This is a genomic window from Burkholderia sp. Bp8992 (genome assembly GCF_003853705.1).
Classification (GTDB): Bacteria; Pseudomonadota; Gammaproteobacteria; order Burkholderiales; family Burkholderiaceae; genus Burkholderia.
Map to the genome: position 1 here is coordinate 170,173 of NZ_QTQI01000001.1, position 56,569 is coordinate 226,741.

General features: G+C 66.8%; 52 protein-coding genes (1 of these 52 cut by a window edge). 40 read left to right on the forward strand and 12 right to left on the reverse strand.

All coding sequences use genetic code 11. From position 1 onward, the window contains the following. Positions 1-838: 838 nt before the first annotated feature. The 4 genes from DIE03_RS00785 (at position 839) to DIE03_RS00800 (ending at position 4,428) form a co-directional block, all read left to right on the forward strand. A complete protein-coding gene (locus DIE03_RS00785) occupies positions 839-1,735 on the forward strand; it encodes an NAD-dependent protein deacetylase (protein WP_124446549.1) in 897 nt (298 codons plus the stop codon). Then, positions 1,732-2,373 (forward strand): DUF938 domain-containing protein, encoded by a 642-nt coding sequence (locus DIE03_RS00790; RefSeq protein WP_124446551.1) that lies wholly within the window; start codon positions 1,732-1,734, stop codon positions 2,371-2,373. The genes DIE03_RS00785 and DIE03_RS00790 overlap by 4 nt, the downstream gene beginning before the upstream one ends. A gap of 97 nt (positions 2,374-2,470) precedes the next feature. Further along, positions 2,471-3,883 (forward strand): NADP-dependent phosphogluconate dehydrogenase, encoded by a 1,413-nt coding sequence (gndA, locus tag DIE03_RS00795; protein ID WP_027791098.1) that lies wholly within the window; start codon positions 2,471-2,473, stop codon positions 3,881-3,883. A gap of 200 nt (positions 3,884-4,083) precedes the next feature. Beyond that, complete coding sequence (locus DIE03_RS00800) at positions 4,084-4,428, forward strand: DUF4148 domain-containing protein (RefSeq protein WP_124446553.1); 345 nt, start codon at positions 4,084-4,086, stop codon at positions 4,426-4,428. A 112-nt stretch (positions 4,429-4,540) separates the two neighbouring features. Here DIE03_RS00800 and DIE03_RS00805 read toward each other — a convergent pair whose 3' ends face one another. Continuing rightward, a complete protein-coding gene (locus tag DIE03_RS00805; protein WP_124446555.1) occupies positions 4,541-4,861 on the reverse strand; it encodes a hypothetical protein in 321 nt (106 codons plus the stop codon). Positions 4,862-5,275: 414 nt separating this feature from the next. Here DIE03_RS00805 and DIE03_RS00810 point away from each other — a divergent pair, with 414 nt between their 5' ends. Continuing rightward, the gene (locus DIE03_RS00810) at positions 5,276-6,001 is read left to right on the forward strand and encodes a peptidoglycan DD-metalloendopeptidase family protein (RefSeq protein ID WP_124446557.1); all 726 of its coding nucleotides are present in this window, start codon (positions 5,276-5,278) and stop codon (positions 5,999-6,001) included. A gap of 48 nt (positions 6,002-6,049) precedes the next feature. Here DIE03_RS00810 and DIE03_RS00815 read toward each other — a convergent pair whose 3' ends face one another. Beyond that, the gene (locus tag DIE03_RS00815; protein ID WP_124446559.1) at positions 6,050-6,688 is read right to left on the reverse strand and encodes a Pr6Pr family membrane protein; all 639 of its coding nucleotides are present in this window, start codon (positions 6,686-6,688) and stop codon (positions 6,050-6,052) included. 229 nt (positions 6,689-6,917) lie between these two features. Here DIE03_RS00815 and DIE03_RS00820 point away from each other — a divergent pair, with 229 nt between their 5' ends. The 5 genes from DIE03_RS00820 to DIE03_RS00845 all read left to right on the forward strand — a co-directional run bounded on the left by DIE03_RS00820 (position 6,918) and on the right by DIE03_RS00845 (position 12,546). Beyond that, positions 6,918-7,454, forward strand: coding sequence for a cytochrome b (locus DIE03_RS00820; RefSeq protein ID WP_124446561.1), 537 nt, complete (start codon positions 6,918-6,920; stop codon positions 7,452-7,454). A gap of 155 nt (positions 7,455-7,609) precedes the next feature. Then, positions 7,610-7,978: a DUF2946 domain-containing protein gene (locus tag DIE03_RS00825; protein WP_124446563.1), complete on the forward strand. Its 369-nt coding sequence runs from the start codon at positions 7,610-7,612 to the stop codon at positions 7,976-7,978. An 83-nt stretch (positions 7,979-8,061) separates the two neighbouring features. Then, positions 8,062-10,194 carry a TonB-dependent copper receptor gene (locus tag DIE03_RS00835; protein WP_124446565.1) on the forward strand — a complete coding sequence of 711 codons (2,133 nt, stop codon included), beginning with the start codon at positions 8,062-8,064 and terminating at the stop codon, positions 10,192-10,194. A gap of 219 nt (positions 10,195-10,413) precedes the next feature. Continuing rightward, positions 10,414-11,508, forward strand: coding sequence for a triacylglycerol lipase (locus DIE03_RS00840; protein ID WP_124446567.1), 1,095 nt, complete (start codon positions 10,414-10,416; stop codon positions 11,506-11,508). Positions 11,509-11,511: 3 nt separating this feature from the next. After that, positions 11,512-12,546 (forward strand): lipase secretion chaperone, encoded by a 1,035-nt coding sequence (locus DIE03_RS00845; RefSeq protein WP_124446569.1) that lies wholly within the window; start codon positions 11,512-11,514, stop codon positions 12,544-12,546. A 37-nt stretch (positions 12,547-12,583) separates the two neighbouring features. On the opposite strand, the gene DIE03_RS00850 is transcribed toward DIE03_RS00845, so the two are convergent. Further along, on the reverse strand, positions 12,584-14,107 hold the full coding sequence (locus DIE03_RS00850) for a PLP-dependent aminotransferase family protein (protein ID WP_124446570.1): 1,524 nt from the start codon (positions 14,105-14,107) through the stop codon (positions 12,584-12,586). 108 nt (positions 14,108-14,215) lie between these two features. Here DIE03_RS00850 and DIE03_RS00855 point away from each other — a divergent pair, with 108 nt between their 5' ends. The 5 genes from DIE03_RS00855 (at position 14,216) to DIE03_RS00875 (ending at position 20,304) form a co-directional block, all read left to right on the forward strand. Continuing rightward, positions 14,216-15,319, forward strand: a complete 1,104-nt coding sequence (locus DIE03_RS00855) for an ABC transporter ATP-binding protein (protein WP_124446572.1) — start codon at positions 14,216-14,218, stop codon at positions 15,317-15,319. Between the two features lie 76 nt (positions 15,320-15,395). Further along, a complete protein-coding gene (locus DIE03_RS00860; protein WP_124446574.1) occupies positions 15,396-16,442 on the forward strand; it encodes an ABC transporter substrate-binding protein in 1,047 nt (348 codons plus the stop codon). Between the two features lie 102 nt (positions 16,443-16,544). Next, entirely contained in the window at positions 16,545-17,801 is a 1,257-nt protein-coding gene (locus tag DIE03_RS00865) for an ABC transporter permease (protein ID WP_185658083.1), read from the forward strand. 38 nt (positions 17,802-17,839) lie between these two features. Continuing rightward, positions 17,840-18,676 carry an ABC transporter permease gene (locus tag DIE03_RS00870; RefSeq protein WP_059237266.1) on the forward strand — a complete coding sequence of 279 codons (837 nt, stop codon included), beginning with the start codon at positions 17,840-17,842 and terminating at the stop codon, positions 18,674-18,676. 209 nt (positions 18,677-18,885) lie between these two features. Further along, positions 18,886-20,304, forward strand: a complete 1,419-nt coding sequence (locus tag DIE03_RS00875; protein ID WP_124446577.1) for an MFS transporter — start codon at positions 18,886-18,888, stop codon at positions 20,302-20,304. Between the two features lie 57 nt (positions 20,305-20,361). Here the strand turns inward: DIE03_RS00875 and DIE03_RS00880 are convergent, their stop codons facing one another. Continuing rightward, positions 20,362-22,095, reverse strand: coding sequence for a protease pro-enzyme activation domain-containing protein (locus DIE03_RS00880; protein ID WP_124446579.1), 1,734 nt, complete (start codon positions 22,093-22,095; stop codon positions 20,362-20,364). A gap of 648 nt (positions 22,096-22,743) precedes the next feature. Between DIE03_RS00880 and DIE03_RS00890 the strand changes: the two genes are divergently transcribed. From DIE03_RS00890 to DIE03_RS00900, 3 genes are read left to right on the forward strand one after another with little or no spacing between them, the layout of a single operon-like run. After that, positions 22,744-23,067 carry a helix-turn-helix transcriptional regulator gene (locus DIE03_RS00890; RefSeq protein WP_124446581.1) on the forward strand — a complete coding sequence of 108 codons (324 nt, stop codon included), beginning with the start codon at positions 22,744-22,746 and terminating at the stop codon, positions 23,065-23,067. Continuing rightward, complete coding sequence (locus DIE03_RS00895) at positions 23,067-23,498, forward strand: SRPBCC domain-containing protein (protein WP_124446583.1); 432 nt, start codon at positions 23,067-23,069, stop codon at positions 23,496-23,498. Before DIE03_RS00890 ends, DIE03_RS00895 begins: the two co-directional genes overlap by 1 nt. Beyond that, positions 23,495-23,935 (forward strand): DUF1801 domain-containing protein, encoded by a 441-nt coding sequence (locus DIE03_RS00900; RefSeq protein WP_124446585.1) that lies wholly within the window; start codon positions 23,495-23,497, stop codon positions 23,933-23,935. The genes DIE03_RS00895 and DIE03_RS00900 overlap by 4 nt, the downstream gene beginning before the upstream one ends. Before the next feature lie 171 nt (positions 23,936-24,106). On the opposite strand, the gene acnA is transcribed toward DIE03_RS00900, so the two are convergent. From acnA to DIE03_RS00925, 5 genes are all read right to left on the reverse strand, one after another. Beyond that, complete coding sequence (acnA, locus tag DIE03_RS00905) at positions 24,107-26,824, reverse strand: aconitate hydratase AcnA (protein ID WP_124446587.1); 2,718 nt, start codon at positions 26,822-26,824, stop codon at positions 24,107-24,109. Between the two features lie 52 nt (positions 26,825-26,876). Further along, on the reverse strand, positions 26,877-28,328 hold the full coding sequence (locus tag DIE03_RS00910) for a bifunctional 2-methylcitrate dehydratase/aconitate hydratase (RefSeq protein WP_124446589.1): 1,452 nt from the start codon (positions 28,326-28,328) through the stop codon (positions 26,877-26,879). A 22-nt stretch (positions 28,329-28,350) separates the two neighbouring features. Further along, entirely contained in the window at positions 28,351-28,866 is a 516-nt protein-coding gene (locus tag DIE03_RS00915) for a hypothetical protein (protein WP_124446591.1), read from the reverse strand. A gap of 239 nt (positions 28,867-29,105) precedes the next feature. Continuing rightward, positions 29,106-30,113: a CoA ester lyase gene (locus tag DIE03_RS00920; protein ID WP_124446593.1), complete on the reverse strand. Its 1,008-nt coding sequence runs from the start codon at positions 30,111-30,113 to the stop codon at positions 29,106-29,108. Positions 30,114-30,296: 183 nt separating this feature from the next. Further along, positions 30,297-31,283, reverse strand: coding sequence for a malate dehydrogenase (locus DIE03_RS00925; RefSeq protein WP_006479357.1), 987 nt, complete (start codon positions 31,281-31,283; stop codon positions 30,297-30,299). A 288-nt stretch (positions 31,284-31,571) separates the two neighbouring features. Here DIE03_RS00925 and DIE03_RS00930 point away from each other — a divergent pair, with 288 nt between their 5' ends. The 7 genes from DIE03_RS00930 (at position 31,572) to gltA (ending at position 37,504) form a co-directional block, all read left to right on the forward strand. After that, the gene (locus DIE03_RS00930; protein WP_081051930.1) at positions 31,572-32,396 is read left to right on the forward strand and encodes a GntR family transcriptional regulator; all 825 of its coding nucleotides are present in this window, start codon (positions 31,572-31,574) and stop codon (positions 32,394-32,396) included. A 169-nt stretch (positions 32,397-32,565) separates the two neighbouring features. Beyond that, complete coding sequence (gene sdhC, locus DIE03_RS00935; RefSeq protein ID WP_124446595.1) at positions 32,566-32,982, forward strand: succinate dehydrogenase, cytochrome b556 subunit; 417 nt, start codon at positions 32,566-32,568, stop codon at positions 32,980-32,982. 4 nt (positions 32,983-32,986) lie between these two features. Beyond that, positions 32,987-33,355 carry a succinate dehydrogenase, hydrophobic membrane anchor protein gene (gene sdhD / locus DIE03_RS00940; RefSeq protein WP_011355745.1) on the forward strand — a complete coding sequence of 123 codons (369 nt, stop codon included), beginning with the start codon at positions 32,987-32,989 and terminating at the stop codon, positions 33,353-33,355. Between the two features lie 3 nt (positions 33,356-33,358). Then, positions 33,359-35,134, forward strand: a complete 1,776-nt coding sequence (gene sdhA / locus DIE03_RS00945; RefSeq protein ID WP_124446597.1) for a succinate dehydrogenase flavoprotein subunit — start codon at positions 33,359-33,361, stop codon at positions 35,132-35,134. 21 nt (positions 35,135-35,155) lie between these two features. Further along, entirely contained in the window at positions 35,156-35,857 is a 702-nt protein-coding gene (locus DIE03_RS00950; RefSeq protein ID WP_124446599.1) for a succinate dehydrogenase iron-sulfur subunit, read from the forward strand. Positions 35,858-35,863: 6 nt separating this feature from the next. Next, complete coding sequence (locus DIE03_RS00955) at positions 35,864-36,136, forward strand: succinate dehydrogenase assembly factor 2 (protein ID WP_011355742.1); 273 nt, start codon at positions 35,864-35,866, stop codon at positions 36,134-36,136. Positions 36,137-36,202: 66 nt separating this feature from the next. Then, positions 36,203-37,504, forward strand: a complete 1,302-nt coding sequence (gene gltA / locus DIE03_RS00960; RefSeq protein ID WP_011355741.1) for a citrate synthase — start codon at positions 36,203-36,205, stop codon at positions 37,502-37,504. Positions 37,505-37,595: 91 nt separating this feature from the next. Here gltA and DIE03_RS00965 read toward each other — a convergent pair whose 3' ends face one another. Beyond that, the gene (locus tag DIE03_RS00965) at positions 37,596-38,573 is read right to left on the reverse strand and encodes an AraC family transcriptional regulator (RefSeq protein WP_124446601.1); all 978 of its coding nucleotides are present in this window, start codon (positions 38,571-38,573) and stop codon (positions 37,596-37,598) included. A 72-nt stretch (positions 38,574-38,645) separates the two neighbouring features. Here DIE03_RS00965 and DIE03_RS00970 point away from each other — a divergent pair, with 72 nt between their 5' ends. The 5 genes from DIE03_RS00970 to DIE03_RS00990 all read left to right on the forward strand — a co-directional run bounded on the left by DIE03_RS00970 (position 38,646) and on the right by DIE03_RS00990 (position 43,519). After that, positions 38,646-39,035 (forward strand): VOC family protein, encoded by a 390-nt coding sequence (locus DIE03_RS00970; RefSeq protein WP_124446603.1) that lies wholly within the window; start codon positions 38,646-38,648, stop codon positions 39,033-39,035. A gap of 109 nt (positions 39,036-39,144) precedes the next feature. Next, positions 39,145-40,395: a DUF1479 domain-containing protein gene (locus DIE03_RS00975; protein ID WP_124446606.1), complete on the forward strand. Its 1,251-nt coding sequence runs from the start codon at positions 39,145-39,147 to the stop codon at positions 40,393-40,395. A gap of 166 nt (positions 40,396-40,561) precedes the next feature. Further along, complete coding sequence (locus tag DIE03_RS00980; protein WP_124446607.1) at positions 40,562-41,320, forward strand: dimethylarginine dimethylaminohydrolase family protein; 759 nt, start codon at positions 40,562-40,564, stop codon at positions 41,318-41,320. Positions 41,321-41,418: 98 nt separating this feature from the next. Next, positions 41,419-41,883: an Lrp/AsnC family transcriptional regulator gene (locus DIE03_RS00985; RefSeq protein WP_044843805.1), complete on the forward strand. Its 465-nt coding sequence runs from the start codon at positions 41,419-41,421 to the stop codon at positions 41,881-41,883. Between the two features lie 103 nt (positions 41,884-41,986). Further along, positions 41,987-43,519 (forward strand): amino acid permease, encoded by a 1,533-nt coding sequence (locus DIE03_RS00990; RefSeq protein ID WP_124446609.1) that lies wholly within the window; start codon positions 41,987-41,989, stop codon positions 43,517-43,519. 168 nt (positions 43,520-43,687) lie between these two features. Here DIE03_RS00990 and DIE03_RS00995 read toward each other — a convergent pair whose 3' ends face one another. Then, on the reverse strand, positions 43,688-44,413 hold the full coding sequence (locus DIE03_RS00995; RefSeq protein WP_124446611.1) for a glutathione S-transferase: 726 nt from the start codon (positions 44,411-44,413) through the stop codon (positions 43,688-43,690). Positions 44,414-44,828: 415 nt separating this feature from the next. On the opposite strand from DIE03_RS00995, the gene DIE03_RS01000 reads away from it, so the two are divergent. The 8 genes from DIE03_RS01000 (at position 44,829) to asd (ending at position 51,538) form a co-directional block, all read left to right on the forward strand. Beyond that, positions 44,829-45,650 (forward strand): hypothetical protein, encoded by an 822-nt coding sequence (locus tag DIE03_RS01000; RefSeq protein WP_124446613.1) that lies wholly within the window; start codon positions 44,829-44,831, stop codon positions 45,648-45,650. 32 nt (positions 45,651-45,682) lie between these two features. Beyond that, on the forward strand, positions 45,683-46,441 hold the full coding sequence (locus tag DIE03_RS01005; RefSeq protein ID WP_124447261.1) for a Tat pathway signal protein: 759 nt from the start codon (positions 45,683-45,685) through the stop codon (positions 46,439-46,441). Positions 46,442-46,678: 237 nt separating this feature from the next. Continuing rightward, positions 46,679-48,088 carry a 3-isopropylmalate dehydratase large subunit gene (gene leuC, locus DIE03_RS01010; protein ID WP_124446615.1) on the forward strand — a complete coding sequence of 470 codons (1,410 nt, stop codon included), beginning with the start codon at positions 46,679-46,681 and terminating at the stop codon, positions 48,086-48,088. A gap of 3 nt (positions 48,089-48,091) precedes the next feature. After that, positions 48,092-48,238: an entericidin A/B family lipoprotein gene (locus DIE03_RS01015; protein WP_124446617.1), complete on the forward strand. Its 147-nt coding sequence runs from the start codon at positions 48,092-48,094 to the stop codon at positions 48,236-48,238. Positions 48,239-48,305: 67 nt separating this feature from the next. Then, positions 48,306-48,956, forward strand: coding sequence for a 3-isopropylmalate dehydratase small subunit (gene leuD / locus DIE03_RS01020; RefSeq protein ID WP_011548097.1), 651 nt, complete (start codon positions 48,306-48,308; stop codon positions 48,954-48,956). A 77-nt stretch (positions 48,957-49,033) separates the two neighbouring features. Further along, positions 49,034-50,101, forward strand: a complete 1,068-nt coding sequence (leuB, locus tag DIE03_RS01025; RefSeq protein ID WP_124446619.1) for a 3-isopropylmalate dehydrogenase — start codon at positions 49,034-49,036, stop codon at positions 50,099-50,101. Between the two features lie 110 nt (positions 50,102-50,211). Next, a complete protein-coding gene (locus DIE03_RS01030) occupies positions 50,212-50,331 on the forward strand; it encodes a hypothetical protein (RefSeq protein WP_006487736.1) in 120 nt (39 codons plus the stop codon). An 85-nt stretch (positions 50,332-50,416) separates the two neighbouring features. After that, entirely contained in the window at positions 50,417-51,538 is a 1,122-nt protein-coding gene (asd, locus tag DIE03_RS01035) for an aspartate-semialdehyde dehydrogenase (protein ID WP_069618461.1), read from the forward strand. A gap of 99 nt (positions 51,539-51,637) precedes the next feature. Here asd and flgE read toward each other — a convergent pair whose 3' ends face one another. Then, positions 51,638-52,882 carry a flagellar hook protein FlgE gene (flgE, locus tag DIE03_RS01040; protein ID WP_124446621.1) on the reverse strand — a complete coding sequence of 415 codons (1,245 nt, stop codon included), beginning with the start codon at positions 52,880-52,882 and terminating at the stop codon, positions 51,638-51,640. A gap of 836 nt (positions 52,883-53,718) precedes the next feature. Between flgE and DIE03_RS01045 the strand changes: the two genes are divergently transcribed. Both DIE03_RS01045 and truA read left to right on the forward strand, forming a co-directional pair. After that, positions 53,719-55,791 (forward strand): FimV/HubP family polar landmark protein, encoded by a 2,073-nt coding sequence (locus DIE03_RS01045; protein ID WP_124446623.1) that lies wholly within the window; start codon positions 53,719-53,721, stop codon positions 55,789-55,791. Next, positions 55,791-56,569, forward strand: the 5' portion of a protein-coding gene (truA, locus tag DIE03_RS01050) for a tRNA pseudouridine(38-40) synthase TruA (protein WP_124446625.1). It continues 34 nt past the right edge of the window; the window shows 779 of its 813 coding nt (coding positions 1-779); the start codon lies at positions 55,791-55,793; its stop codon lies off the right edge, out of view. The genes DIE03_RS01045 and truA overlap by 1 nt, the downstream gene beginning before the upstream one ends.

The window sequence follows — 56,569 nt, forward strand, 5'->3', positions numbered from 1 at the left end:
CGGGTGTTTCAGTTTCGAAACGTTCACGCTTCCTGACGGTGCGCGATCCCTTCCCGCGGTCTTGCAGATGCCCGCGGGGCCTTGCGGCGCGACGCATGGTGCACTCCTTGCATATCTGTATGGGCCGTGAGCGCGATCGCGGGGCGCAGTCGGCCTGACGATCGCTTCAGTGGGTCGGACATATCGAAAACGGGGACAAGAGAATGAAAAGAGACCGAATCGCAACGTGGCATGTTGCAAACATGAATCGCCGACCTGCCCGAATATTCGCTTCGCCGTTGATTGCGGCGACGTGAGCGCGCGGCTTTCCGTTCCATCCGAGCAATCGGGTTCGTTCTGAGCGACACGTGCATGTTTGACGCACGAGGCCGACCGGCGACGGTCGGCCGTCGGGGATGAGCCTCCGAATGCATGCGGGTGGCTCCGGCCTGGATCCCGGATCGTCATGCCGTAGCGCAACGCGAGTCGTCGCGCGGCGGATGCGATTGCGCGCCGCGCGTCGCGGCGTGGCGGACATGACCGGGATCGCACGGAAGCGCCGGCGGCGCAACGCAGCGCAGCGCGCAGCATTGCGGAACACGCGCAGTTCAGGGGAAGCGTTCACCGGTGGCCGCATGGCGGCCGTCGCAACTTTGTGCTGTCAGTTGATCCACTACCCCGATGGATCAATTGTTTAAGCGCCCATCGCCGCGTGGCGAATGGGCGTCTTTTTTTGTGCGCCGGTTTTTGCACAGGGGCCGCCGGCCGGATCGTGCAGCGTTCTGTATCATGTGCTGGCGCGCGGGCCGCTCGTGCGGTCGCACGAGCCTGCCGGCGCGCCCGATCACGCGTTGCCAACATGAACGACAAAGCCTTGCAGGACCCTTCAACCGCCGGCGTCGACCCGGCCGCGCTCGATGCGCTGCATGCGTTCGTCGAGCGCCATCCGCGCCTGCTCGTGCTGACCGGGGCGGGCATCAGTACCGATTCCGGCATTCCGGGCTATCGCGACCGCAACGGCCAGTGGATGCGCTCGCCACCGATCCAGCTCCACGAATTCCTCGGCTCCGATGCCGCGCGGCGACGCTACTGGGCGCGCAGCATGATCGGCTGGCCCGTCGTCGGCCGCGCGCAGCCGAACGGGTCGCACGTCGCACTGGCACGGCTCGGCGGCGCGGGCCGGATCGAGCGTCTCGTCACGCAGAACGTCGACGGCTTGCACCAGCGCGCGGGCAGCGACGACGTGATCGAGCTGCATGGCGGGATCAACGGCGTGACCTGCCTCGAATGCGGCGCGCACCATGCGCGCGCGACGATCCAGACGATGCTCGAAGCCGACAATCCCGAACTGCTCGGTGCGCAGGCCGAGCCTGCCGCGGACGGCGACGCGCACCTCGAATGGGCCGCGCTCGACACGTTTCGCATTCCGGCGTGCCCTGCGTGCGGCGGCCTGCTGAAGCCGGCGGTCGTGTTCTTTGGCGAGAACGTGCCGCGCGAACGCGTGGCGCTGGCGTCGCAGGCGCTCGACGCGGCCGATGCGCTGCTCGTCGTCGGGTCGTCGCTGATGGTGTATTCCGGCTACCGCTTCTGCGTGTGGGCGCAGGCGCAGCAGAAGCCGGTCGCCGCGCTCAATCTCGGCCATACGCGCGCCGATCCGATGCTGACGCTGAAGGTCGAGGCGCACTGCGCACCGGCGCTCGACGCACTGACGGCCCGTCTGGGTCTCGGCGATCACACCCTGGAGCATGCATCGTGACCGGCGCTACCGCTTCGCCCGATCCCTCCGCGCGGTTGCTGGCGCCCGCGGCCGAACGCAACCGCGGGCCGATCCTCGACGTATTGCGTCGCGTCCTGCCGGCGAGCGGCAGCGTGCTCGAGATCGCGAGCGGCACCGGCCAGCATGTCGTCCATTTCGCGCAGGCCCTGCCGGGCCTGCACTGGCAGCCGAGCGACCCCGACGAACAGGCGCGGCACTCGATCGCCGCGTGGGTCGCGCATGCGGGCCTCGCGAACGTCGCCGGGCCGCTGGCGTTCGACGTGCGCGAGGCAGCGTGGCCGGTCGCGGCGCTCGACGCGATCGTCTGCATCAACATGATTCACATCTCGCCGTGGGCCTGCACGGAAGCGCTGTTCGCGGGCGCGGCGCGGCTGCTGCGACCGGGCGGCGTGCTGTTCCTGTACGGCCCGTACCGTCGCGAAGGGCGGCACACGGCGCCGTCGAACGAGGCCTTCGACCTGCAGTTGCGCAGCCGCGACCCGTCGTGGGGCGTGCGCGATCTCGAGACCGTCGTCGCGCTCGGCCTCGATCGCGGGCTTGACTGCAGCGAGGTCGTCGAGATGCCGGCGAACAACCTGAGCGTCGTGTTCCGGCGGCTGCCGCACGCGGAGCAATGACACGCAGGCGCGCATCGACGCCGGGTTTCCACTATCCTTTCGCCTGTGCGCGCGGCCCGGTTCGGGTCGCGCCCCGTTTTTTCCGGAGAATTGACTAATGGGCAAGCAAGCAATCGGTGTGATCGGGCTCGCGGTGATGGGCCGCAATCTCGCACTCAATATCGAGAGCCGCGGTTACGCGGTGTCGGTGTACAACCGCAGCCGCGAGAAAACCGACGAACTGATCGCAGAATTCCCCGGCCGCAACCTGGTGCCGACCTATACGCTCGAGGAATTCGTCGCGTCGCTCGAGACGCCGCGCCGGATCCTGATGATGGTGAAGGCCGGTGAAGCGACCGATGCGACGATCGCGTCGCTCAAGCCGCTGCTCGAGAAGGGCGACGTGCTGATCGACGGCGGCAATACGCACTTCACCGACACGATCCGCCGCAACCAGGAACTCGCGCAATCGGGCCTGCACTTCATCGGCACCGGCGTGTCGGGCGGCGAAGAGGGCGCATTGCGCGGCCCGTCGATCATGCCGGGCGGCCAGCGCGACGCGTACGACCTCGTCGAGCCGATCCTCAAGCAGATCGCCGCGAAGGCGCCGTCGGACGGCGAGCCGTGCGTCGCCTACATGGGCCCGGACGGTGCGGGCCACTATGTGAAGATGGTCCACAACGGCATCGAATACGGCGACATGCAGCTGATCGCCGAAAGCTACTCGGTGCTGAAGGACGTCGCGGGCCTGACCAACGACGAGCTCGGCGCGGTGTACACCGAATGGAACCAGGGCGAACTCGACAGCTACCTGATCGAGATCACGTCGAAGATCTTCGGCAAGAAGGACGAAGAGACCGGCAAGCACCTCGTCGACGTGATCCTCGATCGCGCCGCGCAGAAGGGCACCGGCAAGTGGACGAGCCAGAACGCGCTGGATCTCGGCGTGCCGCTGCCGCTCATCACCGAGTCGGTGTTCGCGCGCGTGCTGTCGTCGCTGAAGACCGAGCGCGTCGCGGCCAGCAAGATCCTGTCGGGCCCGGCCGCCGCACCGTTCGACGGTGACCGTGCCGCGTTCGTCGAGGCGGTGCGCCGCGCGCTGTACCTGAGCAAGGTCATCTCGTACGCGCAGGGCTTCGCGCAACTGCGCACGGCATCGGAAGAGTACGGCTGGAACCTCGATCTCGGGACGATCGCAAAGATCTTCCGCGCGGGCTGCATCATCCGCGCGCGCTTCCTGCAGAAGATCACGGACGCCTATGCGAAGGATCCCGCGCTCGCGAACCTGCTGCTCGATCCGTACTTCAAGGACATCGCCGCGAACTACCAGACGGCGCTGCGCGACGTCGTGGTCGCCGCGGTGAAGGCCGGCGTGCCGGTGCCGGCGTTCGCGTCGGCGGTCGCGTACTTCGACAGCTACCGTTCCGAGCGGCTGCCGGCGAACCTCGTGCAGGCGCAGCGCGACTTCTTCGGCGCGCACACTTTCGAGCGTACCGACAAGCCGGGCAGCTTCCACGCGAACTGGTCGTAACCGGCCCGCGGGGGCAGCATTGTTGCGAAAATCTATTCTTTGAATAGGGTTTTTCTATCCCGGATGCCGACATTGTTGGCTCCGGGGAAACAGTGTTTTCGTTCTTTCATGGTTTTCCCTAGGTGCTGCCGGGACTAAACTCTGTTCCATCGCTGCAGACATGGTGTGTGCGGCGGAGCAAAAAAATCCCGGAGGTAATCATGAAATCGCTGATCGCAACGTTCGCTGCAGCTGCTGTCCTCGCCGTTCCCGCCGTCTCGTTCGCCCAACAGAACGCGCCCGTCACCCGTGCACAGGTGAAGGCCGATCTCGTCGCCGTCCAGCAGGCCGGCTACAAGCTGGGCAGCGACCGCACGAACTACCCGGAAGGCATCCAGGCAGCCGAAGCACGTTTGAACCCGCAACAAAACGTTGCCGCTGCCGACACGACCGGCTACGGCGCGCAACCGGCCGCCGCGCAAGAATCGGGCGCACCGGCTGTTGCAAAGACCGGCTGGCAAGTCAAGCGTATCGCTGACGGCGCACCGGTCTACAAGGGTCGTTAATGGTGCGGCCGCTCCGACGGCCGGATCCGACCCCCTGTAGTACAAACAGCCCGTCGTTCCGTTATGCGGAACGACGGGCTGTTTTCATTGGCGGCGCGTGACGCGCCGGCGCTCAATGCAGCGGGCGGCGGCCGCGCCCGATATCGCGGAACAGCGCTTCGGCCGGTTCCAGTACCTGCAGCCACGTTTCGTCGTAGCCGCTCAGCGTGTCGAGTGCGTCGCGCAGCCGTTCGATCGCGAGGACCGGCAGCTCGACGCTGTGGCGCGTGGCGCCCGTCATGTGCGCGACGCTCGCCAGCTGGACGAGCGCATCGGCCGCCTCGGCGACATCGGTCGCGAACAGCAGGTGCCGGTTGAGCAATTCGACCAGGCCGCTGGAGCCGGCGAAATCGTCGGCGTCGAGCTGCACGGAAAGAAACGTCGCGTTGTTCATTGTCATGCTCCTCGTTGTCGTTGGATCGCGCGCTGCGTCATCGAGTATAGGCGGCGATCGAAGCGGGGAATGTGACGGGGACGAGACGGCCGGCGCACGCGCGGCGGCGCGGGCCGAAAACCCGCGCGGCGCGGCTCGCAGGCCGTCGCCACACTCATGCGGCACTGCAAGATTGTTGCCGCAACAGGCAGCCGATGCAGTCCTGACCGCGACAAATGGTATCTTTGCCGGTCGGAGCGACACTGAAAAGTGCGGAAAAGGGGCCGGTGAGCCCATTCGCACCGACGTTCCGCTGTGGAAACTGACGGCCGCGAGAGCGGTCGGATACTGGTTGGTCCGGCCGTCCGGCCGGACATCGTGCGGCGCACACCGGGGGGCGGTGGGCGGCGCCACGACGCAAATCCGGGAGGACCCTTGAGAGAAACTATTCCCATCCACGATGCGCTGACGCGCTGGTTGCCGCAGGCGGCGCTCGTCGCTGCAGCCGTCGCGCTGTCGGGCTGTACGCTGACGCCGTGGACCGACAGCTGGCAACCGGCGCGCCAGTCGACCCCGATGTCGGCTGCGACGCCGGGCGTGATCGCCGGCTATTACCGCGTGAACCCGGGCGATACGCTCGCGGGCGTCGCGAGCGCCTACGGGCAACGCGTGCAGGACGTGGCCAGCTGGAACCACATGGCGCCGACCGACGCCCTGTCGCCCGGCCAGGTGCTGCGCGTGGCGCCGCCGTCTGCTTCACCGTCGCCCGGGCAGCCGCCTGCCGCGCCGGGCTCGCTCGCGTGGCCGGCAACGGGCGTCGTCGCGACGCCGTTCGCGGCAGGCAAGGCGCGCGGCATCGTGATCGCCGCATCCGGGCCCGACCACTCGGTGCGGGCCGCGGCGAACGGGCGCGTGGTCTACGCCGGGTCCGGCGTCAAGGCGTACGGCCCGCTCGTGATCCTGAAGCACGACAACGGCCTCATCACGGCCTACGGGCACAACGGCAAGCTGCTCGTCAACGAAGGCGACGCGGTGCGCCAGGGCCAGCCGGTCGCCGAAATGGGCACCGACGCGAGCGGCCGTTCGACGTTCGAGTTCGAAGTCCGCCAGAACGGCAAGGTCGTCGATCCGATGAACTTCCTGCCGCGCAACGGCGGCTGACGACCCGCAGTACCGCGTGTGCGCCGGGCGGCGCACACGCTCCCGCCTTCATCCCTCCTTGAGTGTCGCGGTACCGGACTGTCTTGCGTGATTGCCGAGCCAGCGGATGCCCAATGCGAGCGCCGCCGCGCCCAGCGCGATCAGCGAACACTGGATCGCGACCGGCAGGTAGCCGTGCGGCCGCGGATCGACGAACGGGTAGGGGTACCAGTTCTCCACTGCGCCGCGCACGAGCGTATAGCCGAGATAGACGAGCGGAAAACCGAGCCAGGCGAACGCGCTGCTGCGTGCGATCGGCCGGCGCGGCTCCACGTACAGCCAGTCGCACAGCATCACGAGCGGCACGATCCGGTGCAGCACCCAGTTGTTGAATGCCGGCGTGACGTGGCGCAGCGCATCGGGCCGCGCCAGCAGGAGTTCGTAGACGATCGCGGTGATCAGCACGTACAGCACGGCCGCGCCGCGCATCGATTCGTAGCGGGCCGAGCCGGGGCGCGCGATGCGCCACAGCCCCGCGGCCAGCATCGCGGCCGCGTAGAGGCTGCTCAGTTGCGTGAAGTAGCTGAGGTAGTTGCCGAGATGGAAGTTCGGCAGGTGCCAGTAGTCGGCGATGCTGTGCACGGTCGTGGACACCGCGAGCAACGCGGCGGTCAGCCGATAGGCCGCAACGAAGAACGCTTTGCTCATGATGCCCGTGCGCCGTCGCACCAAAGCTTCATCGTGCCACAGCCGCTTGCGCGCGCGATGCGGATTTTCCATATGAGGGACGCGCGCGGGGCGCGCCGCCGATTCGTCGGATATTTGACCGCGCCGCGTAAAACCGGACGCCCGTGCGGCTACAATCGCGAAAGCCTGGCCGGGCGCAGGGCCGGTTGCCGCCCGCGCTCCTTCCCGCATACGACACACGAGACGAAGCATGAGAAACATCCTCGCGAAACAGACGCGCTACAGCTCGCCCGCGATCTTCTTCCACTGGGCCATCTTCGTGCTGGTGGCGCTGGCCTACCTGGCCATCGAGGTCCGCGGCCCGAAAGGCAGTGACAGCCGCGTGTTCTGGATGAACGTGCACCTCACTGCGGGCACGTTCGTGCTCGTGCTGTCGGTGTTGCGCGTGCTGTGGCGCGCCGTCAGCCGCGTGCCGGAAGCCATTCCGCAGGCGGCGCTGCTGCGCTGGCTGTCGAGGCTCGCGCATCTCGCGCTCTACGTGTTCATCATCGCGCAACCGCTGCTCGGCATCATGATGATCAACCTGGGCGGCAAGCCGGTGTCGCTCGACTGGCTCGGCGTGTCGTTTACGCTGTTCGGCCCCGACAAGGCGCTGCGGCCGACGATCAAGGAGGCGCACGAACTGATCGGCAACGCGTTCTACTTCGTGATCGGCCTGCATGCGCTGGCCGCGCTGTATCACCATTTCATCCGGCGCGACGACGTGCTGCGGCGCATGGCACCCTGATCGCCGCGTTCCGGGCGCATTTCGCAGGCGGGGCGCATGGTTGTGCTGACAACCATGCGCCCCCGGTCCGTTTACCGGCACGGGTGGCTGGTCATCGCGTTGAACATTCTGTAACATCTCGGCTGCTTTTACATTCCGCTTACTCGTCGCCGCGCATGCTGCACCGACATCGTCACCTGACCGCCTGGCTCGGCGTGCTCGCGATCTGGATCGCGATCGCGGCGCCGCTGGTGTCGCAGTGGCGCATCGCGCAGGCCACCACGCCGGACCCTATCGTCTGCAGTGCAGAGCATGGTGCGCATCGGTCGGCCGATACGCGCAGCATGCACGATCACGCGCTGCATCTCGACGCGTGCGGCTACTGCGGTTTCTTCGCCCACAGCCCCGCGATCGGCGCGCCTGCCGCCGCATCGTTCGCTGCCATTCCCGCCGTTTCCGTGTCCGCCGCCGCGCCGTCCTCCGTCGCGGCGCGCGCCGACCGCTATCCGCGCGCGTATCCACGCGCACCGCCCGAGCGCGCCTGACGCGCTGTTATCCGTTCTTACTACCGCCGATATCCGTGCGGCCCGTCGCGGCCGCGTGGAGGGCGTCACTCGGGCTTTCGATCATGACCAATTTCCAGTTGCGTGCGCCGCGGGCGTCACGCAATGCCTGTGCGCGGCGCATGCCGCGCATGTTGAAACTTACCGTTCCGGCGCTCGCTGCCGGCGCGCTGGCAGCGAGCGCCGCGGCGGCCGAAACGGCGCGCGCTGACGTCGCGCCCGTGAACGAGTCGGCCGCGCTGCTGCCGCCCGTCGAGGTCGTCGCGTCGCCGCTGTCCACGCCGCTCGTCGTCGTCACGGATCCGAAGGCGCCGCGCCAGCCGCTGCCCGCCAGCGACGGCGCGGATTACCTGAAGACGATCCCCGGCTTCACGTCGATCCGCAGCGGCGGCACGAACGGCGACCCCGTGCTGCGCGGGATGTTCGGTTCGCGCTTGAACATCCTGGCGAACGGGATGCCGACACTCGGCGCATGCCCGAACCGGATGGATGCGCCGACGTCGTACATCGCACCGGAAAGCTACGACAAGGTCACCGTCGTGAAGGGGCCGCAGTCCGTGCTGTACGGCCCCGGCGCGTCGGCCGGCACCGTGCTGTTCGAGCGCGTGACGCCGCGCTTCGAGCGTCCGGGCATGCGTTTCGACGGCAGCCTGGTCGGCGGGTCGTTCGGTCGCAACGACCAGAACATCGACTTGACGGCCGGCACGCCGGACGTCTACGGCCGCGTGACCGCGAACCACGCGCATTCGCAGGACTACAAGGACGGCAACGGCAACACGGTGCCGTCGCAGTGGGACAAGTGGAATGCCGACGCGGCGCTCGGCTGGACCCCCGACGACCACACGCGCGTCGAGCTGACCGCCGGCACCGGCGACGGCTATGCGCGTTACGCGGGCCGCGGGATGGACGGTGCGCATTTCCGCCGCGAGACCTTCGGGCTGTCGTTCGACAAGCGGCACCTCGGCGACGTGCTCGACCGGATCGAGGCGCGCGTGTACTACAACGAAGCCGATCACGTGATGGACAACTACATGTTGCGGCAGCCCGACCCGACCAGCAGCATGCCGATGCGGATGGCGGCCGACGTGCGGCGCCGCACGGTCGGTGCGCGCGCGGCCGCGACGTTCCGTTTCGGCGACGACTTCAAGCTCGTGACGGGTGTCGACGCGCAATCGAACCGGCTCGATTCGCGTTCGTCGATGGGGCGGCAGGACTACCGCGACCAGCCGTGGGATGCGCAGGCGACGATGTGGAACGCGGGCGCGTTCGGCGAGCTGACGTGGTATGCGAGCGAAGTGTCGCGCGTGATCGGCGGCGCGCGCATCGACTACGCGAGCGCTCGCGACAAGCGCGCGATGACGAGCGGGATGATGACGAGCAAGCCGAACCCGACCTTCGACGACGATCGCGCGCGCGTGCTGCCGAGCGGCTTCGTGCGCTACGAGCGCGATCTCGCGTCGCTACCTGTCACGTGGTACGCGGGGATCGGACATGCGGAGCGCTATCCCGACTATTGGGAGCTGTTCTCCGCGAAGCGCGGGCCGGCCGGTTCGGTCAACGCGTTCTCGGCGGTGCAGCCGGAGAAGACCACGCAGGTCGACATCGGCGCGCAGTACAAGAGCGACCGGTTCGATGCATGGGTATCGGCGTACGCGGGCTACGTGCAGGACTTCATCCTGTTCAACTACGCGGCCGGGATGATGGGCCCGACCACGCAGGCGACCAACGTGAATGCGCAGATCATGGGCGGTGAAGCGGGTGTGTCGTGGCGGCCTGTTGCGCCGCTGCGCGTCGAGACGTCGCTCGCGTATGCGTGGGGGCGTAACGTGGCGAGCGGCGATCCGCTGCCGCAGATGCCGCCGCTCGAGGCGCGCATCGGGCTCGAGTACACGCGCGGTGCATGGTCGGCCGGCGGCCTGTGGCGGATCGTTGCGCCGCAGCATCGCTATGCGCTGAACGAGGGTAACGTGGTCGGCAAGGACTTCGGTCCGAGCGCCGGATTCGGCGTGCTGTCGCTGCATACGCAATACAACGTCAGCAAGACCGTGCAGATCTCGGTCGGCGTCGACAACGTGCTGAACAAGGCCTACACCGAGCACCTGAACCTCGCCGGCAACGCGGGCTTCGGCTATCCGGCGAACGCGCCGGTGATGGAGCCGGGCCGGACCGCCTGGGTGCGCGTGAGCGCGAAGCTGTAGCGTGCGGCACGTGTGCATTGCAGCATGCACGCGCATGAACGCGGCCCCGCCCGAACGGGCGGGGCGCGTCAACCGATTAGAGAACCGTATCTAGTCAGGGGGCAAACGTTCGCGACTCGTGATTCACTCCCGCATTCGACGCACACGGTGCGCGCGATGCAGCGTGCGTGTCGATCCGGTGTCATTCGCACCGGCAGCACAATAATCAGGAGAACATGCATGGCCAGATCGATGCGTTCCAGGGTAATGGCAGGGGCAGTGGCATGCGCGATGAGCGTCGCGCCGTTCGCGGGGACGACCGCGCTGACGACGCTCGCGACGACACAATCGGCAGTGGCGGCGAGCGCGCCCGCCGACAACTACGCGGCGACGCGTTATCCGATCATCCTCGTGCACGGGCTCACGGGCACCGACAAGTACGCCGGCGTGCTCGAGTACTGGTACGGCATCCAGGAGGATCTGCAGCAGCACGGCGCGACCGTCTACGTCGCGAACCTGTCGGGCTTCCAGAGCGACGACGGCCCGAACGGGCGCGGCGAACAGTTGCTCGCCTACGTGAAGACGGTACTCGCCGCGACGGGGGCGACCAAGGTCAATCTCGTCGGCCACAGCCAGGGCGGGCTGACGTCGCGCTATGTGGCGGCCGTCGCGCCCGACCTCGTCGCATCGGTGACGACGATCGGCACGCCGCATCGCGGCTCCGAGTTCGCGGACTTCGTGCAGAGCGTGCTCGCGTACGATCCGACCGGGCTGTCGTCGACGGTGATCGCCGCGTTCGTCAATGTATTCGGCATCCTGACGAGCAGCAGTCACAACACGAACCAGGACGCGCTTGCATCGCTGAAGACGCTGACGACCGCGCAGGCGGCGACCTACAACCAGAACTATCCGAGCGCGGGCCTTGGCGCACCGGGCAGCTGCCAGACCGGCGCACCGACGGAAACGGTCGGCGGCAACACGCATCTGCTGTATTCGTGGGCCGGCACGGCGATCCAGCCGACGCTGTCGCTGTTCGGCGTGACGGGGGCGCAGGACACGAGCACCATTCCGCTCGTCGATCCCGCCAACGCGCTCGATCCGTCGACACTCGCGCTGTTCGGCACCGGCACGGTGATGATCAACCGCGGCTCGGGCCAGAACGACGGGCTCGTGTCGCAGTGCAGCGCGCTGTACGGCAAGGTGCTGAGCACGCGCTACAAGTGGAACCACGTCGACGAGATCAACCAGCTGCTCGGCGTGCGCGGTGCGTATGCGGAAGATCCGGTCGCGGTGATCCGCACGCATGCGAACCGGCTGCAGCTCGCGGGCGTGTAATCGATGACCGCACGTGAAGGGCGCGCGCCGCTGGCGCGGCGCGCAGCAGTCTACGGTGTCGTGGGGCTGGCGGCGATCGCCGGCGTCGCGATGTGGAGCGGGGCGGGCTGGCATCGCGGGGCGGGTGCCGCCGGTGACGCACCGGATGCGGCTGCGGTGGGCGGCGTGCCGGCCGCATCGCCGCTGGCCGCCGTGCCGGCGAGCACGGGCCTGCCGCCGTCGCTGGCCGGTTCCAGCGCGCCGCGGCTGCCGCTCGATGCTGGCGGCCATCTCGCGAAGTCGCGCGCGGTGCGCGATTTCTTCGACTATTGCCTGACCGCGCAGAGCGATTTGAGCGCGGCCGCGCTCGATGCGTTCGTCGTGCGCGAGGTCGCCGCGCAGCTCGACGGCACGGTCGCGCAGGCCGAGGCGCTCGACGTGTGGCACCGCTACCGTGCGTATCTCGACGCGCTCGCGAAATTGCGCGATGCCGGCGCGGTCGACAAGGCCGACCTCGGCGCGTTGCAGCTTGCACTCGATCAGCGCGCGTCGATTGCGTACCGCACGCTCGGCGACTGGAGCGAGCCGTTCTTCGGTGCGGAGCAGTGGCGGCAGCGCTACGACCTCGCGCGGCTGAAGATCACTGAGGATCGCTCACTGACCGATGCGCAGAAGGCCGAGCGGCTCGCGGCGCTCGAGCAGCAGATGCCGGCCGGCGAACGGGCGGCGCAGCAGCGGATCGACCGGCAGCGCGCGGCGATCGACCAGATCGCGCAATTGCAGAAGAGCGGCGCGACGCCCGACACGATGCGCGCGCAGCTGACGCAGACGCTCGGCCCCGACGCCGCCGCGCGCGTCGCGCAGATGCAGCAGGACGATGCATCGTGGCAGCGCCGCTATGCGGACTACGCGGCGCAGCGTGCGCAGATCGAATCGGCGGGGTCGTCGCAGCAGGATCGCGACGCGCAGATCGCCGCGCTGCGGCAGCGCGTGTTCACGAAGCCCGGCGAAGCCGTGCGCGCGGCATCGCTCGACCGCGCGGCCGGCAGCACGCAATGATGGGGGCGTTGCCGCGTGTGGCCGGTCTGGTGCGGCCTTACGCGGCGCGCGTGATGTCGCGCGGCAGATGCCGCTCGATGGTATCGGCGAGCGTGTCGAACGCGGGCCCGATGCCTTCGTGCGCGACGCATGCATAGCCGAGCAGCAGGCCCTGCCGCGCGGTGTCGAGGCTGCTGTAGTAGCTGGTGAGCGGGCGCACGATCACGCCCGCATCGAACGCGCTCTGGGTGACCGCACGATCGTCGCACGCGTCGGGCAGGCCGAGCACCAGATGCAGGCCGGCCTCGTCGCCCATCACGGGCAGCGCTTCGCCGAAGCGTGCGCGGATCGCGTCGATCATCAGTTGCCGGCGCTCGCCGTACAGCGTCCGCATTCGTCTGACGTGCGAAGTGAGGTGGCCGTCCATGATGAATTCGGCGAGCACGGCCTGCTGCATCAGCTGGCCCTCGCGGTAGAGCTCGGACAATCCGGTGCGGAACGTATCGACCAGATGTTCGGGCACCACCATGTAGCCCATCCGCAGCCCCGGAAACAGCATCTTGCCGAGGCTGCCGACGTAGATCACGCGGCCGCCGTCGTCGAGCCCCTGCAGCGACGCGAGCGGACGGCTGCCGTAGCGGAATTCGCTGTCGTAGTCGTCCTCGATGATCCAGCAGCGGTGCTGGCGCGCGTATTCGAGCAGCATCCGGCGCCGCGCGAGACTCATCACCATGCCAAGCGGGTACTGATGCGACGGCGTGACGAGCACGAGTCGCGGCGGATGCTGCATGTCGCTCACGCGCGGGTCGAGCCCTTCCTGGTCGACCGGCACCGGTGCGAGCGAGAGGCCGGCCGCCTGCAGCACGCTGCGCACGCCCCAGTAGCACGGCTCCTCGACCCACGCGCGATCGCCGATGTCGGACAGCAGCCGCACCGCGAGATCGATCGACTGGTGAATACCCGTCGTGATGATCACCTGGTCCGGCGAGCATTTGACCGAGCGCGCGACCCGCAGGTAATCGGCAAGTGCGCGCCGCAACGGCCGGTAGCCGCCGCCCGGCGCATAGGTCAGCAATTCGGGATTGGCTTCCTTCCACAGCCGCGCCTGCAGGCGGCTCCACGTGCGGCTCGGAAATTCCGACACGTCCGGCACGCCCGGCATGAACGCCCCCCACTGGCGCCGCGACACGCCTGCGTGCTCGATCAGTTGCCGCCCACGTGTCGACAGGCTGCCCTGCGCATCCGGCGGCGGCAGCTCGTCGGCGGCCGACGGCGCCGGCGCGGTGCCCGGCGCGTGGATCGCCGCGGCGTCCGGCCGCGTGTCGGCCACATAGGTGCCGCTGCCGGTCGTCGTCAGCACGTAGCCTTCGGCCGTCAGCTGGTCGTACACGTGCAGCACGGTATTGCGCGCGATCGACAGGTCGCCCGCGAGCGTGCGCGAGCTCGGCAGCTTCGTCCCTGGCCCCAATTCTCCGGTCAGGATGGCCTGCTGCATCAGCTGCAGCAGCTGCCGGTACATCGGCTCCGGCGAGCTGCGGTCGAGGCGGGCGGAGAGCCAGTCGGCGACGATCACGGTATCCAAAGTGGTCCTACTTGGAATATTGAAATGGTTCCCTAGTATAGAACCGTGAGGGCCGTATAGTGGGTCCATCTCAAAAACGTTTTGTCGCGAAGCAAGGGGACAGCCACGATGAAGTCCGATGATGTGATCGTCAGCTTTCGCGGCGTGCGGAAGACCTACGATGGTGAAACGCTGGTCGTCAAATCGCTCGACCTCGACATCCGCCGCGGGGAATTCCTGACGCTGCTCGGGCCGTCGGGTTCGGGCAAGACCACCTGCCTGATGATGCTCGCCGGCTTCGAATTCCCGACCGGCGGCGAGATCCGCCTCGACGGCGAGCTGCTGAACAACGTGCCGCCGCACAAGCGCAACATCGGCATGGTGTTCCAGAACTATGCGCTGTTCCCGCACCTGACGGTCGAGCAGAACGTCGCGTATCCGCTGACCGTGCGCAAGCTGCCGGCCGGCGAGCGCGCGGAACGCGTCGCGCACGCGCTGAAGATGGTGCAGATGGAGCGCTTCGCGAAACGCTATCCGGCGCAGCTGTCGGGTGGCCAGCAGCAGCGCATCGCACTGGCGCGCGCGCTCGTGTTCGAGCCGAAGCTGGTGCTGATGGACGAGCCGCTCGGCGCGCTCGACAAGCAGTTGCGCGAACACATGCAGTACGAACTGAAGGCGCTGCACGAAAAGCTCGGCGTGACCTTCGTGTACGTGACGCACGACCAGGGCGAGGCGCTGACGATGTCCGACCGCGTCGCCGTGTTCGACAAGGGCATCGTGCAGCAGCTCGACACCGTCGACCGCCTGTACGAATCGCCGTGCAACGAGTTCGTCGCCAACTTCATCGGCGACAGCAACCGGCTGCGCGGCACCATCGCGCGCGTCGACGGCGAGTTCTGCGAATTCCGCCTCGACGACGGCACGAAGCTCGTCGGCCGCCATATCGGCGAAGCCGCCGAGGGCGCGTCGGCCGTCGCGTGCATTCGCCCCGAACGCATGAGCCTTGCCGCGCACGGCGCGAATGGCGCGAATGGCGCCGCCGCCAATTGCCTGAGCGGCGAAGCGCGCAGCCTCATCTATTTCGGCGATCACGTGCGCATGCGCTGCGCGCTGCCGGGCCAGGACGAATGTTTCGTGAAGGTGCCGCTCGGCACCGGCGCGCTCGACGCGTTCTCGCCCGGCGCGCCGGTCTCGCTCGCATTCGCACCCGAACACCTGCGCGTGTTCGCGTAACCGCGGTTTCCCCGTTTTTCCGCAGCACGTCGTCAACAACAAAGCCCACTTCCACCACGAGAGGAGAGGAACCATCATGAAACGAGCAAGCTTTACCGCGCGCCGCACGGCACTCGCGCTGGCACTGGTCGCGTTCGGTGCATCGGCATCGGCTGCGGAACTCACGGTCGTCAACTTCGGCGGCGCGAACGGCGACGCGCAGAAGGCCGCGTTCAACCAGCCGTTCGAAAAGGCGACCGGCAACAAGGTCACGGCCGTCGAGTACAACGGCGAGCAGGCGAAGGTGAAGGCGATGGTCGAGGCGAAGCACGTCAACTGGGACGTGGTCGAGGTCGAATCGGGCGACCTGAACCGCGGCTGCGACGAAGGGCTGTACGAGAAGCTCGACTGGTCGAAGATCGCGAAGAAGTCCGACCTGATTCCGGAATCGCCGCAGGTGTGCGGCGTCGGTTTCTTCGTGTGGTCGACGGCGCTGTCGTACAACGCGGACAAGCTGAAGTCGGCGCCGACCGGCTGGGCCGATTTCTGGAACGTGAAGAAATTCCCCGGCAAGCGCGGGATGCGCAAGGGCGCGCGCTACAACCTCGAATTCGCGCTGATGGCCGACGGCGTCGCGACGAAGGACGTGTACAAGGTGCTCGGCACGAAGGCCGGCCAGGACCGCGCGTTCAAGAAGCTCGACGAGCTGAAGCCGTACATCCAGTGGTGGGAAGCGGGCGCGCAGCCGCCGCAGTTCCTCGTCGCCGGCGACGTCGTGATGTCGACCGCGTACAACGGCCGCATCGATGCCGCGCAGAAGGAAGGCAAGAACCTGAAGGTGGTGTGGAACGGCAGCATCTACGACCTCGACTACTGGGCGATTCCGAAGGGCTCGCCGAACAAGGCGCTGGCCGAGCAGTACATCGCGTATTCGCTGACGCCGAAGCCGCAGCAGGCGTATGCGCAGCACATCGCGTACGGCCCGGCGAACATCGCGGCGATCAAGTCGCTCGATGCGAAGACGCTCGCGAACCTGCCGAACTCGCCGGCGAACGGCAAGAACGCGGTGCTGGAGGACATCGGTTTCTGGACCGATCACAGCGACGAGCTCGAGCAGCGCTTCGCCGCGTGGGCGACGAAGTAACCGCCGTTCAGGTGTCCTGATGCAACCGGCCGCGCGACGCCTTATTCGCGTCGCGCGGCATTCCGCCGGAACGTGCCTGGCCGGAGAGAACCGTTGAATACGTTGACGATCGCGCCTTCCTCGCCGTCGAACGCCGCGCTCAAGCGCGAGCTGAAGGCTGCCGAGGCCCGCAAGCGCACGATGGCGCTGCTGCTGGTCGCGCCGCTCGCGATTTTCCTGCTGCTGATTTTCGTCGTGCCGATCGGCACGCTGCTCACGCGTGCGGTGCAGAACCCGGAGATCGCGACCGCATTGCCGAACACGGTCGCGGCGCTGTCGGGCTGGGACCGCAAGGCGCCGCCGGCCGACGCCGCGTATGTCGCGCTCGCGGCCGACATGACGAAGGTGGCCGACAGCGAGGCGATGGGGGCGCTCGCGCGGCGCCTGAATACTGAGATTCCCGGCTATCGCTCGCTCGTCGCGAAGACGGCGCGCGCGATGCCGCTGAAGGGCGACAACGATGCGGCGCTGACGCCCGCGCAGACGCGCGCGAAATTCATCGACCTCGACTCGCGCTGGGGTGACGCCGCGTACTGGCAGGCGATCGCGAAGAACGGCAGCCAGGTGTCGCCGTTCTACCTGCTCGCCGCGCTCGACCACAAGCAGGACGGCTTCGGCCATATCGTGCAGGCCGATCCCGACCAGTCGATCTACTTGGCAATCTTCGGCCGCACGTTCGTGATCGGCATCGCCGTCACGCTCTTTGCGCTGCTGCTCGGCTATCCGCTCGCGTACTGGATCTCGACGCTGTCGGAGCGGCGCGCGAACCTCGTGATGATCCTCGTGCTGATTCCGTTCTGGACCTCGGTGCTCGTGCGCGTCGCCGCGTGGATCGTGCTGCTGCAGAGCGAAGGGCTCATCAACACGGCGCTGATCGGCAGCGGGCTGATCTCGCATCCGCTGACGCTGCTGTTCAACCGCGTCGGCGTGTACATCTCGATGACGCACATCCTGTTGCCGTTCATGATCCTGCCGCTCTACAGCGTGATGAAGTCGATCCCGCCCACGTACCAGCGCGCGGCCGTGTCGCTCGGCAGCCATCCGTTCGCCGCGTTCTGGCGCGTGTACGTGCCGCAGACCTATCCGGGCGTCGGCGCGGGCGCGTTGCTCGTGTTCATCCTCGCGATCGGCTACTACATCACGCCCGCGCTGCTCGGCGGGCCGAACGACCAGATGGTCAGCTACTACGTCGCGTACTTCACGAACGTGACCATCAACTGGGGCATGGCGTGCGCACTCGGCGGGCTGCTGCTCGCGGCGACGCTCGTGCTGTATGCGGTGTACGGGCGCTTCACGCGCACCAACGTGAGCCTCGGCTGAGCGCCGCGTACTACGAAACGGAAAAGGGGATGCCGACCATGAAACTCGCCAGGCCGCTGTTCGCGCCGCACATGTCGTTCGTCGAGCGCGCGTGGTACGTCGCGTTGCGCGTGCTCGTCGTGCTGACGCTGCTGTACCTGATCCTGCCGGTGCTTGCGATCGTGCCGCTGTCGTTTTCGTCGAGCACGTTCCTCGTCTATCCGATTCCGGGTTTCTCGATGCGCTGGTACGAGAACCTGATCGCATCGGACGAGTGGCGGATGGCCGCGAAGAACAGCTTCATCGTCGCGCCGTCGGCGACCGTCGTCGCGACCGTGCTCGGCACGCTCGCCGCGATCGGGCTCACGAAGGCCGACTTCCGCGGCAAGGGGCTGCTGATGGCCGTGCTGCTGTCGCCGATGATCGTGCCCGTTGTCGTCGTGGGCGTCGGCATGTACCTGTTCTTCGCGCCGCTCGGGCTCGCGAACACGTACACGGGGCTGATCGCCGCGCACGCGGCGCTCGGCGTGCCGTTCGTCGTGACGACGGTTGCCGCGACGCTGCAGGGCTTCAACCAGAACCTGGTGCGCGCGAGCCTGTCGCTCGGCGCGAACCCGGTGTCGACCTTCTTTCGCGTGACGCTGCCGGTGATCGCGCCGGGCGTGATGTCGGGCGCGCTGTTCGCGTTCGCGACGTCGTTCGACGAAGTGGTCGTCACGCTGTTCCTCGCCGGAGCAGACCAGACGACGCTGCCGCGCCAGATGTTCACGGGCATCCGCGAGAACATCAGCCCGACGATCGCTGCGCTCGCAACGATCCTGATCGTATTCTCGACGAGCCTGCTGCTCGCGCTCGAATGGCTGCGCGGACGCAATGCGCGGCGCGCGGTGAGCTGACCCATCACGCACGGTACGATGCGCCGCCGCGCATGGGGCACGCGGCGCATTTTCTTTCATTCGGCTGACTGACGAGGCGGTTGCCTGCACGTTCGGTGCGGCTCTGCAACAATACGGGCGCGGCGGCGCGCGTTCCGTGCGGTGCGACCGGAACGCCGCCGCGAGTCCAATCCGCGGCGCAACGCGTCGCTCGTCAGCCGAGCCTCATCTTGTCCGAATTCGCTTCTCCCGCCGGCGCCCAGGAGCCGGCCGTCAACTGGCGCGCGATGTCCGCCGTGCTGCTGGCCGTCGCGCTCGCGACGCTCGACACCGCGATCGCGAACACCGCGCTGCCCGCGATCGCCGCCGACCTGCACGCGTCGCCGGCCGCTTCCGTGTGGATCATCAACGCCTATCAGCTCGCGATGGTCGCGACGCTGCTGCCGTTCGCGTCGCTCGGCGACATCGTCGGCCACAAGCGCGTGTATATCGCCGGGCTTGCGGTGTTCACGCTCGCCTCGCTCGGCTGTTCGCTCGCGTCGACGCTGCCGATGCTGACGGCCGCGCGGATCGTGCAGGGCTTCGGCGCGAGCGCGATCATGAGCGTCAACGTCGCGCTGATCCGCGGCCTGTTTCCCGCGCACCGGCTCGGCCGTGGCGTCGGCTTCAACGCGCTCGTCGTCGGCGTGTCGTTCGCGGTGGGGCCGACGATCGCGTCGCTGATCCTGTCGGTTGCCGCATGGCCGTGGCTGTTCGCCGTGAACGTGCCGCTCGGTGTGTTTGCGCTTGCCGTGGCGATTCCGTCGCTGCCGCAGATGGCGCGCGGCAAGCATGTATTCGATCCGGTCGCCGCGCTGTTCAACGTGATCACGTTTGCGGCGCTGATCTTCGCGCTCGGCGAATTCGCGCAGCGTGGGCCGCTTTCCGTCGTGTTCGCGTCGGCCGCGGTTGCACTCGCGTTCGGCTGGCTGCTGATCCGCCGCCAGGCCGGGCATCCGGCGCCGATGCTGCCGGTCGACCTGTTCCGCCGGCCCGTGTTCACGCTGTCCGCACTGACCGCCGTGTGCGCATTCGCCGCGCAGGGGCTCGCGTTCGTGTCGCTGCCGTTCTATTTCGAAACCGTCCTGCATCGCAGCGCGGTCGAGACGGGCTTCCTGATGACGCCGTGGTCGGCGGTCGTCGCGTTCGCCGCGCCGATCGCGGGCCGCCTGTCGGATCGTTATCCGCCCGGCCTGCTCGGCGCGATCGGGCTTGCGTTGCTGAGCGCGGGCATGGTGTCGCTCGCGGCGCTGCCGGTGTCGCCGGGTGTCGTCGACATCGGCTGGCGGATGATGCTGTGCGGCGCGGGTTTCGGTTTCTTCCAGTCGCCGAACCTGAAGGCGCTGATGTCGAGTGCGCCGCACGAGCGCAGCGGCGGCGCGAGCGGGATCATCGCGACCGCGCGGCTGATCGGGCAGGCGACGGGTGCGGCGCTCGTCGCATTGTCGTTCGGGATCGCGGGGCGCCACGGGCCGACGCTCGCGTTGATGCTCGGTGCAGGGTTCGCCGGGGCGGCGAGCGTCGCGAGCGGGTTGAGGCTCTTTGCGCCGTCGCATCGCGCGGGCGTGCCGGCCGCGCCGGAGCGCGTGAAGGAGCCGGCGGCGGAGTAGGAAAGACAAACCGGCGCGCGGCAAACACCGCGCCGCACGCCGGCCTTCACGCTTCGCTCAGAACCCGCCCGACTTGATCAGCTGGTTGAGGTTCGCGATGTTCAGGCTGCCGAAGCCGGTCGTCAGGTCCCAACCGGTGCCGGCGGTATAGCCATACCCCTGGTAGCCGTTGTTGCCCGACACGACGTCATAGCGCACGAGCGACGGATGCGACGGAATGTCCGCGTAGAAGTTGCCGGCCGGGAAACCGAGGCCCGTGCCGCTAGCCGCGAGCAGGCGCGCCCAGAAGCCCGTGAAGATCGGTGCGGCGAGGCTCGTGCCGCCGATCTGCTGCAACTGGCCGTAGTTGTAGATGTACGCGCCCGTGCTTTGCGCGGCATCGAACGAGACGTCCGGCAACTGGCGGTTGCTGCCTGACTGCCACGACGGTGCGGGCAGGATCGTGCTGACACCGCCGCCCGTCGCCCACAGCTTGCCGTTGCTGTCGAGCCCTTCGTTCCACACCGTCTCGTTCGAGAACGCGCCTGACGACGTCGTGTAGAGCGTCGTGCCGCCGATCGCGAGCACGTGCGGCGATGCAGCCGGCCACGACACCGTGTAGTTCGCGCCGTCCGGATAGCCGCGGTTGTTGCACTCGTACACGCCTTCGTCGCCCGACGATACCGAGAACGTCTGGCCTTGTGCCGCCGCCGTCGTGAAGATCTGCTCCTCGGCGTCGATCGTGCCGTCCGCGTTTGCATCGGTTTCGCACCAGCCGAGCGACACGTTGATCACCTTCGCGGTGTTGTCCGACACGGCGCGGTTGAACGCCTGTGTGAGGCCCGTGTTGCCGGCGGCGTTGAGGTCCGCCATGTAGAACACGAGCTTGCCGACCTGGCCGCCGGCCGAGCCGACGATCGACTGGCTGTCGAGATCCCATTCGCCCTGGCCGTCCTGGTCGTCGGTGTAGCTGCCGCCCGAGCCGTTGGTCTTGACGGTCTGCGTCGTGACCGCGCCGTAACCGTTGCTCGACGTGAACTGCTTCAGGTCCTGCAGCGTCTGCGACACGCCGCCGATCGTGATGATGCCGACGGTCACGCCGGCCGCGGTCGGCACGCCGGTCGCGTTGTAGAGGCCGGGGAATTCCTTCGGATAGTGGCCCGTCGCCGTGCCGGCCGCGAGTGCCTGCGGCTTCGCGACGTTGCCGATGCGCAGCAGCGGCCGCGCCCGTGCAACGCTCTGCAGCCCGAGCACGGAGCCGACAACGTCGCCGAGCGCACGCGGCACTTGCGCGGTCGACGCATTGGCGAAGCCCGAGCGGCCTGCGTACTCGAAGTGCACGAGCGACGTGTTGAACGCCGTCTTCACCGTGGCGGCCGTGCCGCTGGCGGAGACCAGCAGGCGGTTCGGCGCAACCTCGACGTTCACGAAGCCGCTCTTGTGCAGATAGTCGACGACCGACTTGACCTGCGCATCGGTCGGCGCGTAGTTGGCGAGGAACTGCTCGTGCGTGAGGTACTGGCGGTAATGCGCGCTGCCGGGCCGGTTCACGTCGCGCGCCAGCTGCTTGAGCTGCGCGGCGTTGCGCAGCTTCAGGCTGACGACGACGTTGGTCGTTTCACCGCCTGCCAGTTCGAGCGACGGCGCCGCACTGCGCGCCATCAACTGCGGGCCGGTCAGAAAGGCCTTCGTATGCGTATCGACCCAATCCGTCGTCGCATGCGCCGCGGCGGCGGCGAACACGAACGGTGCCACGCACGCGAGGCGGCGGGGCGACGGAAGGGGAAGGGCAAACCAGGTGTTCCTTTTCATCGGGAGTCCTTTTTTAGGAGAGGCGACGTTACTGGAACCCCCGGCCCTTGTGGGGCCGCGAGCGGTGACGAGCGTAGGGCGTCGGTGTCGTTCGGGTAGCTGCCATTTTCCACAGCTGTCAGTTCTGACAACGGGGCGTGCCGATGCAGGCGTGGTGCCGGAAGCGCGTGCAATGGTGAGCACGGCGAACGGAACCGGTTCGCGGCACGACAGCGCGGCCACGTGCGACGTTCGCACGCACGAGTTGCTCGTCGCGGCATCGAAACGTGCGTGATCGCGGAATGGATCGACGCGCGAATGCGTGGCGTTTGCGTGTCCGTCGCCGCGCGCCGAGTCGCACTATGTGGTCAGGCGAAGCGATGCGGAAGGAGCGAATGCACGCATGCACAAAAACGGGGCCGGTTGAGCGCGAACGTTTCCCGAACTGTGGAACAGCGCGCCGGGCAGTCTTGCAGGCGGCTTTCGGATCGCACGTCGCGATTGCGAATTAGAGGAAACGCTCGAATCCGGCGACGGGCGCGAGCCGGCGCGCCGTAGACGTCACCCGCTCGGGATCGACAGACATCGCCCGCGAAATTCCGCCTTGACGCACGACGATCAGCGGATATCCTTCAATTCATAACCATTTGGTTATGGATTTTGGACGATATGCAGAACACCTACGACATGCTGTTCCGGACACTCGCCGATCCGACGCGCCGCGCGCTTTTCGAGCGGCTCTGCGCGGAGGGCGAGCTGACGGTTGCCGCACTGACCGCCCATGCGGGCGTGTCGCAGCCGGCCGTGTCGAAGCACCTCGGTGTACTGAAGCAGGCCGGGCTCGTGAACGACCGTCACGAAGGCCGGCAGACGCACTACAGCGCGCAGCCGCAAGCGCTGGCCCCGCTGATCGACTGGACGAGCCAGATGGCAGGTTTCTGGCAGAGCCGGTTCGATGCGCTCGAAGATGTCCTTAAAAGGATGGATCAGTAATGAACCAAGCCACTACCGAAACGCGCTCCGTCGTCGTCGACCGGGAGCTGCCTCATCCGCCGGAGAAGATCTGGCGTGCGCTCACGCAGCCGCACCTGATCGAGGCGTGGCTGATGAAGAGCGACTTCGAGCCCGTCGCGGGCCGCGCCTTCAGCTTCCGTGCGGACTGGGGCTCGGTCGACTGCACGGTGCTGACGATCGAGCCGCCGCGCACGCTGTCCTACACGTGGGCCGCGTACGGCCTCGAAAGCGTCGTCACGTGGACGCTCACGCCGACGGCGGCCGGCACGCACCTGCGCATGGAGCAGGTCGGTTTCCGCGCGGATCAGGAGCAGGCGTATCGCGGCGCGCAGCATGGCTGGGTGCGGTTCTTCGAGTCGCTCGAACAGGTGCTGGCGCGCCGTGACGAAGGCACGGAGGCTCGCGCATGAGTTCAACGGACCTCACACCGTCGGCGCGCATCGATGCGCTGATTGCCGGCATCGCCGACTGGCGCGGCAAGACCTTCGCCGATCTCCGCCAGACGATCCTCGCTGCGCAGGCGGGCATCGTCGAGGAATGGAAATGGATGGGCAGCCCGGTCTGGTCATGCGACGGGATGATCGCGGTTGCGAACGCGCACAAGGGCAAGGTGAAGGTGACCTTCATGCACGGCGCGCAGCTCCCCGATCCCGACAAGCTGTTCAACGACGGCCTCGAAGGCAATGCGCGGCGCGCGATCGATTTCTTCGAAGGCGACAAGATCGACAAGCGGGCGTTGAAGCACCTCGTGCGCGCGGCGATCGAATACAACCGCACGCATCTGAAGAAGAACGCGCGCTCGGGTTCCTCCGCGGGCGCGAAGGTGCGAAGCAGCAAGGCGGCGTGACGCGGGAGCCGAATGCCGGCCGGTGACATTCGGCGAAAGCGGGGTGCCGCCGTGCGGTCGGCGCTACGACGCCGGCCGGCGCGCAGGCGAAAAAAAGCCCGACACGAGGTCGGGCATCCAAATCGGCCGCAACCGCCCGCGAGGCGGCTGCGGCACCTGCAACAGCCGCGCTTACGCTGCGAGCAGCGAGCGCAGCACGAACGGCAGGATACCGCCGTGCTTGTAGTAGTCGACTTCGATCGGCGTATCGATGCGCAGCAGTACCGGCACGCGCTGCGTTTCGCCGTTCTTGCGGTTGATCACGAGCGTGACGTCCTGCTGCGGCTTGAAGTCGTCGCCGAGGCCTTCGATGTCGTACGTTTCTTCACCGGTGATGCCGAGCGACTGGACGCTGTCCGCACCCTTGAACTGCAGCGGCAGCACGCCCATGCCGACCAGGTTCGAGCGGTGGATCCGCTCGAAGCTGCGTGCGATCACGGCCTTCACGCCGAGCAGTTGCGTGCCCTTCGCGGCCCAGTCGCGCGACGAGCCCGTGCCGTATTCTTCGCCCGCGAACACGACGGTCGGCGTATCGGCTGCGACGTACTGCATCGCCGCGTCGTAGATCGACTGCTGTTCGCCGCTCGGCTGGTGGATCGTCAGGCCGCCTTCGACACGCGTGCCGTCTGCCTTCGCCGGGATCATCAGGTTCTTGATCCGGACGTTCGCGAACGTGCCGCGCATCATCACGTCGTGGTTGCCGCGGCGCGAGCCGTAGCTGTTGAAATCGGCCTTCTGCACGCCGTTTTCCTTCAGCCACTTGCCTGCCGGCGAGTCTTCCTTGATCGAGCCTGCCGGGCTGATGTGGTCGGTCGTGACCGAGTCGCCGAAGATGCCCAGCGCACGCGCGCCCTTGACCGTCGGGATCGATGCGGCCGGTTCCATCGAGAAGTCGTTGCCGAAGAACGGCGGCTCGGCGATGTAGGTCGACTTCGGCCAGTCGTAGACCTGGCCCGATTCGCCCTCGATCTTGCTCCAGAGGTCGCCCTTCTTGGTCAGCTTCGAGTAGTTGTCCTCGAACTTCTTCGGATCGAGCGCGAACTTGAGCAGCGCGTGGATTTCTTCGCTCGTCGGCCAGATGTCGCCGAGGTAGATGTCGCGGCCGCCCTTGCCCTTGCCGACCGGCTCGGTCATCAGGTCGCGCGTGATGTTGCCGGCGATTGCGTACGCGACGACCAGCGGCGGCGACGCGAGGAAGTTCGCGCGGATGTTCGGGTGGATACGCGCTTCGAAGTTACGGTTGCCGGACAGCACGGCTGCCGCGACGATGTCGTTCTTCGTGATCGCTTCGTTCAGTTCCGGCGTGAGGTCGCCCGCGTTGCCGATACAGGTCGTGCAGCCATACGCCGCGACTTCGAAGCCGAGCTTCGACAGGTAGGGCAGCAGGCCCGTCTTCGTCAGGTACTCGGTGACGATGCGCGATCCAGGCGCGAGCGAGGTCTTGATCTTCGGATCGACCGTGAGGCCGGCCTCGACCGCCTTCTTCGCGAGCAGGCCGGCGGCCAGCAGCACGCTCGGGTTCGACGTGTTCGTGCACGACGTGATCGCGGCGATCAGGATGTCGCCGTTCTTCACGTCGACGCCGTTGCTCGTCGTGTACTGCGTGCCCAGGTCGTCTGCCTTTTTCGCGAAGCCGTTTTCCGCGACCGGCTTCGAGAACAGGTCGGTGAACGTCGACTTGACGTTGCCGATCTCGATGCGGTCCTGCGGGCGCTTCGGGCCGGCGAGCGACGGGGCGACCGTCGTCAGATCCAGCGTCACGACCTTCGTGTAGTCGATGTCGCCGGCCTTCGGGATGCCGAACAGCTTCTGCGCCTTGAAGTAGTTTTCGAACGCGGCGATTTCCGCCTTCGTGCGGCCCGTGCCTTCGAAGTAGTCGATCGTCTTTTCGTCGACCGGGAAGAAGCCCATCGTCGCGCCGTATTCCGGCGCCATGTTGCCGATCGTCGCGCGATCCGGCAGCGACAGCGACTTCGTGCCTTCGCCGAAGAATTCGACGAACTTGCCGACGACCTTCTCCTTGCGCAGCATTTCGGTGATGGTCAGCACCAGGTCGGTGGCCGTCACGCCTTCGCGCAGCTTGCCCTTCAGCTCGACGCCGACGACGTCCGGCGTCAGGAAGTACACCGGCTGGCCGAGCATGCCGGCTTCCGCCTCGATGCCGCCCACGCCCCAGCCGACCACGCCGATGCCGTTGATCATCGTCGTGTGGCTGTCCGTGCCGACGAGGGTGTCCGGGTAGTACACGGTGTCGCCGCCGTCCACCTTCTTGTGGACGCCGCGCGCGAGGTATTCGAGGTTCACCTGGTGGACGATGCCCACGCCCGGCGGCACGACCTTGAACGTGTCGAATGCCTGCATGCCCCACTTCATGAACTGGTAGCGCTCGTTGTTGCGCTGGAATTCCAGCTTCATGTTCAGGTCGAGCGCGTCCTTCTGGCGGAAGTAGTCGATCTGGACCGAGTGGTCGACGACGAGATCGACCGGGACCAGCGGCTCGATCTTCTTCGGGTTCTTGCCCGTGCGCTCGGCGACGCCGCGCATGGCCGCGATGTCGGCGAGCAGCGGCACGCCCGTGAAGTCCTGCAGCACGACGCGCGACACGACGAACGGAATCTCGTCGACACGCTTCGCGGTCGGCTTCCAGTTCGCGAGCTGCTCGATGTGCTCTTCGGTGATTTTCTTGCCGTCGTAGTTGCGCAGCACGGACTCGAGCACGATACGGATCGACACCGGCAGGCGTTCGATCTTCGTCTTCAGTTCCTTGCCGAGTTGCGGCAGCGAGTAGAACTTGCCTTTGCCGGAACCGCTGTCGAATTCCTTGAGGGTCTTGTGGAGATTGTGGGCCATGGTGATTTTCCTGGGTTTAAGGCTAGGAAACAAAGAGTCCTGTATCTGACGGCTATATCACATACAAGTCGACGTACTCATCGACCGGCATCGCTTCGAGCTTTGCCTGGTCCAGCGACACGTCGAGAATCGCTTGTTGCTGCTTTGCCGGGAAGCGGCGCGCGAGGTTGGTCCGGAACTTGTCGACCAGGAGCGGGATGCCGTCGGTGCGGCGCCGCCGATGGCCGAGCGGGTATTCGACCGCCACTTCGGCAAGCTTCGAGCCGTCCGTGAACTCGATCGTCAGCGCATTCGCGATCGATCGCTTGTCCGGATCGTGATAATCCTTCGTGAACTGCGGATCCTCGACGCAGACGGTCTTCGCGCGCAGCGCGTCGATGCGGGGATCGGCGGCGGCCGAGTCTTCATAGTCGGCCGCGGTCAGCCGGCCGAACAGCAGCGGCACGGCGACCATGTACTGGATGCAGTGGTCGCGGTCGGCCGGATTGGCGAGCGGGCCCTGCTTGTCGATGATGCGGATCGCGGCCGCATGCGTGCGGATCGTGATCTTGCCGATGTCGTCGGTCGTGCGGCCCGCGGCGGCGAGTTGCGCGTGCAGCTGCAGCGCGGCCTCGGCGGCCGTCTGCGCATGGAATTCGGCGGGAAAGGCGATCTTGAACAGCACGTTTTCCATCACGTACGTGCCGTACGGGCGCTGGAAGCGGAACGGCTTGCCGTCGAACAGCACGTCGTAGAAGCCCCAGGTCTTCGCGGTGAGCGCCGACGGGTAGCCCATTTCGCCCGTTCTCGCGATCAGCGCGAGGCGCACCGCGCGGGACGTGGCGTCGCCGGCCGCCCACGACTTGCGCGAACCGGTGTTCGGCGCGTGGCGGTAGGTGCGCAGCGCGTGGCCGTCGACGAACGCGTTGGATACCGCGTTGATCAGCTCGTCGCGCGTGAGCCCGAGCAGCCGGCCGACGACGGCGGTCGACGCGACCTTCACGAGCAGCACGTGGTCGAGCCCGACCGCGTTGAACGAATTCTCGAGTGCGAGACAGCCCTGGATTTCGTGGGCCTGGATCATCGCGACGAGTACGTCGCGCATCAGGAGCGGCTTCCGGCCGGCCGCGCGGGCCGTGCGGGAAAGCCAGTCGGCCGTCGCCAGGATCCCGCCGAGGTTGTCGGACGGATGACCCCATTCGGCGGCGAGCCAGGTGTCGTTGAAGTCCAGCCAGCGGATCATCGCGCCGATGCCGAACGCGGCCTGGACGGGATCGAGCTGGAAGGACGTGCCGGGCACCTTCGCGCCGTTCGGCACGATCGTGCCGGGCACGACGGGGCCGAGCAGCTTGGTGCAGGCAGGGTAGGACAGCGCCTCGAGTCCGCATCCGAGCGTGTCGATCAGGCAATGACGCGCCGTCTCCAGCGCGAGCGCGCTGTCGATGCCGGTGTTCAGCACGTAGTCGACGATATCGACGAGTACCGTATCCGGAGCAGGGCGGACGTTGGAGACCGGGGCGGACATCGAGGGGCCGAGGGGAACGCGCTTAGTTCGTTGCCGGCTTCAGCTCGTTCGATTGCGTCGGCGCCGCCGAGCCTTGTGCCATTTCCGGCGTCACGCATTCGTCCGCGAGGCGTTCGCCGCCGTTTGCGTCCGAGAACAGCATCGCCTTGGTCGGGATCACGACCAGCTTGAAGCCTGCTGCCGGATCGTAGAACGTGTCGGCGCCCGTCGTCGTGGCTTGACGCGGCAGCTTGTAGTTCTTCTTCGCCCAGTGAACCGTGACGACCTGGTCGCGCTTCATGTCGCCGGCGAGGTCGAACGACAGGCCTTCCTTACAGGCCCACTTGACCGCGCCGTCCGGTACCGGATCGACCTTGGCTGCGGCACGCGCCTGCGCCTTCTTGCTGCGCGGGATGATGCGCTTGGCCGGTGCCGGGCGCTTGGCCGTTGCCTTCTTCGCGGTCGTCGTGGCCGTACCCTGGGCAAACGCGCTCGGAGCCGACACCAGCATCGTGGCGGACAAGGCGCCGATGGCGGTAGCGATCAGGAGTTTCTTCATGGAGTCAGAACCTTTCGATAATCAGTTGACAAGGGCCGGCAATCGAAACTGCCGGCCGGTTTGAAACTGCACGCGCCCCGAAAGCGCGCAGCGGCCGCTATTTTCACCTATTTGGCCGCGCGCATATCAGGTTTTCGGGCTCCGTTACGTTTTTTGTCGTTTCGCAAACCTCTGTCCGGTTTGCGCATCGGCGAATGCATGAGATTCGTGTATCCGGCGTAGCGGCCGGCGGCGCACACTTACGGCGCGGCGCCCGCGGCGGTCGGGCCGAACAGCGGCGCGGCCTCGGCCGGTACGGGCTGGCCGGTGGCGCGCGCACGGCGCAATACCGACCAGTAATAGCGATAACTCGCGCGATCGTGCAGCGTATCACCGTGGCGCGTCGGGCCCCAGTCGGCGGCCTGCGCGGCGAGCAGGATCTCGGCGGCCAGCGCGACCTCGTCGGTGCGCGGCGCGAACGCGTCGACGATCGGGCGGATCTGCGCGGGATGGATGCTCCACATCCGCGTGAACGCGAATTCGTCGCGCGCGCGGCGCGCGTCGCCGGCCACGACGCTCATGTCGCGCACTTCGGTCGTCACGTTGTGCGACGGCGTCTTGCCGTGCGCGTGGCAGGCCGCGGCGATTTCGAGCTTCGCGCGGCGCACGAGCGGATGGTCGAACTGGCCGGGCGAGCGCATCGCGGAATCGGGAATTGCACCATGGTGCGCGGAGACGAAATCCATCAGCCCGAAGCTCAGCGTGCCGACCGTCGGCAGCGCGGCCAGCGCGGCCGCCTGCGCCAGCGCGCCGTGTGTCTCGACCAGCACGTCGACCGGAATCGGCTGCGCGATGCCGAGCTCGCGGCGCGTGCCTTCGATGAACGCGGTCATTTCGGCGGCGTCGGCCGCGCTGGCGATCTTCGGGAGCGTGATGTAGGCCGGTGCACGCGCGGCGCGCAGCACGATGCGGACGTCGTCGCGCCAGTGCGGGTGGGAAAAGTCGTGGATCCGGACGCCGACGCGGCCGAAGCGGTTCTCGTCGCTGCCGAGCAGGTCGGCGACGAGGGCCGCATGCGCGGCTTCCTGGCCGACGGCGGCGCCGTCCTCGCAGTCGAACGTGATGTCGAACACGGGGCCCAGCTCGGCCTGCAGCGCGAGCGACTTGCGCATCAGCTTTTCGCTGCCCGCGTAATGATCGCAGCAGGGCAGGATCGCGGGCGGGGACGCCCCGTCGTACAGCACTTGTGCAGGAGTGAGCGCGGCCATCTCTTCGACGTCAGGGGAGCGTGCAACGTGGAGAAAATCGGATTCGGGCAGGTTCTGGGCCCGTGCGCGGCGGCGCGGGGCGGCAAAACATGCGCGGATCGGATCGTTCGGCAGGGCCGGCGGGTGGCCGGCCCGGACCGAAACCGGGTGGCCCGAGGGCCGCCCGGCAAAGGCGCGTGATACTCAGTTCTTCAGCAGGTGGGCGACGCCATCGCGCTCTTCGAGCAGCTCGGCCAGCGTGCCGTCCATCTTCTCGCGCGAGAACGCGTCGATTTCCAGGCCTTCGACGCGCTTGTACTCGCCGTTTTCGCAGGTGACCGGCACGCCGTAGATGATGTCTTCGGGGATGCCGTACGAGCCGTCCGACGGGATGCCCATCGTGACCCACTTGCCGTTCGTGCCGAGCACCCAGTCACGGACGTGGTCGATCGCCGCGTTGGCTGCCGACGCTGCCGACGACAGGCCGCGCGCTTCGATGATCGCCGCGCCGCGCTTGCCGACGGTCGGGATGAACGTGTCGCGGTTCCACACGTCGTCGTTGATCAGCTTCAGCAGCGATTCGCCTTCGGCGGTCGCGAAGCGGAAATCCGGGTACATCGTCGGCGAGTGGTTGCCCCACACGGCGAGCTTCTCGATCGACGCGACCGGCTTGCCCGACTTGGCGGCGAGCTGCGACAGCGCGCGATTGTGGTCGAGGCGCAGCATCGCCGTGAAGTTCTTCTTCGGCAGATCCGGTGCCGACTTCATCGCGATGTATGCGTTCGTGTTCGCCGGGTTGCCGACGACCAGCACCTTGACGTCGCGGCTCGCGACTTCGTTCAGCGCAGCGCCCTGGACCGTGAAGATTTCGGCGTTGGCCGACAGCAGGTCCTTGCGTTCCATGCCCTTCGAGCGCGGACGTGCACCGACCAGCAGCGCGACGTCTGCATCCTTGAATGCAACCTTCGGATCGTCGGTGATCACGACGCCCGCGAGCAGCGGGAACGCGCAATCGTCGAGTTCCATCACGACGCCCTTGACGGCGCCTTGGGCTTGCGGGAGGTCGAGCAGTTGCAGGATGACCGGCTGATCCTTGCCGAGCAGGTCGCCGTTCGCGATGCGGAACAGCAGGGAGTAAGCGATTTGACCTGCGGCGCCGGTGACGGCAACGCGCTTTGCGGGCTTAGCCATTGAAAATCTCCAGGACGGGTGAAGCGTTGGACGCTAGCGAAAACGCCATTCTATGCGCGTTGTGCGTAGCGTTGCATTGAAGCAGGGCGGAGGACTCGCGATGGCAGACGCGGTGAACCTGGAGACGGCCGTGGCACGTAGCCGGGGACGCGCTGTTGCACCCGCGAACCCTTGCTCGACCGGGAGTGTAGGAGCCGTCACGCGCAAAGTCAAACGGTATCATATGTCTTATATAAGACAGATGTTTTGCGGAAATTGAGTGGACGAAAAAGTGCGGTTTGTGATGAAATGCGCGCCATGACATCGAACCAGGCGAATACCGCGAATCAGACCGGCGCAGGCAGCCCAGGGCAGCCGGGCGCGGGCGATCCCGCACCTTCGCCTGCAGCGCCGCCGTCGCCGACGTTCAGTCCGTTATACCAGCAGATTAAGTCATTGATCACGCAAAGTCTCGAAACCGGTGAATGGAAGCCGGGCGAGATCATCCCGAGCGAAGTGGAGCTCGCGGCCCGCTACAAGGTCAGCCAGGGCACCGTGCGCAAGGCGATCGACGAGCTGGCCGCCGAAAACCTCGTGGTCCGGCGCCAGGGCAAGGGCACTTTTGTTGCAACGCACAATGAAGACCGCGCGCAGTTCCGCTTCCTGCGCCTGCTGGCCGACGACGGGGCCGAACACCCGCACGTGAGCCGCCTGCTCGAATGCCGCCGCCTGCGTGCGCCGGCCGAGATTGCGCGGCAGCTCGACCTGAAGCCGGCCGATCCGGTCGTCCAGGTGCGCCGCCTGCTGGAGTTCGAGAACGAAGTGACGGTGCTCGACGAGATCTGGCTGCCGGGCGCGATGTTCCGCGGGCTCACGTTCGAGCGGCTGAGCGAGTACAAGGGGCCGCTCTACGCGATGTTCGAGACGGAGTTCGGCACGCGGATGATCCGCGCGACGGAGAAGATCCGCGCAGTCGCGGCCGAGCCGTCGGTGGCCGACCTGCTGCATGTCCCGGCGGGTTTTCCTTTGCTGTCGGTCGAGCGCGTGTCCTATACATACGGAGACCGACCGGTGGAGGTGCGTCGCGGCTGGTATGTCACAACCGGGTACTACTATCAGAATGACTTGAGTTGACGGTGTATCGGCTCAAGCCGAGTGCTTCGCGATCCCCATGCTCGCGAAGCACGTTTCGGGCCGCCTTTGTTCTTGTTCGCGCAACTATCCAGAGCAGACTTTCGCTGCAGCGCGATATAAAAAGGCGCTAAAATCGCGGATTAGTGTGACAACATAGTAGGGGTCTAGCATGACTGATGCAGTAAGAAAGCCGAGGCCGGAATACCGGAACATCGGACTCGCCGATATCACGATGAAATATCGCATGCCGCTGGCAGCGACTTTGTCGATCCTCCATCGAGTCAGCGGCGCGCTGCTGTTCTTGTTCCTGCCGTTCCTGCTGTTCCTCTTCGACCAGAGTCTCACCTCCGAGATCAGTTTCGAAGTCTTCAAGGCTTTCCTCTCCAACATCATCGTCAAGCTGATCGTCCTCGCACTGTCGTGGGCCTTCTTCCACCATTTCTGCGCCGGCATTCGCCACCTGCTGATGGACGTCAACCACGACGCCGTCACGAAGGAAGGCGGCAAGCGGACGGCAGTCGTCGTCTTTGTCGTCTCGATCGCGCTGACGATCGCCATGGCACTCAAACTGTTCGGAGCATTCTAAGAAAATGGCAGCCAATAACCGAATCGGCTCGAAGCGCCTCGTCGTCGGCGCTCACTACGGCCTGCGCGACTGGCTCGCGCAGCGCATCACCGCCACGATCATGGCGGTCTACACGGTCATTCTGCTCGTCCTGTTCTTCGGCGCGCACGATTTCTCGTACGAAGGCTGGGCATCGATCTTCGCCGCGCAATGGATGAAGCTCGCGACCTTCGTGATGCTGCTCTCCCTCTTCTACCACGCATGGGTCGGCGTGCGCGACATCTGGATGGACTACGTGAAGCCCGTCGGTGTGCGCCTGCTGCTGCAATCGCTGACCATCGTCTGGCTGCTCGCATGTGCGGGCTACGCCGCGCAGATTCTCTGGAGAGTGTAAAGAATGGCTGCAATCAAAACTAATCTCCCGCGCCGCAAGTTCGATGTGGTGATCGTCGGCGCGGGCGGCTCCGGCTTGCGCGCGGCGCTGCAACTGTCGCGCGCGGGCCTGTCGGTCGGCGTGCTGTCGAAGGTGTTCCCGACGCGTTCGCACACGGTGGCCGCGCAGGGCGGTATCGGTGCGTCGCTCGGCAACATGAGCGAAGACAACTGGCACTTCCATTTCTACGACACGATCAAGGGCTCCGACTGGCTCGGCGACCAGGACGCGATCGAATTCATGTGCCGTGAAGCGCCGAACGTCGTGTACGAACTCGAGCACTTCGGCATGCCGTTCGACCGCAACGCGGACGGCACGATCTACCAGCGCCCGTTCGGCGGCCACACCGCGAACTACGGCGAGAAGCCGGTCCAGCGCGCTTGCGCGGCCGCCGACCGTACCGGTCACGCGCTGCTGCACACGCTGTACCAGCAGAACGTCGAAGCGAAGACGCAGTTCTTCGTCGAATGGATGGCGCTCGACCTGATCCGCGACGCGGACGGCGACGTGCTCGGCGTGACGGCCCTCGAGATGGAGACGGGCGACGTCTACATCATGGAAGGCAAGACGACGCTGTTCGCGACGGGCGGCGCAGGCCGGATCTTCGCGGCATCGACCAACGCGTTCATCAACACCGGCGACGGCCTCGGCATGGCTGCGCGTTCGGGCATCGCGCTGCAGGACATGGAGTTCTGGCAGTTCCACCCGACCGGCGTGGCCGGCGCGGGCGTGCTGATCACCGAAGGCGTGCGCGGCGAAGGCGGTATCCTGCGCAACGCGAACGGCGAGCGTTTCATGGAGCGCTACGCACCGACGCTGAAGGATCTGGCGCCGCGTGACTTCGTGTCGCGTTCGATGGACCAGGAAATCAAGGAAGGTCGCGGCGTCGGTCCGAACAAGGATCACGTGCTGCTCGACCTGTCGCACATCGGCGCCGAGACGATCATGAAGCGTCTGCCGTCGATCCGCGAAATCGCGCTGAAGTTCGCGAACGTCGACGCGATCAAGGAACCGATCCCGGTCGTCCCGACGATCCACTACCAGATGGGCGGCATCCCGACCAACATCCACGGTCAGGTCGTCGGCACGTCGCGCGGCCACAAGGATCCGGTCAACGGCTTCTACGCAGTGGGCGAGTGCTCGTGCGTGTCCGTGCACGGCGCGAACCGCCTCGGCACGAACTCGCTGCTGGACCTCGTGGTGTTCGGCCGTGCGGCCGGCAACCACATCGTCGAGCACGTGAAGAACCAGAAGGAACACAAGCCGCTGCCGGCCGACGCAGGCGAATTCTCGCTGGCGCGCCTCGCGAAGCTCGACAAGTCGACGTCGGGCGAGTACACGCAAGATGTCGCGAACGACATCCGCGCGACGATGCAGAAGCACGCCGGCGTGTTCCGCACGTCGAAGCTGCTGAAGGAAGGCGTCGAGCAGATGGCCGGCCTGGCGGCACGCGTGGAAAACATCCACCTGAAGGACAAGTCGAAGGTGTTCAACACCGCGCGCGTCGAAGCGCTCGAGTTGGAGAACCTGATCGAAGTGGCTCGCGCCACGATGGTGTCGGCCGAAGCACGCAAGGAAAGCCGTGGCGCGCACGCTCACAGCGACTACGAGCATCGCGACGACGACAACTGGCTGCGCCACACGCTGTGGTACAGCGAAGGCGATCGCCTCGACTACAAGCCGGTTCAAATGAAGCCGCTGACGGTCGAATCCGTGCCGCCGAAGCCGCGCACGTTCTAAGCCGAGTCAAAGGAATCCGAAATGGCAAAACGCATTTTTGAAGTCTACCGCTACGATCCGGACAAGGACGCAGCGCCGCGCATGCAGACGTACGAGCTCGACATCCAGCATGAGCGCATGCTGCTCGACGCACTGGTGAAGCTGAAGGCACTGGACGAGACGCTGTCGTTCCGCCGTTCGTGCCGCGAAGGCGTGTGCGGTTCGGACGCGATGAACATCAACGGCAAGAACGGTCTCGCGTGCCTGACGAACCTGAACGAACTGCCGCAGAAGATCGTGCTGCGTCCGCTGCCGGGCCTGCCCGTCGTGCGCGACCTGATCGTCGACATGACGCACTTCTTCAACCAGTACCACTCGATCAAGCCGTACCTGATCAACGACGCGCCGCCGCCGGAGAAGGAACGCCTCCAGTCGCCGGAAGAACGCGACGAGCTCGACGGCGTGTACGAGTGCATTCTGTGTGCGAGCTGCTCGACGTCGTGCCCGAGCTTCTGGTGGAACCCGGACAAGTTCGTTGGCCCGGCCGGCCTGCTGCAGGCTTACCGCTTCATCGCGGACAGCCGCGACACCGCCACCGGCGAGCGTCTCGACAACCTGGAAGACCCGTACCGTCTGTTCCGTTGCCACACGATCATGAACTGCGTCGACGTTTGCCCGAAGGGCCTGAACCCGACGAAGGCGATCGGCAAGATCAAGGAACTGATGGTTCGCCGCGCGGTTTAAAGTTTGATGAGCGACGATTCGCATCAATCCGACCCGCACCGTCGCGCGCGCCTCCGCTGGCGCGCGCGGCGGGGTCTGCTGGAAAACGACATCATCTTCGAGCGTTTCTTCAGCAGATACGAGCATGACCTCACCGATGCAGACGTAGGCGCGTTGTCGCGCCTGCTCGATCTGAGCGACAACGACCTGATGGACTTGCTCCTCGCGCGCAAGGAACCAGAGGGCGACCTAGACAGCCCGGACATTCACCGGCTGTTGGAGATGCTGCGCAACGTGTAACGCCAATGTGTCACGCGTTGTGCCCGTTATCGAATCCCGTTTCTTTATTTCGATTGAGGATGTGCCATGACTCCGTCTGATGTTAAAGCCACGCTATCGTTCAGCGACAACTCGCCGAGCGTCGAACTGCCGATCTACAAGGGCACGATGGGCCCGGACGTAATCGACATCCGCAAGCTGTACGGCCAGACCGGCAAGTTCACGTACGACCCGGGCTTCATGTCGACGGCAGCCTGTAATTCGGCGATCACGTACATCGACGGCGACAAGGGCGAGCTGCTGTACCGCGGCTACCCGATCGACAACCTCGCGCAAAACGCCGACTTCCTCGAAAGCTGCTACCTGCTGCTGAAGGGCGAGCTGCCGAACGCGGCGCAGAAGAAGGAATTCGTCGACACCGTCACGAAGCACACGATGGTGCACGAGCAGATGCACTTCTTCTTCCGTGGCTTCCGCCGCGACGCGCACCCGATGGCGATCCTGGTCGCCGCAGTCGGCGCGCTGTCGGCGTTCTACCACGACTCGCTCGACATCAACGACCCGCGTCACCGTGAAGTGTCGGCGATCCGCATGATCGCGAAGCTGCCGACGCTCGTCGCGATGGCGTACAAGTACAGCATCGGCCAGCCGTTCGTGTATCCGAAGAACTCGCTGTCGTACAGCGCGAACTTCATGCACATGATGTTCTCGAACCCGTGCGAAGAGTACAAGGTCAACGACGTGCTCGTCCGCGCGCTCGACCGTATCCTGATCCTGCACGCCGACCACGAGCAGAACGCATCGACGTCGACGGTCCGCCTGGCCGGTTCGTCGGGCGCGAACCCGTTCGCGTGTATCGCAGCCGGTATCGCGTGTCTGTGGGGCCCGGCGCACGGTGGTGCGAACGAAGCCGCGCTGAACATGCTCGAGCAGATCGGTTCGCCGGACAACATCCCCGAATTCATCAAGCAGGTGAAGGACAAGAATTCGGGCGTGAAGCTGATGGGCTTCGGCCACCGCGTGTACAAGAACTACGATCCGCGTGCGAAGCTGATGCGCGAAACGTGCTACGAAGTGCTGAACGAACTGGGCCTGCACGACGACCCGCTGTTCAAGCTCGCGATGCAGCTCGAGAAGATCGCGCTGGAAGACGAATACTTCGTGTCGCGCAAGCTGTACCCGAACGTCGACTTCTACTCGGGCATCGTCCAGCGCGCGCTGGGCATCCCGACGTCGATGTTCACGTGTATCTTCGCGATGGCACGTACGGTCGGCTGGATCGCACAGTGGAACGAAATGATCGGCGATCCGGAGCAAAAGATCGGCCGTCCGCGCCAGCTGTTCATCGGCGATACGCCGCGCGAAGCGAAGCCGCTCAACGCACGTTAAGTCGTGTGCGGCGCGACCGGCCGGCAGGCCGCTCGCGTCGGGCAATCGCAACGCCACGACACCCCGACGGGTCCGCCCGTCGGGGTGTTTTTCATTTGCGCGGCCGACGCTGGCCCGGTCCGGCGCGGCGCTCCAGCGACGGCGGGCGTATGTCGAGCGCCGGTGCGTCGCCGTCGGGCGCGCGGCCGTGCTGCTTGAAGAACTGCCGATATGCGCCCGGCGTCATCCCGCGGGCGGCGAGGAACTGGCGGTTGAAGTTCGCGGCATTCGGAATGCCGCAGCGCGCGGCCACCGTCGCGATCGGCCAGTCGGTGCCGACCAGGTGGCGGCACGCGTGTGCGAGCCGCAGCCGCTGCACGTAACGGCCGACACTTTCACCGAGATGCCGGACGAACAGGCGCTGCAGCGTGCGTTCGGACAGGTGCGCGGCAGCCGCGAGCGCGTCGACGCGCAGCGGTTCGTGGAAGCGCCGGTCGATCGCGTCGAGCACCCGGTCGAGGCGTTCGGCTTCGGGCGCGGCCGCATCGACGGACGGGGCCGTGCCGTCGGCCCGGTCATACGCATGAGCGGTGGCGAGCGGCTCGCCACCGGCTTGCGCGAGATCGGCGAGCGTGTCGAGCGTGGCCGCGAGCCGTGCGCGCGGCGACGGATCGAGCAGTTGCGGCAGCCGCGCGCGCATCGCGCGGGCGGCCTCCGCGTCGAAATGCAGGCCCGGCGCGGCACGCCGCAGCAGCGAGCGCAGCGGCGCGTATTCGGGACAGCAATCGGCCAGCCGCCGCACCCAGTCGCCGTCGAACCAGACGACGAGCGCGACTTCGGGCGCCTCGCGATCGATCCGCGCGTTCGACGACCACGTATGCGGCAGGTTGGGCGGTACCAGCACGAGGTCGTCGTCCGCGTAGCGTGCGACGTGGTCGCCGATGAAGCGCTGGCCGCGGCTGTTGAGCGTCAGCGTCAGTTCGTACTCGGGGTGACGATGCCATTCGAACGGGATGCGCGCGAGCTGGCGGTGATACACGCGGATCGAACAGCCGGGGGCGAACGTCACATGCTCGTACTGCGGCTTCATCGCGGCCTCCGGGCGAGGGCGGGCACCGCGCCGTGGCATGATCGTGAGCATTCGTCATGACGGAGCGATGCGATGTTTTCACATGTCTGCGTGGGCGTCAGCGACACCGCACGCGCGTACGATTTCTACGCGCCGCTGTTCGCGGAACTCGGGTTGCGCCTGAAATTCCGCGAGCCGGATGGCTGGTCGGGCTGGATGCCGGCCGACACGGACCGGCCGCTGTTCTTCTTCGGCCGGCCGCTCGACGGCCGCGCGCCCGAACCGGGCAATGGCCACACGATCGCGTTCGCTGCACCGACCCGCGCGCACGTCGATCGCTGCCACGCGCTCGCGCTGCGGCATGGCGGCACCTCCGAAGGGCCGCCGGGCCTGCGGCCGGACTATCACCGCGACTACTACGGCGCCTATTTCCGCGATCCGGACGGCAACAAGCTCTGCGTGGTCTGTCATCGTCCGGCATGACGCACTGTTGTCAGAATTGTATCGATAGTTGACCGGATAGTGTCGATGACGACGTCGTGCCGGCCGTACGCTGGCAGCACATCACGACACGTTCAGCGAGGAGACCACGATGCAACTGACGATTGACGATCTGCCGGCCGCGATCCGCGCGGCGAAACGGGCGCTGCGCGCCGACCTGCCCGGTTACGCGGCGTCGTTCCGCGAGCTGGAGGGCGACATCGCGCGGCAGGTCGATGCGATCCGCCGCGCGCACGCACACGGCGATGACGTGATTCCGGTCGTACCGTTCGCGGATATCGCGGGCGGAACCGTCGATCCTCGCGCGCTTGCCGCGATCCGTACGCATGGTGCGGTCGTGATTCGCGGCGTGTTCGATGCACGGCAGGCGCGCGACTGGAACGACGAGATCGGCGCGTATCTGGACGCGAACCGCTTCGCCGACCGGTTGAACGCGCGTGCGGAAGACCGCTATTTCGGCAATCTCGCCTCGGGCAAGCCGCAGATCTACGGCGTCTACTGGTCGAAGCCGCAGGTCGCCGCGCGCCAGTCGCCGGCCCTGACGCAGGCGCGTGTGTTCCTGAACCGTCTGTGGCGGCACGCGGATGGCGCACGCATGCATTTCGATCCCGACCAGGTGCCTGCCTATGCGGACCGGATTCGCCGCCGGCCGCCCGGTTCGACGTCGCTCGGACTGTCGCCGCACGTCGACGGCGGGTCCGTCGAGCGCTGGCTCGGTGCGAACTTCCGGCAGGTCTACCGCCACGTGCTGGCCGGGCGCTGGCGCGACTACGATCCGTTCGATGCCGCATTCCGTCCCGACGTCGAGGAGATTCCGTCGCCGGCCGTCTGTTCGATGTTCCGCACGTTCCAGGGCTGGACCGCGCTGACGCCGCAAGGGCCAGGCGACGGCACGCTGCAGTTGATCCCGGTCGCGAACGCGATGGCCTACGTCGTGCTGCGCGCGCTGCAGGACGATGTCGCGGACGACGATCTGTGCGGCGCGCGTCCCGGCCGCGCACTGTCCATCCGGCCCGAATGGCACGCGCTGCTGCTCGACGCGCTGGTGCCGATTCCGCACATGGCGCCGGGCGACGCGGTGTTCTGGCATGGCGACGTCGTGCATGCGGTCGAGGATGCGCATCGCGGCAACGGCGACAGCAACGTGATGTACATCGCCGCCGCACCGGGCTGCGCGAAGAACGATGCGTACCTGCAGCGCCAGCGGTCCGCGTTCCTGCGCGGCGAGAGCCCGCCCGATTTCCCGGCCGACCATTTCGAGATCGGCTTCGACGGGCGAAGCGGGGAGGGCGACCTGACGGCGCTGGGCCGCACGCAGATGGGGTTCGGGCCCGGCGCATAACGGCCGTCTGCCGAATCCGCTGCGTGCCGCGCGCAATTCGACGCAATCGGCTGTCGGTGCAGCCGAAATCGACACGAATTGCGCAATTTGGCTTCCGATAATGGTCCGGACACAACGCCGCTGGCCCTCGCTCCGCAAGGGTGCGGCGCAGACCATGGAGGAGTCGATGCAATTCACGCAAGCGATCGTTCGCCGTCCCGCACCGTCCTGCGGCGCGGGCCTGACCACCGCCGAACTCGGCGCACCCGACTACGACAAGACGCTCACGCAGTTCCATGCATATTGCGACGCGCTGCGCACGCTCGGCGTCGCGCTGACCGAGCTGCCGCCGCTGGACGCGTTCCCCGATTCGCATTTCGTCGAGGACGTTGCGGTCGTGACGCCGGAATTCGCGGTGATCACGCGCCCCGGCGCGCCCGCGCGGCGCGGAGAGACGGTGCACATCGAAGCGGCGCTCGCCGCGCATCGCGACCTGCTGCCGATGCAGGACGGCCGTCTCGACGGCGGCGACGTGATGCTGGTCGGCAAGCGCTTCTTCATCGGCCTGACGGGCCGCACCGATGCCGAAGGCATCGCCGCATTCGAATCGCTGGTGTCGCGCTACGGGTACTCGGTCGTCGCGGTGCCGGTCGGCGCCGGCCTGCACCTGAAGTCGGTCGTCAACGCGCTCGGCGACGACACGCTGCTCGTGACCGAGGCACTGGCCGCGCATCCGGCGTTCGCCGGCTATCGCCGGATCGCGATCTCCGCTGCCGACGAATACGCGGGCAACACGCTGCGCGTGAACGGCACGCTGATCACGCCGGCCGGCTATCCGCGCGTCCATGACGCGATCGCGCCGCTCGGGCTGCCGCTGCACGTGATCGACACGAGCGAGTTCCGCAAGATGGACGGCGGCCTGACCTGCCTGTCGCTGCGGTTCTAGCCGATTGGCGCGCGGCCGCTTCGGCCGGATAATGTGGCCCCCGCGCGGACAAGGAAACGCTCCGCGCACCAGCCACGATCCGATCGGAGCGAACGCGGATGACCGACAAGAAGATGCAGCTCGACAAGATCGATCTCCGGATCCTCGACATCCTGCGTACCGACGGACGGATTTCCTACCGGAAACTGTCGGAGCTCGTGAACCTCACGCCGCGGCCTTGCCAGGCGCGCGTGGAGCGGCTCGAGGCGCTCGGCGTGATCGAAGGCTATCGCGCGGTGATCAAGGCGCCGCGCGCGACCAAGCCGATCGTCGTGATCGCGCAGATCGTGCTGGCCGACCACGGGCGTTCGCAGGCGCCGTTCGAGGATGAAATGCGCGCGAATCCGGCCGTGCTCGATTGCTGGCTTGTCAGCGGCACGTTCGATTTTCTCGTGCGGCTCGCGTGCGAGGATCTCGACGAGTACCGGCGGATCGCGAACGCGTGGCTGGAAAGCCCGCGGTTCCGGATCGAGAAGATCGTCACGACGGCCGAACTGCAGGCGATCAAGCGCAGCGTCGTGTGAGGCGACCGGGCCGGGCAGGGCCGGTTGCGAGGCGAATGACCAGGTCAATCGATTTGCATTCCGAATCAAATCGACTGGCTGGATCACAATCAGGGTGAACACTATGGATGCTATGCAAGCGGCAGCGCAGACGGCCGCGCCGTCCGGGACGACGCTCAGGCGCCGCCTGCAGGGCCGTCACATCGCGATGATCGCGATCGGCGGCTCGATCGGCACGGGGCTGTTCGTCGCGTCAGGCGCGTCGGTCGCGCAGGCGGGGCCGGGCGGGGCGATCGCCGCGTATCTCGCGATCGGGATCATGGTCTACTTCGTCGTCACCGGGCTCGGCGAGATGGCGGCGCTGATGCCCGTGTCGGGCTCGTTCGCGATCTACGGCGAGAAGTACGTCGACGAAGGTTTCGGCGTCGCGCTTGGCTGGACCTACTGGTACAGCTGGGCCGTGACGATCGCGATCGAGCTGGTCGCCGCGCAGATCGTGATGCGCTACTGGTTTCCGGCGGTGCCGGGCGTATGGTGGGGCGCGGGCTTCCTCGTGCTGATCTTCCTGCTCAATACGCTGTCGGTGCGCGGCTTTGGCGAATCGGAATACTGGTTCTCGCTGATCAAGGTTGTCACCGTGATCGCGTTCATCGCGGCGGGGCTGCTGATCGCGGCCGGCGTGCTCGGCAACGGTCATCCGGTCGGCTGGCACAACTTCACGACGGGCGACGCGCCGTTCGTCGGCGGCGTGCACGCGATGATGAGCGTCGCGCTGATCGCGGGCTTCTCGTTTCTCGGCACCGAGCTGGTCGGGATCACGGCCGGCGAATCGGAAAATCCGCGCAAGACGATTCCGCGCGCGGTGAAGCAGATCTTCTGGCGGATCATGCTGTTCTACGTGCTCGCGATCTTCGTGATCGGCCTGCTCGTGCCGTACACCGACCCGAACCTGCTGAAGAGCGACGTGACCGACATCGGCGTGAGCCCGTTCACGCTGGTGTTCAGCCATGCGGGCTTCCCGCTCGCCGCCGGTGCGATGAACCTGGTGATCCTGACGGCCGTGCTGTCGGCCGGCAATTCCGGCACCTATGCGGCGACGCGGATGCTGTACAACCTCGCAGCGGAAGGGCGCGCGCCGGCGATGTTCGCGACGCTGTCGCCGGGCGGCGTGCCGCGCAACGCGCTGTACGCGACGATGGCCGTCGGCGGCCTGTGCTTCCTCACGTCGCTGACCAACAATCAGGGCATCTATCTGTGGCTGCTGAATACGGTCGGCATCACGGGCTTCATCGCGTGGCTCGGTATCGCGGTCTGCCATTACCGGTTCCGCAAGGGCTTCCTGAAGCAGGGCTACCGGCTCGACCAGCTGCCGTACCGCGCAAAGTGGTTCCCGTTCGGGCCGCTGTTCGCGATCGCGATCTGCATCGTGATTTCGCTCGGGCAGGATTACCAGGCGTTCTTCGCGGCACGCATCGACTGGATGGAAGTGCTGTCGATCTATGTGTGGATTCCGCTGTTCGTCGCGATCTGGTGGGCGTATCGCCGCGCGCGCAAGAGCCGGCTCGTGCGCTACGAGGAGATGGAGATCGGGCCGTGGCTGACGCGCTCGGTCGAGGCCGTCGACGCAGCGGCCGGGCAGCACGGGCAGCCGCACTGATCGTGCGCCGGCGACAGCGCTGTAACGGGAGCCGGCCGCATTGCGCGGCCGGCTTTGCTTCGAGCCGCTGAGCGACGATGCGCGAATGGCGCGCTCAGCGCGCGTGCTCCAAATGCGCTTTCATGAAATCGACCCGCGCGCGCACTTTCTGCGGCAGGTGCCGCGCTGCTAGGCGTCCAGCTCCGGATAGTGCCGGAAGATTCCCATGTCGTTGAACGGGATGCGGCGTTCCGATGCGAGATAGCGCGCGACGGGTGGATGCTGCGCGACGCGGTCATGCAGCGCGACGAGCGCCGGGATTTTCCGCTCGGCGCGCTTCATCGCTTTCGGAAACGCATAGCGCAGGCCCTCGACGATCTGGAATATCGACAGGTCTGCATAGCTCAGCGCATTGCCCGCGAGATAGCCGCTCTTGTGCGGATTCTGTCCGAGCACGCGGTCGAAGTAGCCGAGGAATTTCGGCAGCCGGTTCTCGAGGAAATCGGCCGCGCGCTCGGCCGCTTCCGCCTTCTGGTCCTCGTAATAGAGGCAACTGGCGATCGGGTGATGCGTATCGTGGATCTCGGTGACGAAATCGGCGACGGTCAGCTGGAGCTGGTGTACCCACAGCCGGCCGGCTTCGTCGTCGGGTGCGAGCCCGAGCCGCGCGCCGAGAAACAGCAGGATGTTCGCCGTCTGCCCGACGACCGCGTCGCCTGCCTTCAGGAACGGCGGTGCGAACGGCACGCATTCGGCCTTCGTGCTGTCCATCATGCGCATCATCGCCGACACGCCCATCCCGCGCCCCGATTCGCGCGCCACATCGACATAGTCTGCTTCGGCTGCCTCGAGCGCGAGCCGTACGTATTCGCCGCGGCCCTGGATCTCGGGCCAGTAATAGAGTTCATATCGCATGCTGTTGTCCTGTTCGTTGAACCGGATGCTGCCGGCATCGTGACGACCGGGCGGCCGCGCGCCGCCCGTTGCGAACAGACAGTCTAGGCGATTGCAGGAAAAGCGCCGCGCGCAACGTGTGCCACGCGCGCCAGCAGCGATCGCGCCACCGGCGAAACAGGCATGCGATTCGCTTGCCGCCTGTGAAACAGGGTCGTCCACCGGCGAAACGGCGCGGCGATCGAGCGGATTCGACCGGCGATTTCACCGCAATTTAACCAACGCCGCCTAGGATCGCGCTTCGTCGATCGGCGACGCGTCGCGATTCCGGTTCGCGCGTGCTTGCTCGATTGCCTTTCCCCTTGACCCCGCGAATTTCGTTGGCGCTGCCTGTGGTCAGGCGCGGTCGGCATTCGCATCATTGCGTATCGTGCTCATGAGTCAGCATTCCCCGGCTTCGTCCCGAAGAAAATTCCTCGCCGCCGCGCCAGCCGTCGCGGCTTCGTCGCTGCTGAGCGCATGCGGTGGCGACGATGTCACGTCGGCACCGATCGCCGACAGCGCGCTCGCCGCGCAGATGTCCGCGAAGCTGAATGCACAGCTCGGCGATGCGGCGACGGTCAATGCGATCGTCCCGGCGATGACCGACGTTGGCTTTACGTGGGACCTGCCGACCGTGCCGGCCGCGCAGATCGACGCGATCGTCGCGTACAGCTTCGGCAACCGTCCGAACGCGGCGAGCGGCAATACGTCGAGCACCGGCGGCAACCAGTCCGCGCTGCCCGATCCGGGGCCCGTGAACGAAGCGCTCGCGGACGCCGTGTACCGCATCCGCCAGCTGAAGCCCGTCAAGGTCTATGCGCAGTGGGAAATCGCGCGTTTCCTCGTGTCGAAATACGGGATGGGCGCCGACGTGCTGTCGTCGGTCGAGCCGGTGATCGCGAGCGACGGCTCGATCGTGTACCTGAGCACGGCGGGCGTCGCGGCCGTGGCCGTGTCGCGCGCGGGCGGGGCGGCGGCGATGGGCACCGTCGCGGTGGTCGGCCATCGCGATCACGCGAAGCGCTGCATCCAGACGTCGCGGCAGGCGGGCATGAAGGCGGCTGCCGTCGCCGAGGTGCCGTTGCCGACCACGTACGACGCGCAGTCGGGCCAGCCGTGGACACGCAATCGCAGCCTCTACCTCGTGCACGACATGTATGCGCAGATGCTGACGCGCGCGATGACCGCGACGATGCAGGCGTTCCCGAAGGGCTGACGTCCTTCGCTCCCCATTCGACTCTCATGACCATGACTACCCGCCGCCATTTCCTGGCTTCCACTTCCGTCCTCGCCGCCTCGTGCGCGGCTGCCGCGCCCGTATTCGCGAGCGACGCGCCGGCCACCGATGCCGAACTGCAGCGCCAGATGCTCGGCAAGCTGACGAACGAACTGAACGATCGCGCGACCGCCACCGACGCAACCGGTTATCTGCTCGACACGTTTTTCTCGTGGGCACCGCCGACCTTCACTGTGGCCGCCATCAATACGGTCGCCGCATTCAGCTTCGGCACCCGCGCCGGTGGATCGGCCGCGGCACCCGTACCGGGCCCCGTCAACGAGGCGATTGCCGACGCCGTGTTCCAGCTTCGGCAGAAGGTCGCGGCGCCGATCTTCGCGCAGCAGGAGATCGCGAGCGTGCTCGCGTCGAAATACGGTCTGACGGCCGGCGTGACGTCGATCGCGACGCCTGCGTTGGCCGCTGGCAGCCCGATCCCGACGCCCGACGGTGTCGTGGCCGCGATCGTCAAGCAGGCCGGCTCCGCCGCGGCGCTCGGCAAGGTCGGCGTCGTCACGCATTCGGACCAGGCGTCGCTCGCCGTGCGCGTGTCGAATGCGGCGGGGATGCAGGCGGCGGTGCCGGCAGGCCTCGCGCTGCCGCCGCTCTACGATGCGTCCGCGCAGATGCCGGCCATGCGGCGGCGCGACCTCTACCTGCTGAACAACGCCGGCATGCAGCTCGCGATGCTGCGGCTCGACCTGATCAACCGCGAGTACCCGAACGGCTGACGCCGCCGGCGCAGGGGCACGGCGCAACGAGATCCGCGCGACGCGTCTGCGCGTTTGTCGCTCGCACGGATCGTGCGTGCCGCGGTTGCCGGGTAATGCCGATACAGGTATTGGCACTACCAGCCAAACCACTGTTTTTAATGGGTTTTTTCGCGTCCGGCCTGCGCCGCGACGCGCGCTGCGTGGCATAATCGACCACATCCGCAAGGCTTGTAGTCACAACGACCCCGCATACCCATGGCACAGACTCTCTACGACAAACTGTGGAACACCCACGTGGTCCACACCGAGGAAGACGGCACGACCCTGCTCTATATCGACCGTCAGCTGCTGCACGAAGTCACGAGCCCGCAGGCGTTCGAAGGGCTGAAGATGGCGCAGCGTCCGGTGTGGCGCATCAGCGCGAACCTGGCCGTGTCGGACCACAACGTGCCGACGACGGACCGCAGCCACGGCATCGCCGATCCCGTCTCGAAGCTGCAGGTCGACACGCTCGACGCGAACTGCGATGCGTTCGGCATCACGCAGTTCAAGATGAACGACGTGCGCCAGGGCATCGTGCACATCATCGGGCCGGAGCAGGGCGCGACGCTGCCGGGCATGACGATCGTGTGCGGCGATTCGCACACGTCGACGCACGGCGCGTTCGGCGCGCTCGCGCACGGCATCGGCACGTCGGAAGTCGAGCACGTGCTCGCGACGCAAACCCTGCTGCAGAAAAAGAGCAAGAACATGCTCGTGAAGGTCGAGGGCGCACTGCCGCGCGGCTGTACCGCGAAGGACATCGTGCTCGCGATCATCGGCAAGATCGGTACGGCAGGCGGCACGGGCTACGCAATCGAATTCGGCGGCTCGACGATCCGCGCGCTGACGATGGAAGGCCGCATGACCGTCTGCAACATGGCGATCGAAGCCGGTGCGCGCGCGGGCATGGTCGCGGTGGACGACACGACGATCGAATACCTGAAGGGCCGTCCGTTCGTGCCGACCGGCGCGGAATGGGATCAGGCCGTCGAATACTGGCGCCAGTTCAAGTCGGACGACGGCGCGCAGTTCGACCGCGTGGTCGAGCTGAACGCGGCCGAGATCGTCCCGCAGGTCACGTGGGGCACGTCGCCGGAAATGGTCACGTCGATCGACGGTCGCGTGCCCGATCCCGAGCGCGAGAAGGATCCGGTCAAGCGCGACGCGATGGAGCGCGCGCTGGCATACATGGCGCTCGAGCCGAACACGCCGATCGCATCGATCAAGGTCGACAAGATCTTCATCGGCTCGTGCACGAACGCACGGATCGAGGATATCCGCGCGGCCGCGTATGTCGTGAAGAAGCTGAACCGTCGTGTCGCGTCGAACGTGCGGCTCGCGATGGTCGTGCCGGGCTCGGGCCTCGTGAAGGCACAGGCCGAGCGCGAAGGGCTCGACAAGGTGTTCACGGATGCCGGCTTCGAATGGCGCGAGCCGGGCTGCTCGATGTGCCTCGCGATGAACGCCGACCGGCTCGATCCGGGCGAGCGCTGCGCGTCGACGTCGAACCGCAACTTCGAGGGCCGGCAGGGCGCGGGCGGTCGCACGCACCTCGTGAGCCCCGCGATGGCGGCAGCCGCGGCGATCGAAGGTCACTTCGTCGATATTCGCCAGCTGGGGTAACGCGTGACGGTATCGAAGGTCATCGCGCGGCTGGTTGCCGCGCTGGCGCTGGCGGGGCTGGGCTTCGGCCTCGCGGGCTGCAATACCGTCCGAGGCTTCGGCGAGGACGTCAACGCCGCGGGCAACGCGCTCAAGCGCGCCGCGGACTGACACCGCCACCGAGAATTTGTCGATGTGTGCCGGCCGCGTGCCGGCCCTTCAACCGGATAGACGGATCATGGAAAAATTCACTGTACATACCGGCGTCGTGGCGCCGCTCGATCGCGAAAACGTCGACACTGACGCGATCATCCCGAAGCAGTTCCTGAAGTCGATCAAGCGCACGGGCTTCGGTCCGAACGCGTTCGACGAATGGCGTTACCTCGATCACGGCGAGCCGGGCCAGGACAACTCGAAGCGTCCGCTGAATCCCGACTTCGTGCTGAACCAGCCGCGCTACCAGGGCGCGTCGGTGCTGCTCGCGCGCAAGAACTTCGGCTGCGGCAGCTCGCGCGAGCACGCGCCGTGGGCACTGCAGCAGTACGGCTTCCGCGCGATCATCGCGCCGAGCTTCGCGGACATCTTCTTCAACAACTGCTACAAGAACGGCCTGCTGCCGATCGTGCTGACCGAGCAGCAGGTCGATCACCTGTTCAACGAGACGGTCGCGTTCAACGGCTTTCAACTGACGATCGACCTCGACGCACAGGTCGTGCGCGCGGGCGACGGCCGCGAATATCCGTTCGAGATCGCCGCGTTCCGCAAGTACTGCCTGCTGAACGGCTTCGACGACATCGGCCTCACGCTGCGCCACGCGGACAAGATCCGCCAGTTCGAAGCCGAGCGGCTCGTGAAGCAGCCGTGGCTCAACACCAAGCTGGTCGGCTGATCGTGCCTTTCGGGCGAGCGCGCCGGCGGCGCGTTCGCCGGCCTGCCTCATAAAACCTACCCAGTCAGGAATTTCGCATGAAGATTGCAGTGCTGCCCGGCGACGGCATCGGTCCGGAAATCGTCAATGAAGCCGTGAAGGTGCTGAACGCACTCGACGAGACGTTCGATCTCGAACAGGCGCCGGTCGGCGGCGCGGGCTACGAGGCGAGCGGTCATCCGCTGCCCGACGCGACGCTGAAGCTCGCGAAGGAAGCCGACGCGATCCTGTTCGGCGCGGTCGGCGACTGGAAGTACGACTCGCTCGAGCGCGCGCTGCGCCCCGAGCAGGCGATCCTCGGGCTGCGCAAGCATCTCGAGCTGTTCGCGAACTTCCGCCCGGCGATCTGCTATCCGCAGCTCGTCGATGCGTCGCCGCTCAAAGCCGAGCTCGTCGCGGGCCTCGACATCCTGATCGTGCGCGAACTGAACGGCGACATCTACTTCGGCCAGCCGCGCGGCGTGCGCGCTGCACCGGACGGCCCGTTCGCCGGCGAGCGCGAAGGCTTCGACACGATGCGCTACTCGGAACCGGAAGTGCGCCGCATCGCGCACGTCGCGTTCCAGGCCGCCCGCAAGCGCGCGAAGAAGCTGCTGTCGGTCGACAAGGCGAACGTGCTCGAAACGTCGCAGTTCTGGCGCGACGTGATGATCGACGTGTCGAAGGAATACGCGGACGTCGAGCTGTCGCACATGTACGTCGACAACGCGGCGATGCAGCTCGCGAAGGCGCCGAAGCAGTTCGACGTGATCGTCACGGGCAACATGTTCGGCGACATCCTGTCGGATGAAGCGTCGATGCTGACGGGTTCGATCGGCATGCTGCCGTCGGCGTCGCTCGACAAGAACAACAAGGGCCTGTACGAGCCGTCGCACGGTTCGGCGCCGGACATCGCGGGCAAGGGCATTGCCAACCCGCTCGCGACGATCCTGTCGGCCGCGATGATGCTGCGCTACTCGCTGAATCGGGCGGAGCAGGCCGATCGCATCGAGCGCGCGGTGAAAACGGTGCTCGAACAGGGTTACCGTACGGGCGACATCGCAACGCCGGGCTGCAAGCAGGTCGGCACGACGGCGATGGGCGACGCGGTGGTCGCGGCGCTGTAACGCGATGCGGCACCGATAACGTAGAAAGGGCGCGAACGGGCCGTGAAAATCGGCCGGTTCGCCCGCGGTTGGCCGTTGTGCGGGCCACCGGCTTTGTGTAGACTCGAACGATGGCGCTGATTTCCCTGATCTCCCCGGTCCTGAAACTCCACGGCAACACTGCCCGTGTGGGTGCGCGCGCCATCGTCATCACGAAAACCATTACCACGAAAACGATCATTAAACGCTGATCGCCGTCGTGCCCGCCTGTTTCCCCGCGCGGTCACGCGGGGACGGAAATGGCGGGGAAGCTCCATTCAAAGCAAAGGGTTAGTCATGAACGTAGGTCTCGTAGGTTGGCGCGGCATGGTCGGCAGCGTCCTGATGCAGCGCATGCAGGAAGAAGGCGATTTCGACCTGATCGAACCGGTGTTTTTCAGCACCAGCAACACGGGCGGCAAGGCGCCGTCGTTCGCGAAAAACGAGACTACGCTCAAGGACGCGACCAACGTCGACGAGCTGAAGAAGTGCGACGTGATCATCACGTGCCAGGGCGGCGACTACACGAACGACGTGTTCCCGAAGCTGCGCGCGGCCGGCTGGAACGGCTACTGGATCGACGCGGCATCGTCGCTGCGGATGCAGGACGACGCGGTCATCATCCTCGATCCGGTCAACCTCGACGTGATCAAGGACGCGCTCGTCAAGGGCACGAAGAACTTCATCGGCGGCAACTGCACGGTCAGCCTGATGCTGATGGCGCTCGGCGGCCTGTTCCGCGAGAACCTCGTCGACTGGATCACCGCGATGACCTACCAGGCCGCATCGGGCGCGGGCGCGCAGAACATGCGCGAGCTGCTGTCGCAGATGGGCACGCTGAACGGCGCGGTGCAGGAACAGCTCGCCGATCCGGCTTCCGCGATCCTCGACATCGACCGCCGCGTGCTGGCCGCGATGAACAGCGATGCGATGCCGACGAGCCACTTCGGCGTGCCGCTGGCCGGCTCGCTGATCCCGTGGATCGACAAGGATCTCGGCAACGGGATGTCGAAGGAAGAGTGGAAGGGCGGCGCTGAAACCAACAAGATCCTCGGCAAGCCGGCCATGGGCGAGCCCGGTTCGATCCCGGTCGACGGCCTGTGCGTGCGGATCGGCGCGATGCGTTGCCATTCGCAGGCGCTGACGATCAAGCTGAAGAAGGACGTGCCGCTCGACGAGATCAACGGCATCCTGGCGTCGGCGAACGACTGGGTGAAGGTCGTGCCGAACGAGCGCGAAGCGTCGATGCGCGACCTGTCGCCGGCGAAGATCACGGGCACGCTGACGGTGCCGGTCGGCCGCCTGCGCAAGCTCGCGATGGGCGGCGAATACCTGTCGGCGTTCACGGTCGGCGACCAGCTGCTGTGGGGCGCGGCCGAGCCGCTGCGCCGCATGCTGCGCATCCTGCTCGACAAGTAAATCCGCTGCATGTCCGGCCCGCGGGCCGAACCGCATACGATGACGCGCCGCGTCGGCCCTGGGTCCAGGGCTGGCGCGGCGCGTTTTTTCATGGGCCGATCAGCGCATGCTCAGCAGCGTCTGGTCGACGGCCTGCTGCGTCTTGATCGTCTGCGCGTTCGCCTGGTAATTGCGCTGCGCGGTGATCAGGTTCACGAGCTCGGTCGTCAGGTCGACGTTCGAGTTTTCCAGCGCGCTGCCCTGCAGCGTGCCGTGGTTCGTGCTGCCCGGCGCTGAGACCTGTGGCACGCCCGAAGCGGCGGATTCGACATACTGGTTGCCGCCGACGTTCACGAGCCCGTTCGGGTTGTTGAAGTTCGCGAGCGCGATCAGGCCGAGCACCGCGCTCTGGCCGTTCGAGTAGTTGCCGGTCAGCTTGCCGTCGGTACCGATCGAGAACGTCGTCAGCGTGCCGCTCGCGAAGCCGTCCTGCGCGAGATTGGTCACGCCGTCCTTGCCGCCGTACTGCGTCGTGCCGCCCAGGTCGAGCGTCAGGTTCTGCGGGTTGGCTCCGCCCGTCGTGTTGGGAATCGAGAACGCGAACTGGCCGAGACTCGGCGTCGGCTGGCCGGTCGCGGCCGACGTCGTCGAGCTGATCCGGCCCGATGCGTCGAACGTGACGGTGCCGAGATTCGTCGGCGCCTGGCCCTGCACGCCCGCGTATGCCTGCCACGTGCCGGCCGCGCTCTTCGCGAAGTACATCGCGACCTGCTGCGAGCCGCCGAGCGTGTCGTAGACCTGGATCGACGTGTTGTAGTTGTACGTGGTGCTGTCGCTCGCATTGAACGGCGTCCTGGCCGGCACCTTGTCCTGCGCGTTCAGGTTGAACTGGCCGGTAATCGTGTTCGTCGCGCGCGGCGCGATGTTGCTGGTCGGCGCCTGCAGCGCCACGGTCTGCGCGGTGTTGATCACGCTGCCCGCGCCCGCCGCGTAGCCCATCAGGTTGCGGCCTTGCGAGTCGACGATGGCGCCGTTCTTGTCGCGATGGAACGTGCCGTCGCGCGAGTACGTGGTCACGCCGTTGCTCGACATCTGGAAGAAGCCGTTGCCGTTGATCGCGACGTCGAGCGACGACTTCGTCGTATTGATCGTCCCCTGGCCGAAATTCCGCTGCACCGACGCGAGCTGCGTGCCGATGCCGATCTGCGTGTTGACCGACGTCGCGACCGAATTCGCGTACATGTCGGCGAAGTTTGCGCGCCCCTGCTTGAAGCCGACCGTGTTCGCGTTCGCGATGTTGTTGCCGATCACGTCGAGATTGCTCGATGCGCCGGCCAACCCGCTCAAACCCTGCTGATAGCCCATGTTCGATCCCCGTAACGAGCTGTTGAGTAAATGCAGTCTTGCGACTGCGCCGACTTCCGGCACTGCACGGCGCCAGCCCGGCCGGTCGCACCCCCGCCTTTCCGGCATGGGAGAGTGCGAGGACCGAATTGCGCCGATTCCTGTTCGAAGGCGATCGTAGCGACGGCGATTATCTGGTCTGTGTAATTTTGTGTAATGTAATTGAATTGTTGTCGAAATGAATGATTTTGTATGAACAATGGATCGTGGGTTGCGAGTCGAAAGCCTTGTGGGGCGTGGCTTTGGCGGGAGGTGTTTTCAATTGATCGATAAGAGTGGGGAATTGCCTTCTTATCGATCAATTGAAATTCATTCGGATGAAACTGGCTGGCCGATGGGATTTGTTTTGATTATCAGCGGCTGATTCATTAACGGCATGCAGCACGAATTGTTGAGCGGACACGCGTGATTGAGCCGTCGGGATCCTGCGTTGGACGACCGGGCGGGCAAGGCCGCCCGGAGCGTACGTGACAGCCGCGCCATGCGTTCCGGATGCGGGGTGCCGTGACGACTTCCAGTCATCGCTGGGGCTCGTTTGATCGATCCGGTATGTCGGCTGCAGCGTGCGGACCCGACGAGGCTACGGCCCCCGATCGCCGGGCGGCAGCGCACGGTTGCACCGGCCGGAGACGAATTCGGCCCGAACATGATCGCGTGAAGTAAACTACGCGTTTACGACGCACAGACCAGCCGAAAGCGTCGCGTTCCGCGCGACGCTTTTGCATTTCTGCGGCAACTTTACTGACGCCTTCAACCGCGAATCCGAGCCGCGCCCGCGCGCGGCGATAGAGCCAACGATGTCCCGAATTTCCTTGTTTCCGCGCCAGTCCCGTCTGTCGCGCGCCGTGCGTGGCGCGCTGGCGATCCTGGCGCTCGGCGCAGCCGCATCGGCCTGGGCTGCCGGCACCGTCGAACTGCCGGCGTCCGCTGCCGGCGGCGACGCACCGCTTACCGTGACCGTCCAGCCGGGCCAGTCGCTGAACGACATCGCGAAAGCGGCCACGCAATCGCACGATCCCGCCGTGCTTGCACGCGCCGGCCGCGCGCTGTTCGACGCCAATCCGCAGGCGTTCATGAAGCGCGACGCGAGCCGCCTGAAAGTCGGCGCGACGCTGACCGTGCCCGCGCTCGACGCAACCGGCGCGGCACTCGTGCCGGCCGGTGCCTCCGCGGCATCGGGAACGACGGCGGCGTCCGCGCCTGCCGCCGCATCGGGCGGTACCGCGGAAGCGCAGCATGGCGCGTCCGCGCCGCATCCCGGGGCGGCCGCGCAAGCCGCGCCGGTGACGCCGGCCGTCCATGCGGCTCCCGTGAGCGGCGCGAGCGTTGCGACGGCAGCGGGGACGTCGGCTTCGGTCGGCGCTTCGGCGGCGCACGGCGCGTCGGCGGTCGACAGCCTGCAGCCGGCGGCACCTGCCGCAGGCGCAAGCGGCCCGCATGTATGGAGCGGTGCGATCCAGTCGGCCCCGTCGTCCGCGAGCGAGGCTGCGGTCCAGCCGGTGCCGGGCAGCCCGGTTTCGGGCTCGCACGAGCCGGCAGGTGCGACGCCCGCTACGGGCGCGTCGCAGCCGCGGCCGTCGAGCCTGCAGCAGTTGCTGGCGCTGAAGAACCGCGTGCTGATGGAGTTGCAGAAGCACGGCATCGGCAAGCCGGGCACGACCAACGGCGTTGCGCCAGTGCCTGCACCGGCGCCTGCCGCGCCGCGTCCGGCCGCGAACGACGCCGGTGCGTCGGCAGCCGCGCCGGCGGCAAGCGAGGCCGCGTCCGGCGTCGCCGCCAGCGCGGCGCAGCCGGCATCGGTGCCGGAGCAACCGGTCGCGCCTGTCGCGACACCGGCGCGCCGCACCGAGCAGATGGACTGGCGCCCGGCCGCGGTGGCCGGCGCTGCCGTGATCGTGCTCGCGGCCGGTTTTGCGTGGCGCAAGCGCAGGAAAGGCCGCGGGACGGGCGATGCCGGCGCGGCTGCCACTGCCGCAGGTGCGGCCGCGGCGCCGGAAGCCGAAGCCCCGCCGTCGATCGACCACACGTTGCCGATTCAGCCCGAGATGCCGGTTGCGCGCGACGCGGCGTCCGATCAGTCCCTTGCTGCGGCGACTGCTGCTGCGGCCGAAACAGTCGAGCCGACTGTCGCTGACGTGCCGTCGGCGCCGGAAGTCGCGAAGCTGCATGACGAGCAGCCCGAATTGCCGGCTGCTCGAGCGGCGGTACCGCCCGCGAGCGAGACAGCGCCGGCTCCGCACGATGCAGAACCGGCGGAACCGGCCGCTGCCGCCGCCACGTCGGCCGACACGCCCGCTTCACCTTCGACGACCGACGCGCAACACGCGACGCTGATGCAGAACGCGATCAGCGCGCTCAACAGTCTCGACATGCCGTTGCCGCCGCGGACGTCGGATGAAGCGCCGCTGACGCCGGACGAATTGTCCGCGCGGGCAGGGCAGTCCGGCACCGGCGGAATTGCAACTAACGGTCAAGCCGCATCGCCCCCGCCGATTGGCGCGGGCCATCCGACCCCCGAACATCCGGCCGATCAGGACAACGAATACGACTGGGATCCGGACGCGGCGACGCCCGCCGGCCACGCGGGCAGCACACCCGCGCTGTCGCCGCTCGGCGGCGCGCAGTTCGGTGCGCTGAAGCTCGATTTCGATCTCGACCTGCCGTCAGCACCGGGCGCCGCGCTGCCCGCACTGACTGCGGACGAGCTTGCCCGCATCGCGCGCAACAAGCTCGATCTCGCGTCGGAGTACGTCGAACTGGGCGACCTGTCCGGCGCACGAACGCTGCTGCAGGAAGTGGTCGACGCGAACGACGCCGCGACGCGCGACGATGCGCGCGCGCTGCTCGCGAAGCTGGCGGACGAGGCGTGATGCGGATCGCACTGGGCGTTCAGTACGACGGCGCGGCGTTCTGCGGCTGGCAGGCGCAGCCGCACGGCAAGACCGTGCAGGACCGGCTCGAGCACGCGCTGGCCGAGTTCGCGCGGGTGCCGCTGCATACGACGGTCGCCGGCCGGACCGACACCGGCGTGCACGGGCTCGGGCAGGTCGTGCATTTCGATACCGACCTCGAACGCGAGGTGTTCTCGTGGGTGCGCGGGACCAACGCGTTCCTGCCGTCGACCGTGTCGGTGCAGTGGGCGAAGCCGATGCCGGACACTTTCCACGCGCGTTTCTCGGCGTTCGAGCGCACCTATTACTACGCGCTGTACGTGCATCCCGTGCGGTCGCCGATGCTGGCCGAGCGCGCGGGCTGGATCCACACGCCGCTCGACGACGACGCGATGCGCGCCGCCGCCGCGCACCTGATCGGCGAGCACGATTTCTCGTCGTTCCGGTCGTCGGAATGCCAGTCGAAGACGCCGGTCAAGCACCTGTATCAGATCGACGTGCGGCGCGCGGGGCATTTCATCCATTTCCGCTTCCGTGCGAACGCGTTCCTGCATCACATGGTGCGCAACCTGATGGGCTGCCTCGTCGCGGTCGGGCGCGGCCGCTATCCGGCCGACTGGCTCGCCGACGTACTGGCCGGGCGCGACCGCAATCTCGCGGCGCCCACGTTCATGGCCGACGGGCTGTACCTCGCCCACGTCGGCTACCCGGCGGAATTCGCCGTCCCGCCCGCGCAGCTCGGCAGCGTGCCGTGGAG

Bases quoted from the DNA above. Each gene is read 5' to 3' on its own strand.
- DIE03_RS00785 (WP_124446549.1), top strand. From the start codon at position 839: ATGAACGACAAAGCCTTGCAGGACCCTTCAACCGCCGGCGTCGACCCG.
- gndA (WP_027791098.1), top strand. From the start codon at position 2,471: ATGGGCAAGCAAGCAATCGGTGTGATCGGGCTCGCGGTGATGGGCCGC.
- DIE03_RS00800 (WP_124446553.1), top strand. From the start codon at position 4,084: ATGAAATCGCTGATCGCAACGTTCGCTGCAGCTGCTGTCCTCGCCGTT.
- DIE03_RS00805 (WP_124446555.1), bottom strand. From the start codon at position 4,861: ATGAACAACGCGACGTTTCTTTCCGTGCAGCTCGACGCCGACGATTTC.
- DIE03_RS00815 (WP_124446559.1), bottom strand. From the start codon at position 6,688: ATGAGCAAAGCGTTCTTCGTTGCGGCCTATCGGCTGACCGCCGCGTTG.
- DIE03_RS00820 (WP_124446561.1), top strand. From the start codon at position 6,918: ATGAGAAACATCCTCGCGAAACAGACGCGCTACAGCTCGCCCGCGATC.
- DIE03_RS00825 (WP_124446563.1), top strand. From the start codon at position 7,610: ATGCTGCACCGACATCGTCACCTGACCGCCTGGCTCGGCGTGCTCGCG.
- DIE03_RS00835 (WP_124446565.1), top strand. From the start codon at position 8,062: ATGACCAATTTCCAGTTGCGTGCGCCGCGGGCGTCACGCAATGCCTGT.
- DIE03_RS00840 (WP_124446567.1), top strand. From the start codon at position 10,414: ATGGCCAGATCGATGCGTTCCAGGGTAATGGCAGGGGCAGTGGCATGC.
- DIE03_RS00845 (WP_124446569.1), top strand. From the start codon at position 11,512: ATGACCGCACGTGAAGGGCGCGCGCCGCTGGCGCGGCGCGCAGCAGTC.
- DIE03_RS00855 (WP_124446572.1), top strand. From the start codon at position 14,216: ATGAAGTCCGATGATGTGATCGTCAGCTTTCGCGGCGTGCGGAAGACC.
- DIE03_RS00860 (WP_124446574.1), top strand. From the start codon at position 15,396: ATGAAACGAGCAAGCTTTACCGCGCGCCGCACGGCACTCGCGCTGGCA.
- DIE03_RS00870 (WP_059237266.1), top strand. From the start codon at position 17,840: ATGAAACTCGCCAGGCCGCTGTTCGCGCCGCACATGTCGTTCGTCGAG.
- DIE03_RS00880 (WP_124446579.1), bottom strand. From the start codon at position 22,095: ATGAAAAGGAACACCTGGTTTGCCCTTCCCCTTCCGTCGCCCCGCCGC.
- DIE03_RS00890 (WP_124446581.1), top strand. From the start codon at position 22,744: ATGCAGAACACCTACGACATGCTGTTCCGGACACTCGCCGATCCGACG.
- DIE03_RS00895 (WP_124446583.1), top strand. From the start codon at position 23,067: ATGAACCAAGCCACTACCGAAACGCGCTCCGTCGTCGTCGACCGGGAG.
- DIE03_RS00900 (WP_124446585.1), top strand. From the start codon at position 23,495: ATGAGTTCAACGGACCTCACACCGTCGGCGCGCATCGATGCGCTGATT.
- acnA (WP_124446587.1), bottom strand. From the start codon at position 26,824: ATGGCCCACAATCTCCACAAGACCCTCAAGGAATTCGACAGCGGTTCC.
- DIE03_RS00910 (WP_124446589.1), bottom strand. From the start codon at position 28,328: ATGTCCGCCCCGGTCTCCAACGTCCGCCCTGCTCCGGATACGGTACTC.
- DIE03_RS00915 (WP_124446591.1), bottom strand. From the start codon at position 28,866: ATGAAGAAACTCCTGATCGCTACCGCCATCGGCGCCTTGTCCGCCACG.
- DIE03_RS00920 (WP_124446593.1), bottom strand. From the start codon at position 30,113: ATGGCCGCGCTCACTCCTGCACAAGTGCTGTACGACGGGGCGTCCCCG.
- DIE03_RS00925 (WP_006479357.1), bottom strand. From the start codon at position 31,283: ATGGCTAAGCCCGCAAAGCGCGTTGCCGTCACCGGCGCCGCAGGTCAA.
- DIE03_RS00930 (WP_081051930.1), top strand. From the start codon at position 31,572: ATGCGCGCCATGACATCGAACCAGGCGAATACCGCGAATCAGACCGGC.
- sdhC (WP_124446595.1), top strand. From the start codon at position 32,566: ATGACTGATGCAGTAAGAAAGCCGAGGCCGGAATACCGGAACATCGGA.
- sdhD (WP_011355745.1), top strand. From the start codon at position 32,987: ATGGCAGCCAATAACCGAATCGGCTCGAAGCGCCTCGTCGTCGGCGCT.
- sdhA (WP_124446597.1), top strand. From the start codon at position 33,359: ATGGCTGCAATCAAAACTAATCTCCCGCGCCGCAAGTTCGATGTGGTG.
- DIE03_RS00950 (WP_124446599.1), top strand. From the start codon at position 35,156: ATGGCAAAACGCATTTTTGAAGTCTACCGCTACGATCCGGACAAGGAC.
- DIE03_RS00955 (WP_011355742.1), top strand. From the start codon at position 35,864: ATGAGCGACGATTCGCATCAATCCGACCCGCACCGTCGCGCGCGCCTC.
- gltA (WP_011355741.1), top strand. From the start codon at position 36,203: ATGACTCCGTCTGATGTTAAAGCCACGCTATCGTTCAGCGACAACTCG.
- DIE03_RS00965 (WP_124446601.1), bottom strand. From the start codon at position 38,573: ATGAAGCCGCAGTACGAGCATGTGACGTTCGCCCCCGGCTGTTCGATC.
- DIE03_RS00970 (WP_124446603.1), top strand. From the start codon at position 38,646: ATGTTTTCACATGTCTGCGTGGGCGTCAGCGACACCGCACGCGCGTAC.
- DIE03_RS00975 (WP_124446606.1), top strand. From the start codon at position 39,145: ATGCAACTGACGATTGACGATCTGCCGGCCGCGATCCGCGCGGCGAAA.
- DIE03_RS00980 (WP_124446607.1), top strand. From the start codon at position 40,562: ATGCAATTCACGCAAGCGATCGTTCGCCGTCCCGCACCGTCCTGCGGC.
- DIE03_RS00985 (WP_044843805.1), top strand. From the start codon at position 41,419: ATGACCGACAAGAAGATGCAGCTCGACAAGATCGATCTCCGGATCCTC.
- DIE03_RS00990 (WP_124446609.1), top strand. From the start codon at position 41,987: ATGGATGCTATGCAAGCGGCAGCGCAGACGGCCGCGCCGTCCGGGACG.
- DIE03_RS00995 (WP_124446611.1), bottom strand. From the start codon at position 44,413: ATGCGATATGAACTCTATTACTGGCCCGAGATCCAGGGCCGCGGCGAA.
- DIE03_RS01000 (WP_124446613.1), top strand. From the start codon at position 44,829: ATGAGTCAGCATTCCCCGGCTTCGTCCCGAAGAAAATTCCTCGCCGCC.
- DIE03_RS01005 (WP_124447261.1), top strand. From the start codon at position 45,683: ATGACTACCCGCCGCCATTTCCTGGCTTCCACTTCCGTCCTCGCCGCC.
- leuC (WP_124446615.1), top strand. From the start codon at position 46,679: ATGGCACAGACTCTCTACGACAAACTGTGGAACACCCACGTGGTCCAC.
- leuD (WP_011548097.1), top strand. From the start codon at position 48,306: ATGGAAAAATTCACTGTACATACCGGCGTCGTGGCGCCGCTCGATCGC.
- leuB (WP_124446619.1), top strand. From the start codon at position 49,034: ATGAAGATTGCAGTGCTGCCCGGCGACGGCATCGGTCCGGAAATCGTC.
- DIE03_RS01030 (WP_006487736.1), top strand. From the start codon at position 50,212: ATGGCGCTGATTTCCCTGATCTCCCCGGTCCTGAAACTCCACGGCAAC.
- asd (WP_069618461.1), top strand. From the start codon at position 50,417: ATGAACGTAGGTCTCGTAGGTTGGCGCGGCATGGTCGGCAGCGTCCTG.
- flgE (WP_124446621.1), bottom strand. From the start codon at position 52,882: ATGGGCTATCAGCAGGGTTTGAGCGGGTTGGCCGGCGCATCGAGCAAT.
- DIE03_RS01045 (WP_124446623.1), top strand. From the start codon at position 53,719: ATGTCCCGAATTTCCTTGTTTCCGCGCCAGTCCCGTCTGTCGCGCGCC.